This is a genomic window from Kitasatospora sp. NPDC101176, assembly GCF_044768035.1.
GTDB lineage: Bacteria > Actinomycetota > Actinomycetes > Streptomycetales > Streptomycetaceae > Kitasatospora.
The window spans coordinates 1-57,671 of sequence record NZ_JBIWPA010000004.1; the positions used below are offsets into that span (position 1 = coordinate 1).

Sequence of the window (57,671 nt, forward strand, 5' to 3'; positions counted from 1 at the left end):
AGGTCGACGGCGCCCACGCCCTCGACCGCATCACCCGCGAACGCGGCATCCACCTCGACTTCTTCACCGCCTTCTCCTCCGTCGCCGCCCTGCTGGAGGACGGCGGCCAGGGCAACTACGCGGCCGCCAACGCCTACCTGGACGGCCTGATGGCCCGCCGCCGCTCCCTCGGACTGCCCGGACTCGCCGTCAACTGGGGCCCCTGGGCCGAGGTCGGCATGGCCGCGGACCTGGCGGACCGGATGACCCGCAGCGGCGTGGCGATGATCCCGGTCGAGCAGGGCCTGGCGGCGCTCACCGCGCTGCTCGGGGCGCCGGTCGCCCAGATCGGCGTCATGCCCACGCTCCGCCCGGCCCGGCCGCGGGCCGACGCCGCGGCCCCGCCCGCCGCGGCCGAACCGTGGCGCACCCGGCTGGCGCAGGCCCCGGCCGCCGAACGCGACGGGCTGCTCCGCCAGTACCTGGAGCAGCAGCTCACCGCGCTACTCGAACTGCCCTCCGGGTACCGGGTCGACGGGCACACCGCCTTCTCCGAACTGGGCATGGACTCGCTGATGGTGGTCGAGTTCAGCAACCGCCTGCAGCGCGACCTGGACGTGGTACTCGGTTCCACCATCGCCTTCAACCACCCCACGGTCGAGCAGCTCCAGGCCCACCTGGTCCGGGAGCTCGGCCTGGAGACCGCCACCGGATCCGACCCCGAGTCCGACACCCCGGACGAGTTCGAGCTGGACGACCTGCGCGCCAGCGTCGACCGCGAGCTCGACCTCCTGCTGAACGACGACGAGGACACCACGCCGTGACCGACCGACATGACAGCCCCGACGCGCTCAGGCTGCGGAAGGCCCTCACCGCCATCCGGACCCTGAAGACCCGGGTCAAGGAGCTGGAGCGCGACCGGGCCCAGCCGATCGCCGTCATCGGCATGGGCTGCCGCCTGCCCTCCGCCCCCGACCCGGACGCCTACTGGGAGCTGCTGCGCTCCGGCGGCGAGGCGATCCGCGACATCCCCGCCGACCGCTGGGACGTGGACGCCCACTACGACCCCGACCCCGCGGCCGAGGACCGGATGTACTGCCGCCGGGGCGGCTTCCTCGACGACGTCGCCGGGTTCGACGCGACCTTCTTCGGGATCTCGCCGCGCGAGGCCAAGCGCCTCGACCCGCAGCAGCGGCTGCTGCTGGAGGTGGCCTGGGAGGCGCTGGAGGACTCCGGACGCGACCCGCGCTCGCTCACCGGCTCGCGCACCGGCGTGTTCGTCGGCATCTCGGAGGCCGAGTACCTGCAGCAGATGCAGGTCCGCGGCGCGGAGTCGGTGGAGATGCACGACGTCACCGGCACCGCGCTGAGCGTGGCCAGCGGCCGGCTCTCCTACCACCTGGGCCTGCGCGGCCCCAACCTGGCGCTGGACACCGCCTGTTCGTCGGCGCTGGTGGCCGTGCACCTGGCGGTGCAGAGCCTGCGCACCGGCGAGTCCGACCTGGCCCTGGCCGGCGGCGTCAGCCTGATGCTGTCCCCGGACGCCTTCATCGCCTTCTGCAAGGGCTCGGCCCTCGCCGCCGACGGCCGCTGCAAGACCTTCGACGCCCGCGCGGACGGCTACGCCCGCGGCGAGGGCGGAGGCGTGGTCGTCCTCAAGCGGCTCGACGACGCGCTCGCCGACGGGGACACCGTCCACGCGGTGATCCGGGGCACGGCCGTCAACCAGGACGGCCGCACCAACGGCCTGACCGCGCCCAGCGGGACGGCCCAGCAGGAGGTCATCCGGCAGGCGCTGGCGGACGCCGGGCTCGCGCCGCACGAGGTCGGCTACGTCGAGGCGCACGGCACCGGCACCCAGCTCGGCGACCCGATCGAGGTGGACGCCCTCGGCACGGTCTTCCGGGACCGCGGTACGGCCGGTCCGCTGCTGATCGGCGCCGCCAAGACCAACATCGGGCACCTGGAGGCCGCCGCCGGCGTGGCCGGCCTGATCAAGGCCGTGCAGGTGCTGCGGCACGGCGAGGTCCCGCCGAACCTCAACTTCGACCGGCCCAGCCCGCACATCGCGTGGGACCGGCTGCCCGTCGAGGTGCCGACCGAGGTCCGGGCCTGGCCCGAGGGCACCCGGGCGGCCGGCGTCAGCTCCTTCGGCTTCAGCGGCACCAACGCCCACATCGTCCTGGAGGCCGCGCCGACCGGCTCGGACACCCCCGGAGCCACGGACAACCCGGACACCCCGGAGACCACGGGCGCCCCGGACCGGCCGCACCACGTGCTGCCGCTGTCCGCCCGCAGCCCCGAGGCGCTGCGCGAGCTCGCCGGCCGCTACGCCGCGTCGCTGCGCGGCCGGTCCGCGGCGGAGCTCGCCGACACCGCGTTCACCGCGGGCACCGGTCGGACGGCCTTCGCCCACCGGCTCGCGCTGTCCGCCGCCGACGGCACCGCCGCCGCCGAGCTGCTGTCCGCGTTCGCCGAGGGCCGCCGCGCCCGGGTCTCGGTCGGGCACGCCACCGGCCGGCCCGCCGTCGCCTTCCTCTTCACCGGCCAGGGCTCCCAGTACCCCGGCATGGGCCGGAAGCTGTTCGAGACCCACCCCGGCTTCCGCCGGACCCTGGAGCGCTGCGACGCGATCCTGCGCGAGCAGGGCCTGCTGGACGCCCCGCTGCTCGACGTGCTGTACCCGGCCCCGGACGGCCCGGGCGCGGGACTGCTCGACCGGACCTCGCACGCCCAGCCGGCCATCTTCGCGCTGGAGTACGCCCTGGCCGAGCTGTGGCGCTCCTGGGGCGTCGAGCCCCGGGTGGTCCTCGGGCACAGCACCGGCGAGTACGCGGCCGCCTGCGTCGCGGGCTTCTTCTCGCTGGAGGACGGCCTGCGGCTGGTCGCCGGCCGGGCCCGGCTGATCGAGGCCACCACCACCGGCGGGGCGACCGCCGCCGTCTTCGCCTCGCCCGAGGAGGTCGCACCGGTCCTCGCGGGGCTCGCGGGCCGGGTGAGCACGGCGGGGATGAACGGCCCCCGCGAGACCCTGATCGCCGGGGTCGCCGACGACGTCTCCCGGGCGCTGGCCGAGCTCAAGGAGCGCGGCCTGGACGGGCGGCCGCTGCGGATCCCGCACGCCCCGCACTCGCCGATGATCGAGCCCGCGCTGGCCGAGTTCGAGGCGCTGGCCGCCACCGTCGCCTACACCGCCCCCCGGATCCGGATGATCTCCAACGTCACCGGGACGCCGATCGACGCGGTGGACGCCGCCTACTGGCGCCGCCACATGCGCGAGCCGGTCCGGTTCTCCGACGGCATGGCGGTGCTCGCCGGCGAGGAGTGCGGCGCGGTGCTGGAGATCGGCCCGCAGCCGGTGCTCCAACTGCTCGGCCGGCAGAGCTGGACCGGCCCCGCGGTGCGCTGGCTGTCCTCCCTATGGGAGGGCCGCGACGACTGGAAGCAGCTGCTGCACAGCGTCGCCGAACTGCACACCGCCGGGGTGGACGTCGACTGGGCCGCCTTCGACGCGGAGTACGCCCGCAGGCGGGTCCCGGCCCCGACCTACCCCTTCCAGCGCAGCCCCCACTGGTTCACGCAGAGAGAAGAAACCACCGTGCCCCAGCACACCACCCCCCTGGCGCAGGTCCCCGCCCAGGCCGCCCCGGCCACCGCGGCCACCGCGGCCGGGCGGCGGGAGCTGATCCTGGCCGACCTGCGGGAGCGGGTCGGCGCGGGCCTGGAGTTGGCCCTGCAGGACGTCGAGCCCGGGGCCAGCCTGGTCGACCTCGGCGCCGACTCGCTGCTGATGGTGCGGATCATCCAGGACGTCACCGACCTGTACGGCATCACGCTGACCGTCGGGCGGCTCTTCGACGACCTGGACACCCCGGAGGCCCTCGCCGCCCACCTGGACGCCGAGCTCCCGGCCGGGCACCCGGTGCCCGGCGACCGGCCGGCCCCGGCCGCCGTCGCCGTCCCGGCACCCGTGGAGGCCCAGGCCGCCCCGGTGACCGCTCCGGCCGCCCGGCCGCTCACCGTCCAGGGCGCCGTCGGCGACCAGGGCTCGATCGGCGCGCTGATGGCCGCCCAGCTGGAGGTGATGTCCCGGCAGCTGGAGGTCCTCGCCCAGCACGGCGCCGCCCCGGCCGCCGCGGCCGTCACCCCGGCCGCGCCGGTGCCCACCGCCCGTCCGGCCCTGCCCGCCGTGCGCCCCGCCGCGCCCGCCGCGAAGCGCCCGGCCTCCGCCGGCGCCCCGCCCCGCGAGCTGACCGCCCGCCAGCAGCAGCACCTCGACGACCTGCTGGAGACCTACAAGAAGCGCACGGCCGGCTCGCTGGCCCGGGCCGTCGACTACCGCGCGCTGCGCGCCGACACCCGGATGCGCTCGGTGCGCCCGGAGACCCGGTCGGTCTCCTACCCGGTCATCGGCGAGCGGGCCAGCGGCGCCCACTTCTGGGACGTCGACGGCAACGAGTACATCGACGTCGCCATGGGCGTAGGCGTCCTGCTCTGCGGGCACGACCCGGAGTTCGTCACCGGGGCGGTCGCCGCCCAGCTGGAGCTCGCCCTGCAGACCGGCCCCATCTCGGCGCTCTCCGACGAGGTCGCGCAGCTGATCTGCGAGATGACCGGCATGGAGCGGCTGTTCTTCGCGGTGACCGGCACCGACGCGGTGCGCGGCGCGCTGCGGATGGCGCAGGCCAAGACCGGCCGGTCCCGGTTCGTGATGTTCTCCGGCTCGTACCACGGGCAGGACGACCGGGTGCTCGCCCTGCCGGACGTGCTGAACGACCCCTCGCACTCGGTGCCGATGGCCCCCGGGATCTCCCCGCAGGCCGCCCAGGACCCGCTCATCCTCACCTACGGCGCCGCCTCCTCCCTCAAGGCCATCGAGGAGCACGCCGACGAGCTGGCCGGTGTGCTGGTGGAGCCGGTGCAGAGCCGCAACCCCACCCTGCAGCCGGCCGAGTTCCTCCGGGAGCTGCGCGCCCTGACCACCCGCCTCGGCGTTCCGCTGATCTTCGACGAGGTGATCACCGGCTTCCGGGTGCACCCCGGCGGCGCACAGGCCCACTTCGGGGTCCGGGCCGACCTCGCGGCCTACGGCAAGGTCGTCGGCGGCGGTCTCCCGGTCAGCGTGGTCGCGGGCCGGGCCGAGTTCCTGGACCAGGTCGACGGCGGCGTGTGGGCCGACGGCCCAGGCCCCGACCCGGACAGCGAGAAGACCTACATCGGCTCCACCTTCGAGATGCACCCGCTGGCCATGGCCAGCACCCGGGCGATCCTGCTGCACCTGCGCGAGCAGGGCCCGGCGCTGCAGGAGCGGCTGAGCGCCCGCACGACCTACCTGGCCGAAACCCTGAACGCCTTCTTCGAGGCCGGGGAGGTGCCCATCCGGGTGCTGCACTTCGCCTCGGTCTTCCGGTTCGCCTGGAAGGGCAACGCCAGCTACGCCTACCAGCCGCTGGACATCGAGGTCTTCCACTTCCACCTGCTGACCCGCGGCATCTACCTGTGGGAGGGCCGGACCTGCTTCCTGTCCACCGCGCACACCGACGAGGACATCGAGGGCATCATCACCGCGGTCAAGGAGTCGATCGCGGCCATGCGCGACGGCGAGTTCCTGCCGCCCGCCCCCGGCACCACGACCACCGCCGCACCGCTCGGCGAGGAGCAGCGCGAGCTGCTCGCCCTGGAGCGGGCCGGTGCCGCCGGCGCGCCGTCCTGGGCGGTCCCCGAGTCGATCCGGCTGCGCGGCCCCCTCGACGTCGACGCGCTGCGCCGCGCGGTGAGCACGCTGACGGCCCGCCACGAGGCGCTGCGCACCGTGTTCCCCGAGGGCGGGGCGGCCGAGGTCCGGCCGGGCACCGTGGTGCCGGTCGAGGTCGTCGACCTCACCGCGGCCGCCGCCGGCCGCACCGACGAGGCGGTCGCCGACTGGTGGCACGCCGCGATGGCCGTGCCCTTCGACCTCGCCGCGGGCCCGCTGGCGCGGATCGCCGTGCTCCGGCTCGCCGACGACCTGCACGAGCTGACGCTGCTCACCCACCACGTCGTCTCGGACGGCTGGTCGGTGTCGGTCCTGACCGAGGAGCTCGCGGCGCTGTACACCGCCGAGCGCCGGGGCACCCCGCACGGTCTGGCGCGCCCGTCCCAGCACCGCGACTTCACGGCCTGGCAGCAGCGCCGCCGCCCCGAGCTCGCCGAGCACCAGCGGTACTGGCTGGACCGGTTCGCGGACGGCCTCCCGGACACCGTGCTGCCCGCCGACCGCGAGCGCCCCGCGGTGCCCACCCACCAGGGCGCCCGGATCACCATGACCCTGGAGCCCGAGCTCTGCGAGGCGCTGAAGAAGGTCGGCCGGGCCCACAAGGCCAGCCTGTTCATGACCCTCCTCGCCGCGTACGGCCTGCTCACCCACCGCCTGACCGGCCAGGGCGACGTCGTGATCGGCACGCCGCAGGCCAACCGGGCCTTCAAGGGCAGCGAGTCGGTGGTCGGCTACTGCGCCCACTTCCTCCCGGTCCGCAGCACGCTGGCCCCCGGTGCGACGCTCGCCGACCACCTCCGCCGCACCCGGGAGGAGGTGCTGGCCTCCTTCGAGCACCAGGAGGTGCCGTTCGCCCGGCTGCGCGAGGCGCTGGGCGCGGCCCCGGACGCCTTCCCGCTGCCGCTGCGCACGGTCTTCAACATGGACCGCTCCGCCCCGTGCCCGGAGTTCGACGGGCTGACGGCCGAGTACCGCCCGGTGCCGACCCGGTTCGCCCTGGTCGACTTCCGGCTGGACGGGCTGGAGCACGAGGGCGGCGTGCGGCTCGACTTCGACTACCGCACGGACCTCTTCGACGAGGCCACCGTCCGCGGCCACGGCGACCACTTCGTCGCCCTGCTGCGGGCCCTGGTGGCCGACCCGGGGCAGCGGGTCGACGGGCTGCCGGAGCGCATGGACGTGACCGATCCCGGCCGGGACGCCGGGGACGCGCAGAACGAGAACGGAGCGGAGCGTTGAGCGAACACAGCAGCGGAGCGGCCTTCAAGGAGGTCCCGGTCATCAGCATCGCCCCGCTGGTGACTCCCGACCCGGACCCGGCCGCGCTGCGGGAGACCGTGGAGCAGATCGGTGCGGCCTGCCTCGACGTCGGCTTCTTCTACGTCAGGGACCACGGGATCGCCGAGGCCGACAGCCGTGAACTGTTCGACGCCGCGAAGAAGTTCTTCGCCCTCCCGCTGGAGGAGAAGATGCGGATCCGGCTCGGCATCACCGAACAGTTCCGCGGTTACGTGCCGCTCGGCGGCGAGGTCACCGGCGGCAAGACGGACTGGCACGAGTGCCTGGACCTGCAGCCCCGCTCCGGCCGGAACGCCGACACCATCGCGAAGGCCGCGGCGGCCCGCAGCGCCGACGCCCACCCGCTCGACGACCCCGGCCAGTGGCCGCCGGCCCTGCCCGAGTTCCGCACCACCGTGATGCGCGCCTGGGACCAGCTGTACGGGCTGAGCGGGCGGATCGCGGCGGGCATGGCGCTCAGCCTCGGCCTGGACGAGCACCACTTCGCGCCGTACCACGGCGTGGAGTTGAGCGACCTGCGGATGGTCCACTACCCGCCGTACAACGAGACCGTCGGCCGGGCCGCCCCCGAGGCACTCCCGATGGACGAGGTGGAGCACGGCTTCGGCGCCCACGTCGACTACGGGTTCCTGGCCGTCCTCCAGCAGGACGAGGTCGGCGGCCTGGAGGTGCGCAACCCGGAGGGCCAGTGGATCTCCGCACCGCACATCCCCGGCACCTTCCTGGTCAACATCGGCCAGATGATGCAGCGTTGGACCAACGACCGGTACCGCGCCACCTGGCACCGGGTGACGCTGCCGGGCACGGTGGACCGCTACTCGGTCCCCTTCTTCTTCGAACCGCGGTACGACGCCCTGATCGAGCCGCTCGCCGTCTGCTGCGACGCGGACAACCCGCCCCGCTACGAGGCCGTCGAGTTCGGCCCGTACGTGGTCGACCTCTTCTCCAAGGCGTACGACTGACCGACCGCGTAGAGCCCGCACACTCCGAGAGATAGGAAGCAGATCCGTGCAGACCTCAAGTGTTGTCAACTCCTGGAACGAGTGGGACCCGCTGCAGGAGATGGTCGTCGGCTCCGCCGACAACGCCAACTTCGAGCCCACCGAGCCCGGCAGCCGCCCGTCCGTCCGCAACGCCCCCGGCACCCCCTTCCCCACCGGCCCCAAGTCCAAGGAGGCCGTCGACCTGGCCAACGAGGAGCTGGCCGGGCTCGCCTCGCTGCTGGAGTCCCAGGGCGTCACGGTGCGCCGGCCCGAGCTGCACGACTTCTCGGCCCCGGTCCGCACCCCGGACTTCGAGGTGGAGAACCAGTACTGCGCCGTCTGCCCGCGCGACGTCATGATCACCATGGGCAACGAGATCATCGAGGCCACCATGTCGCGCCGGGCCCGGTACTTCGAGTACCAGCCCTACCGCAAGCTGGTCTACGAGTACTGGAACGCCGACCCCCGCGTCGAGTGGACGACGGCCCCCAAGCCGTCGATGGCCGACGGCATGTACCGCGAGGAGTTCTGGGACTGGCCGCTGGAGAAGCGGCACGAGGAGATGCACTCCTTCGAGTTCTGCATCAACCAGGACGAGGTCGTCTTCGACGCGGCCGACATGAGCCGCTTCGGCCGGGACATCCTGGTCCAGGAGTCGATGACCACCAACCGCGCGGGCATCCACTGGCTCAAGCGACATCTGGAGCCGCGCGGCTTCCGGGTGCACCCGGTGCACTTCCCGCTCGACTTCTTCCCCTCGCACATCGACTGCACCTTCGTGCCGGTGCGCCCGGGCCTGATCCTCACCAACCCGGAGCGGCCGCTGCGCGAGGGCGAGGAGAAGATGTTCCTGGACAACGACTGGGAGCTGGTCGACGTCCCGCAGCCGGTGCTCGGCAACGACGAGATGCCGCTGTACTGCCAGTCGTCCAAGTGGCTGTCGATGAACGTGCTGAGCATCTCGCCGACCAAGGTCATCTGCGAGGAGCAGGAGAAGCCGCTCCAGGACCTCCTCGACAAGCTCGGCTTCGAGGTCTTCCCCATCCCGTTCCGCAACGTTTTCGAGTACGGCGGCTCCCTGCACTGCGCCACCTGGGACGTCCGGCGCGAGGGCACCAGGGAGGACTACTTCCCCAACCTCGCCTACCAGCCGCTGATCTGACACCACACCAAGGGAGCCCCACATGTACATCCTCGGCATCAACTCGGTCTACCACGAGTCCTCGGCCTGTCTCCTCAAGGACGGCGCGGTCGTCGCCGCCGCGGAGGAGGAGCGCTTCAACCGCGTCAAGCACGGCAAGGAGGCCCGCGCCGACAACCCGGACGAGCTCCCGATGAACGCCATCGGCTTCTGCCTGGAGCGCGCCGGCATCACCATGGCGGACGTCGACCACGTGACCTGCGCGGCCGACCCCGACGAGATCCGGGCCGTCCTGGACGGCGGCCTGCCCTCGCCGTGGGACAGCGTCGAGAAGCAGTCGCTGTTCCTCGCCACGCTGCCCAACATCCCCAAGAAGTTCGCCGAGCTGGGCTTCGTCGGCGAGTTCCACTGGGTGGCCCACCACACCGCCCACGGCGCGTCCACCTACTTCGCGTCGGCGTTCCAGGACGCCGCGGTGCTGGTCGTCGACGCGCTCGGCGACGACGCCTACTCGACCCGGCTCTACCACGGCAAGGGCGCCAAGCTGGACTGCGTGCAGAGCGTCCGCTACCCGGCCTCCATCGGCTACCTGTGGGAGCTGGTCTCGGTCTTCCTCGGCTTCGGCGTCTACGACGCGGCCAAGGTGATGGGCCTCGCGGCCTACGGCGACCCGCAGCGCTTCGCCGCGGCCTTCGACCGGCTCGCCTGGACCACCGAGGACGGCGGCTTCGACATGCGCCAGGACCTGCTGAAGTTCAGCGACATCCTGTACTACCCGCCGTCGGCCGACACCTCGGGCCTGGAGTCCGTCCTCGGCGTCGCCCCGCGCGAGCGGGACGACGAGCTGCAGGACGTCCACCACGACATCGCGGCCGCGCTGCAGGAGAAGACCAACGAGCTGGTCCTGCACATGGCCCGCCACCTGCACGCGCTGACCGGGTCGAGCCGGCTCTGCCTGGCCGGCGGCGTCGCGCTGAACTGCGTCACCAACCAGGTCGCCTTCGAGCAGGGCCCGTTCGACGAGCTGTACGTGCAGCCCGCCGCGCACGACGGCGGCCTCTCGCTCGGCGCCGCCCTGCACGTGTGGAACGACGTGCTCGGCCAGGAGCGCGCCCCCGAGATGCGCCACGCCTACTGGGGGCCGTCCTACACCGACGCCGAGATCGAGGCCGAGCTCGCCTCCCGCGAGGGCCTGGAGGTCGTGCGCGCCGCGGACTTCGAGAAGGACGTCGCCAAGCTGCTCAGCGAGGGCAACGTGATCGGCCTGTTCCAGGGCTCGATGGAGCTCGGCCCCCGCGCCCTGGGCAACCGCAGCATTATCGGCGACCCGCGCCGCCGCGAGATGCGCGACGACCTCAACCACAAGGTCAAGCACCGCGAGTACTTCCGTCCGCTGGCGCCCAGCGTGCTCAGCGAGGAGGTGCCGGAGTGGTTCGAGATCGCCAAGGAGACCACCGCCGCCGACTACATGCTGATGGCGTACCCGGCGAAGGCCGACAAGCACGACCGGATGGGCGCGGTGCTGCACGTCGACAACACCTGCCGCATCCAGGCCGTCCGGGCCGACGTGAACCCGCGCTTCCACGGCATCATCAGCGAGTTCCGGGCCCTGACCGGGGTCCCGATGGTCCTCAACACCTCGTTCAACGACCAGGAGCCGATCATCTGCTCCCCGGCCGACGCGGTGAACACCTTCCTGGGGACCGAGATCGACTACCTGGCCATCGGCCCGTTCCTGGTCCGCAAGGCCCCGGTCGACGGCACGGTCTGACCGGCTGCGACGCACCACCGCACGGCACAGCACAGCAAGGGGGAACCAGAAGTGAAACTGCACGTGACCCGGCTCCAGGACGCGGTGCACCGCCTGGTCGAGGAGAGGGGCCACTACTGGGCCCCCCTCCCGACCGACGCGCACCTGGCCGCCGAGGTCGACGCGCTCGGGCGGCTCGCCGCCGGGGGCGCCGACCCGGCCGCGGCCAAGGGGCCCCTGGTCGAGATCGTGGTGGCCGCGCTCGCGCTCGCCAACGCCTACGGCGTCTCCATGCAGCAGGCCTGCAACGACGCCGCGATGCCGGCCGACCTGACCGACGCGTCCCTGTGGCGCGCCGGTCGGCAGGAGCCGGAGCAGGTCGCGGCCCTGGTGGCCGCGGCGGTCGAGCCGGTGCACTACACGATGGCGTTCTACCGCTCCGAGGCCCGGCAGGGCAGCGACCCCCGGGTCGTCGCCCTGCACGGCCTGATCCCGGGGGTGCTGCGGGCGGCGTTCGCCGGCTTCGACTCGCACGACGACCTGGGTGCCCACCTGAACGGGCACCTGGAGCGCACCCGCACCCTGGACGGCCGGTCCCGGGAGACGGAGTTCGACCCGTCGCGCGCGGTGACGACGGAACTCATCCGTCCCATCCAGATGCAGACCTTCTGCCCCTTCGCCCAGAAGTCGGTCCTGTGGGGGCCGCCGTCCTACGACGAGGACCTCTCGTTCGAGGACAACATGAAGGCGTCGCTGCCGACCCTGCGCCAGTTCATCCGGGTGCAGGACCACGACGTCATCGACGGGTACGTGTACGCGTTCCCCACCCGGGTTTTCGGTGAATCCTTCGAGGACCTCCAGCAGGTCTTCCGGAACTTCGTCGAATTCCTGCACAGGAATCTCACGGACGCCGCCCCGGCCGGACTGGACCCGGAAACCGCCACCGACCCGAAGTGGTTCCTCGTCCTTGAGGACGAGGAATGCTTCATCAGCGTCTTCGCACCGATCTACCCGCACGACCACTCGCGGTACATGAACGGGGTCGAGGGTCATTTCGTGTTCATGCTCCAGCCGGAGGCGGCCGTTCTCCGTCTACTGACCAAGAACGACTACAAGCAGCGCTCCGAGGCGATCCGGCACCGTTTCCGGGACGGCTTCCAGCGTTACGTCCTGGCCGACATAGAACTCCACCGGTTCCTGCTCCCGGTGCAGGCCGACCAGCCGCCGGTCAAGTGGTACGAATTGGCCCCCACCATTTAGCCGACCCGTTCAGCGGGCCGGTTCGGCCGGCCCGCTCGACGGGCCCGCTTCCGCGGGAAACGCGGGGCGGGCGGCCGGGACTCCTCGTCCCGACCGCCCGCCCCGTCGCCGTACGCCCTCCGGTCAGCTCAGCAGCAGCTTGCCGATCCGGCGCGAGGCGCCGTACAGGCCCACCGCGGCGAGCGCCGCGAGGTAGCAGGCGTGCCCGATCATCGAGGGGTCGAGCGCGCCGACCGAGAACCCGCGGGCCAGCTCGATGCCGTGGTACAGCGGCGAGAGCTCCACCAGGAACCGCAGCACCGGCGGGTACACCGACATCGGGTAGAAGGTCGTGGAGAACAGGAACATCGGCATCACCACGACGTGGATGTAGTCGAACTGCGAGGACGACCTCAGCAGCGTCGCGCACACCATGCCCAGGGCCGCGAACGCCGTCGCGATCAGCAGCGCGGTGGGGATCAGCATCAGCGCCCAGGGCGAGGTCGCCAGGCCCATCGCCGCCATCACGCCGAGGAACGCCGTGGCGTACAGGCCGCTGCGCAGCACCGCCCAGGAGATCTCGCCGATGGCGACGTCCAGCGCCCCCATCGGGGTGGCCAGCATCATGTCGTAGAGCCGGTCGAAGCGCAGCTTGTAGAAGATGCTGAGCGTCTCGTAGACCGCACCGTTCATCGCGGAGGACACCAGCAGCGCCGGCGCGACGAAGGCCACGTAGGTCATCGGGCGGCCGTCCGGCCCGGTCACGCCGTCGATCAGCGAGCTGAAGCCGACCTGGAAGGCCAGCAGGTAGAACAGCGGCTCGAAGACGCCGGAGACCAGGACCAGCCAGGCCCGGGAGTAGACCAGCGCGGTGCGCTCCACCAGGCGGTGCGCGAGCCCGGAGTAGCTGCCGGCCGGCAGGATCCGCAGCAGCGGGCCGCCGCCGTGCCGGGCCTGCGCGGCGATGCGGCCGGCGGTGGGCCCCGACGGGGCCGGTGCCGCCGGCGCCGCGGACGCGTCGGGAGTCATCTGCTTCTCCACGTCAGATCACCAGCCTGCGGCGGAAGCGCCGGCGGCCGACGTACACGCCGGCGACCAGCATGGCGAGCAGGAACAGCGCGTGCCCCAGTGCGGGCAACGGCGCGAGGCCGTCCAGTGTGACGCCCCGGACCAGCTCGTTGCCGTGCCAGACGGGGGAGAGCCAGACCAGCGGCTGCACCACGGCGGGCAGCCGGTCGACCGGGAAGAACGTGCCGGCGAACAGCGTCATCGGCAGCACCACGAAGCGGTTCAGCGCGACGAAGGCGTGCCCCTCGCCCCGGGTGGTGGCGGCGAACGCCATGACCGGTGCCGCGCAGGCCGCCCCGATGAGCACCGCGAGCGGCAGCGCGAGCAGGACGCCGGGCCCGGTCCACGCTCCGAAGAACAGCGCGGCGACCCCGTAGATCCCCGCCGAGACCGCCAGCCTGATGACGATCCAGAGGAGCTGTCCGCCGAAGAGCTGCTCCGGCGTGATCGGCGTGGCGCTGATCGCCACGTAGTCCCGCTTCCACTTGAAGCCGGACAGGACGGGGTGCCCCGACTCGTTCACCGCCGTCGCGATGACGCCGCTGACCAGCAGCGCGGGGGCGATGTACTGCAGGTAGGTGATGCCGTCCGGGATCGAGCCGGCCTTGACCTGGGAGCCGAAGCCGAGGCCCATCGCCCCGAGGAAGAGCACCGGCTGGAGCCCGGAGGAGTAGAGGTTGGCCCGCCAGTAGCGCCGGTACCAGGCCCACTGGCCCTCGATGCGCAGGCCCATCGCCCGCCAGGGCCCGACCACCGCGCCGGTGGCACGGGCCTCCTGCCGCGTGTGCGTGTCGAGGGCCATGTCAGTCCACCAGCATTCGGCCGGTCAGGCGCAGGAAGACGTCCTCCAGGGTGGAGCGCCGCACCAGGGTGGAGAGCGGGTCGACGCCGCGTTCGGCCACCCGGGCCGCGGTGTCCTCGGCGTTCTTCGTGTACAGCAGCAGCCGGTCGGGGAGCACCTCGACCCGCTCCACCAGGCTGTCGACCTGGCCCACGTACTGGCCGGGGGTGCCGGGCCGGAACCGCAGTTCCAGGACCTCGCGGGTGGAGTACTGCTCGATCAGTGCGGCGGGCGAGCCCTCGGCGACGATCCGGCCCGCGTCCATCACCACCAGGCGGTCGCAGAGCTGCTCGGCCTCGTCCATGTAGTGCGTGGTGAGGATCAGTGTGACGCCGCTCTGCTTGAGCCGGAAGAGCCGGTCCCAGAGCAGGTGCCGGGCCTGCGGGTCGAGTCCGGTGGTCGGCTCGTCGAGCAGGACCACCTCGGGGTCGTTGACCAGGCCCCGGGCGATGGTGAGCCGGCGCTTCATGCCCCCGGAGAGCGGCTCCACCGCGTCGTCGGCCCGGTCGGAGAGCTGGGCGAACTCCATCAGCTCGACGGCCTTGCGCCGCACGTGCGCCCGGGACAGCCCGAAGTACCGGCCGTACGTCTGCAGGTTCTGCCGGACGGTCAGCTCGCTGTCGAGGTTGTCGGCCTGCGGCACGATCCCGATGCGGGAGCGGATCGCCGGGCCGTGCGTGTCGGGGTCCATGCCGAGCACCCTCAGGTCGCCCCCGGTCCGCGGGGACATGCAGGAGATCATCCGCATGGTCGAGGACTTCCCGGCGCCGTTGGGGCCGAGGAACCCGAAGGCCTCGCCCCTCGGCACGGTGAAATCGACGCCCCGGACCGCCTCGAAGTCCCCGAACCTCTTTTTCAAGCCCCTGGCCGAAATGGCCGCGGTGCTGTCGGCGCCCGCAGCTTTTGACTCGGTCACAACCCACCACCCATCATTTTTATATGACCTGAATCGTTATCCTATGAGGGCAGGTAAGGACCCGCAAGCAACCTCCGACCGTACCGCAGGTCCCTCCGGATTTCGCCCAACCCCCGCCGGGAAATCGAAATCCGCGTCCGGACCGGCCGGCGGGCGCCGAGGGCAACTCGCGGGAAATAATCCGTGATCGCCACAAGGGTCACGATTGTCCAGTTTGTCATGTTCCCAAAGAAACAGTTCAGGCCCAATAGTATGCGGACAACTTGGGCTCCGGCAGAGCCTTGTCGCACCTGCTGCCCGGTGTTAGCCTGACTCGCGTGAATGCATCGGATGAACTCAACTCCCCGTCCCTTACCGGGTATTTCGTCGAGGTGTCCATTCCGGGAATGGAACTCTGGCCGGAGTTGCGTAATCGGGCGCGAAGTCTGCGCGAGCACGGCGTCCCCGTCCTGTTCCTCGCCACCGAGGAGTTCGCCTCCGTCTACGAGGAGTGCGCCGACGAGGTGGTCATCTGCCCCGACGTCTTCTCCGAGGACGCGGTCGTGGAGGCCCTCACCCCCTTCCAGGGCAGGCTCGACCGGTTCTCGATCATCAACGACAAGATCTGGCCGGTGCAGCTGGGCGCCGCGCGCCGCCTCGGCATGGACTTCCCCGGCTTCCAGGGGCAGCTCAACTGCCGCATCAAGCCCCGGCTGCGCGAGGTGCTCGCCGAGCAGCTCCCGCTGCACACCGAGGTGTTCGCCGCCGCGGACCTCACGCCCGAGAACGTCGCCGCCGCGGTCGAGCGCCTCGGCACGCCGTTCGTCATCAAGCCGATCTGGGGCACCGCGAGCGCCTTCGTGGACATCGTGAAGGACCCGGCGCGCGCCTACGACGAGCTGGCCGAGACCTTCGAGAGCCTGCGCGCCGACCACCCGCACGGTCCGTTCGACGACGGCACCCGGGTCTGGGACCCGCGCAACGAGGTCCTCCTGGAGTCCTTCATCGGCGCCGGCCGGGAGCTGTCCTTCGAGGCCTTCGTCCAGAACGGCGACCTCGTCCCGCTGCTGATCCAGGAGAAGCTGCTCTGGGCCGAGCAGGACGGCTTCCGCCTGGAGACCGCCAACGTCTGCCCCACCCCCTTCGTCTCCGCCGAGGAGGAGGCGCGCATCCGCGACATCCTCGAGGAGGCGCTGCGCGAGCTCGGGGTCGACGACACCTTCGTCCACATCGAGCTCAAGTGGGACGGCGAGAACGTCTCCATCATCGAGATCAACCCGCGGATCGGCGGCGGCAGCGTCGCCAAGACCCTGATCGCCTGGCTCGACGCCGACGTCCGGGAGATGGGCCGCAAGCTGCAGATGGGCGAGCCGCTGCCGCGCAAGTACGCGCGGGTCAAGGAGGGCTTCCTCCTCGGCGTCTTCGTCAACGCGGTCGAATCGGGCATCTTCAAGGAATTCACCGGTCTCGACTGGGTGCACGCGCAGCCCGAATTCGATTTCGAGCAGAGTTATCTGCAGGCGGGCCAGCGGGTGCCGGGCCGGGGCGAGTCGAAGGCCACCCGCGAGGGCTGGATGTACACCTACGACGCCTTTTTCCACGTCACCGACGAGGCGCGGATCGACGAGCTGCACGACGAGACCCGCAAGCGCGTCCTGCTGACGTTCGAAACGCCCTGAGGCATTCGCCGGCGCACCGCGCGGCGGCACGGCCGGCGGCGTCCGGACGGTCCCCACGGACCGCCCCGGACGCCGCCGGCCGACCGGTAGGCCCCCTGGACACCGTCCCGGGGGCCGTCGCCGTGCCACGGCCCCTGCGGTGCCCGGTCGGCCCACCTGCGGTTATTGGACGGCCCGGCCCCTTGCTGCCAAAATGTAGGGACTTGCCCCCAGACACAGCCGCCGGCCCCGTTGGTCACGGCGAGAGGAGCCCAGTCGTGTCCAACGCGCGAACCATCCGCCAGTTCGAGCAGCGCATGGCCGAGGTGCTCCGGATCCGCCCGAACCAGGTCAAGGACGTGTTCCGGGGCGCCCGCCCGACGTCGATCCGGGTCAACCGCCTCCTCGACGAGGCGAAGTACCGGGAAACCCTCGACATAGTCCGCGAGAAGGCGCCCAGCGCATTTCCCGTCGAATGGTGCGACCACACTTTCCTGTGGCCCGAGAGCGACGGATTCGAGGACATTCTCGAACTCGCCCACGAAGGCCGCGTCTATCTGCAGAACGCGTCCAGCCTCATTCCCCCGGTGGCACTCGACCCGCGCCCCGGGGACAGCATTCTGGACGTGGCGTCCGCGCCCGGCGGCAAGGCCTTCCACCTCGCCGCCCGGGTGGGCAACGACTGCGACCTCTGGCTGAACGACGCCGCCGCGCCGCGCGCCCGCAAGCTCGGCGAGCTGGCCAAGACCTACGGCGTCAACTACGGCGAGCTGACCACGCACCAGGCCCAGTACATCGACAAGGAGCTGCCGGCCGAGTCCTTCGACCGGATCCTGCTCGACGTGCAGTGCTCGGGCGAGGGCCGGGTCGACATGCGCAAGCCGATCACGTTGCGCTACTGGTCCGAGGAGCGCATCGAGAAGTACAAGTTCCTCCAGCTGAAGATGCTCAGCGCGGCCTACACCCTGCTGAAGCCGGGCGGCGTGATGGTGTACTCCACCTGCACGCTCAGCCCGGAGGAGGACGAGTTCCCGGTCAGCAAGATCCTGCAGCGCCGCTCCGACCTGACGCTGGAGCCGCTCGGGTTCTCCGAGCCGTCGTTCCTGCCCGGGGTGACCTCCTGGCGCGGCACGAAGTTCGACGAGCGCCTCAAGCACGCGGTCCGGGTGGCCCCGAGCGACCTCTTCGAGGGCTTCTTCGTCGCCCGGATCGTCAAGGCCGGGCCCGCGGACGCGTAGGGCGCGACGGGTCGGCCCCGGGCCCGGCGGCCCGGGGCCGACCGCCGGTCAGCCGGTCAGCGGCTCGACGTCGGCGACGACCCGCTCCTGCGCGAGGTCGAGCGCCCGCCCGGTGCCGGCCTCGTCCCCCGCCACCGCGATCAGCGCCGCGAGCCGCGGGATCGGGTTCTTCGGGGGCAGCAGCAGCTGCGTACCGGGCCCGGCGAGCGCGGCCGTGTGGACGATGCCCGGCACGCTCCCCGCGGCCGTCAGGTCGACGGACCGCACCGTGCAGTCGTGTGGCGGGTAGACGAAGCGGACCTCCGCCGTGCCGCCCCCGCCGCCGCCGCGGGTGGCCGGCTCCGGGTCGTGCCCGAGCGCGATCTCGGCGGCGGCCTTCACCAGGTCGATCCCGGTGGCCATCCGGCTGATCAGGGGTATCAGGTCCCCGCCGAGCCGGGCGTTCAGCTCGACCAGCCGGGGCCCGGCCGCGGTCAGCCTGACCTCGGCGTGGGTGACGCCGTAGTCCACGCCCAGGGTGCGGTGCGCGGCCCGGACGAGTTCGGCGACCTCCTGCGGCAGGGCGTCCGGGGTGGCGGCGGTGACGAGGTGGCCCACCTCCTCGAAGTACGGGGGGAAGCCGAGCCGCTTCTGCGCCACGTGGACGCAGTGCACCACGCCCTCGAAGACCACGCTGTCCACGCTGATCTCGGGGCCGTCCAGGTACTCCTCGACGAGGATGCCCTCACCGGCCGGCAGGGTGGCGTACGCCGCCCCGGTGGCCAGCTCGAACGCGGCGCGCACGGCGGCCGCGTCCTCGGCCCTGACCACCCCGATGCTGCCGGCCAGCGAGCGGGGCTTCACCACCACGGGGAAGCCGAACTCCTCCGCCGCGGCGACCGCCTCGTCGGCGGAGGACACCAGCCGGTGCGCCGCCGACGGCAGTCCGGCCCCGGCCATCAGCGACCTCGTCGCGTACTTGTCCCGGCACCGCGCGACGGCCGCGGACGACATGTGCGGCAGCCCGAGCTTCTCGCAGGCCAGCGCCGTCGCCTCGAGGACCAGCTCGTCCCAGGTGAACACCCCGGACGGCCCCTGCTCCGGGGCCAGTTCGGCCAGCGCCGCGGCGATCGCGTCCGGGTCGGTGCAGTCGACCACCCGGTGGTCGGTGAGGTATTCGCGCTGCCAGGTCGGCTCAGCGGGGAGGACCGCCGACAACGCGTAGTCGCCGGCGAGGGACTGGTAGCAGTACTCCCGGTAGGGCTGCCCCCCGCTCCCGACGATGGTCAGCCGCGGCCTGCCTTGTTCCGTCACGTGCATTCCTCTCCGTCGTCACCCGGGGCCCCCGTCGGTGTCGAAGAGCTCCCGGCCGTATCTCCCCGGCGCCTGCCGGACCGGTGCGTCCCGGTCCAGCAGGAACGCCGCCGAAGCCGTGCCCCCGGGGGGCATGGCGCCGGTCGGTATCCCGAGCGGCAGCAGGACGGTCCGGCCGCCGCCAAGCGGGCGGCCCGGGTAGGCGGTCAGCCGGGCGGTCCCCGACTCCTCGCTCACCCCGACCGCCGTCGGCGGCACCCGGAGCCCCTCGCCGGTGGCCTTCAGGACCGCCTCCTTGTACGTCCACCGCCGCAGCAGCCAGCCGTCCCGCTCCGCCTCCGGGACGCGCCCCAGCTCGGCCGACTCCCGCTCGCCCAGGGCGCGCCGCAGGGCGGCCGACTGCCGCCGGGGGGAGGCCGCCGGGGCCTCGGCGTCCACGCCGACGACCGCCCCCGCGGCCACCGCGACCAGCACGACGTCCCCCGCGTAGGAGACCGACGCGTCCAACGGGCCGGTGATCCGGGGCCGTCCGTGCGGCAGCGGGCAGTCCGGGCAGTCGCGCAGCACCTCGACCTCCCGCGGGCCGGTGCCCGAGAACTCCGCGGCGGCCAGCCGCAGCAGCGCGGCCGCCACGGTGAACCGGCGCCGGTCGGCCTCGGCCGCGTACAGGTCGCGCCGCACCGCCTCGGCCGGCGCGAGCAGCGCCTCCAGCCCCGGTCGGTGGTCCGCGGTGCGGGCCCACCAGACCCGGCAGGCGACGGCGCCGTCGGCCCCGTCCGCCGCGGCGGCCTTCGGTGTCACCGGGCGGGGTGCGGCAGCGCGGTGCACGCCGACCGGACGTCCTCGACGAGGTGCCGCAGCAGCGGTGCCGGGTCGGCGCCGAAGTAGAAGTGGTCCCCGTCGAGCGTGCGCAGCCCGCGGAACGCGGTGGACTCCGCCTCCCAGGCGGCGACCCGGCCCGGGGTCGCGAGCGCGTCGTCGCGGCCGCGGAACACCGTGAGCGGCACCGGCAGCGGCTCCGCGTGCGCGGGCCGCCACTGCTCCACCAGTCGCAGGTCGGCCCGGATGATCGGGCCGAAGATCTCCCAGAGCCTCGGGTCGTCCAGCAACTGCTCCGGCGTGCCGCCGAGTTCGCGCACGTGCCGGCGCAGCTGAGCCTCGCTCAGGGTGTGCCGCAGGACGACCGGAGGCGCGGAGCGCGGGGCCCGACAGGCGGAGATCCCGAGCCAGACCGGCGGCACGGCGCCCTCCCCGACCAGCCGGCGGGCCAGTTCGTACGCGACGATGCCCCCCATGCTGTGCCCGAAGAACGCGTACGGAACGTCGTCCCCGGGGCGCACCTGGTCGAGGAAGTAGCCCACCAGCCGGTCGAGTTCGTCGATCAGTTCGCGTCCCATCAGGCTGCCGTGCCCCGGCGCGTCCAGCGCCTGCACCTCCCAGCCCGCGGGCAGCCGGTCCTGCCAGCCGTGGAACAACGTGCCGGACCCTCCGGCGTGGTGAAATCCGAAAAGCCGGATCGTTGTCGCGCCATTCACCTCGAAGCCGCTCAACGACACCCCTCCCCACGGTGTTTCGGCCATTCCCCGGCCCAACTCTGCCAGATCACCGGCCGGACGTTAACGGGGGAAATGAATCATTGCCTCCCGCCTTCCCGGAGGATAGCTTGATCGGGCCATGACCAAGTCGTCCTGGAGGACGTTCTCATGCCGACTGCGAGGAACGAGGACGCGGGAGCGCGCCGGCACGTGGTGGTCATCCACCGCTGGCGGGACGCGTACGCACACTACGACGACTACCTCGATCACGCGACCCACGCCGTCAGTTACGTGACCACCGAGGTGGGCTCGGCCGGCGTGCCCGCCGCCGCGGCCGACGTCGTGCTGGTGGCCGCCACCGACGACCTGGTCGAGGTGCGCGAGGCGGTCTGGGAACTGACCCGGCGCCACGGCGCCCCGCAGGCGGTGGTCGCGCTCAAGGAGGACGACCTGCTGATCGCCGCGCAGTTGCGCGCGGAGTGGGGCCTGGCCGGCGCCACTCCGCAGGACCTGCTGCCCTTCCGCGACAAGCTGGAGATGTGCCGGCGGGTCCGGGACGCCGGACTCCCCGTGCCCGCGTTCGCCGCGGTGTCCGCCGCCGCGGACGTGGAGCGGTTCGCGGCGCGGCACGGCTGGCCGCTCGTGCTGAAGCCCGTACGGGGCAGTTCGAGCGCGGGCGTGCGGATCGTGCACGGTCCGGCGGACCTCGCCGGGGTGCGCTGGGGCGACGAGGCGCCACTGCTGGTGCAGGTCCGGCGGACCGACCCGATCTACCACGTCGACGGCCTGTTCCGGGACGGCCGCCTCGACGTCTGGCGCGCCTCCCGCTACGTCAACACCTGCCTGGGCTTCCGGGACGGCTCCTACCTGGGCTCCGTCGAGGAGACCGACCCGGCCGTCCTGGCCGCCGTGGAGGCCGCGGCCCCGCGCTTCCTCGCCGCGCTGACCGCCGCCCCGACCGTCTTCCACCTGGAGGTGTTCGTCGGCACCGGCCCGGACGGCACCCCGCACTGCTCCTTCCTGGAGGTCGGCGCCCGGGTCGGCGGCGCGGAGATCCCGTTCGTCTGGCGCGACCTGCACGGCTACGACCTGATGGAGGCGGCGTTCGCCCTGCAGCTGGGGGAGCAGCCGGCCAAGGGCCGGCCGGCCTCCGGGGCGGTCGGCGGCTGGCTGCTGGTCCCCGCGCCCGCGGAGCGGCCCTGCCGGATCACCGCCGTCACCCCGATGACGGGCCGGGTGCCGGGCCCGTACGCGGAGTCGCTGCTCACCGCCGGGGAGGTGCTGCCCGCGGCGGACGCCTATTACGAGCACGTCGGCGGGCGGTTCCGGTTCCGGGGGGCGACCGGCGCCGAGGTGGAGGCCGCCATCCGCGCCACCGCCCGCGACTTCCGGGTCCGCGCGGCCCCCGCCTGACCGCCCCCGGGCGGGCGCGGCCCGGGTGGTGCGCCCGCCCGTCCGGGCACAGCGAAAAGGTCGGTACCGTGATCACGGTACCGACCTTTTCGTCGATGCTGCCGAACACCTCGCGGTGTTCCGCTGTGCGCGAGGGGGGAGTTGAACCCCCACGCCCTTTCGGGCACTGGAACCTGAATCCAGCGCGTCTGCCTATTCCGCCACCCGCGCATGGGTGTCGTCCTCGTTGCCGACCGATCTTCCGAACCGCTCGGTACCATGAGTACTTCGCGTTTCCTTGGACCGGGCTCCCTTTCGGGCGGCCCTTCCGACGTGGAAAACAGTAGCACGACCCGGGGGGCCGCTCCGAATCCGTTCCCGCGCGGAACCGACCGCATCCGAACGGATGCGCGACGAACGGGTGAGCGAGGGGTGCGGGGCCGCCCGGGCGGGCACATCTGGCGTGCCGTACCCGACATGCGTCACCCTGTGTGTCCGAGCCCACCCCCGGGCACCACGCTGTCCGGGAACCGTACGGAAGGGCCCGGCGTGGATACGATCAGTACGGAAGTACCGCAAGTAGGCGCGACCGACTCCCCGGGGGGATCCGGTCGGCAGGCAGGCGAACGAACCCTGGAAGGGGGTGCCCCATGGGAGTGCTGAAGAAGTTCGAGCAGCGACTCGAGGGTCTCGTCAACGGCACCTTCGCCAAGGTGTTCAAGTCCGAGGTCCAGCCCGTGGAGATCGCCGGTGCGCTGCAGCGCGAGTGCGACAACAACGCGAGCATCTGGAACCGCGACCGCACCGTCGTGCCGAACGACTTCATCGTCGAGCTGAGCCCGCACGACCACGAGCGGCTCAGCCCCTACTCCGGGCAGCTGGGCACCGAACTGGCCGGCATGGTCCGCGAGTACGCCGAGGCCCAGCGGTACACCTTCATGGGCCCGCTCCAGGTGAACCTGGAGAAGGCCGACGACCTGGACACCGGGCTGTACCGGGTGCGCAGCCGCACCCTGGCCGCCGAGGAACCCCAGCAGTACTCCCCCCAGCAGCAGCCCGGCTACGACCGCCAGCCGGCCGCACCGGCCCAGGGCGCACCGTGGCAGCAGCAGGGCGCCGGCCAGTTCGGCACGCCCCCGCCGCCCGCCGCGCCCCCGGCGATGCCCCCGGGCCCGCCCGCGACCTCCGGCGGCAACGTCCGGGCCTTCCCGGGTGCCGGCCACGGCGCCTCGGTCCGCCGCTGGATCGAGGTGAACGGCGCCCGCCACCAGATCTCCGGCGCGGCCTGCGTCCTCGGCCGCTCGACCGAGGCGGACGTGCGGATCGACGACCCCGGGGTCTCCCGGAAGCACGCCGAGATCCGCCCCGGCACCCCTTCGATGGTCCTCGACCTGGGATCCACCAACGGCATCGTGGTGGACGGGCAGCACACCCAGCGCGCTACGCTCCGCGACGGCTCCCGCATCGTCGTGGGCTCCACCACCATCGTCTACCGACAGGTCGAAGGGTAGTGTCCGAGTTGTTCGCGCGCCTCACTCACCGACGGGCGGGCCGGCCATGTCAGAACTGACCCTCACGGTCATGCGGCTGGGCTTCCTGGCCGTGCTGTGGCTGTTCGTCATCGTCGCGATCCAGGTGATCCGCAGCGACCTGTTCGGGACCAAGGTGAACCCCCGGTCCTCGCGCCGCGGCGCCAACGCGGCCGCGAACGGTTCCGCGGCCACCACCGTGGCCACCGGCGCCCCCGGGGGCCGCCCCGCGCCCGCCCAGACCGCGCCCGCCCCCGCGGCGGGCCAGACCCAGGGCGGCGGGCGCCGCCGCGGCGCCCCGACCCAGCTCGTGGTCGTGCAGGGCTCGCTGGCCGGGACCACCGTCGCGCTGCAGGGCCAGACGATCACCCTGGGCCGCGCGCACGACTCGACCATCGTGCTGGACGACGACTACGCGTCCTCCCGGCATGCCAGGATCTATCCGGATCAGACTGGGCAGTGGACGGTCGAGGATCTAGGCTCCACCAACGGCACCTATCTGGACCGGCAGCGCCTGACCGCGCCCACCCCGCTCCAGCCGGGCATGCCGATCCGTATCGGCAGGACCGTCATCGAACTGCGGAAGTAGTAGCGCATGAGGGACAGCATCCCGTCCATGACCCAGAGGGGGGCACAGGTCGCATGACCCTGGTGCTGCGCTTCGCCGCCGGCTCCCACAAGGGACTGATCCGGGAGGGGAACGAGGACTCCGGCTACGCCGGGCCGCGGCTGCTGGCCGTGGCCGACGGCATGGGCGGCGCCGCGGCCGGCGAGGTCGCGTCCTCCGAGGTGCTCGGCTCGATCGTCCGGCTGGACGAGGACGTGCCGGGCGCCGACCTGCTGACCCTGCTGGGCGACGCCGTCCAGGGCGCCAACGACCGGCTCCGGCAGATGGTCGAGGACGACCCCCAGCTGGAGGGCATGGGCTGCACGCTGACCGCCATGCTCTGGACGGGCCAGCGGATGGGCATGGTGCACGTCGGCGACTCCCGCGCCTACCTGCTGCGCGACGGTTCGCTGGTGCAGATCACCCAGGACCACACCTGGGTGCAGCGCCTGGTCGACGAGGGCCGGATCACCCCGGAGGAGGCCGAGACCCACCCGCAGCGCTCGCTGCTGATGCGGGCGCTCGACGGCCGCGGCCAGGTCGAGCCCGACCTGTCGATCCGCGAGGTCCGGGCCGGCGACCGCTACCTGATCTGCTCCGACGGCCTCTCCGGCCCGGTCAGCCACCAGACCCTCCAGGACACCCTCGGCAGCTTCTACTCGCCCGAGCAGACCGTGCAGGAGCTGATCCAGCTCGCGCTGCGCGGCGGCGGTCCGGACAACATCACCTGCATCGTGGCCGACGTCATCGACGTCGGCGCCACGGACACCATGAGCGGCCAGTTCAACGACGTCCCGGTGGTGGTCGGCGCGGTCGCCGACACCCCGCCGTCCTCGGCCGCGGCCGACCGCTCGATCGCCGACACCCCGGCCGGCCGCGCGGCCGGCCTCGGCCGCAACCCGCAGGGCACCTTCGGCCCGGCCGAGGGCTACGAGGGCGAGTACGGCGGCCAGGGCGGCTTCGGCCCCGCCGAGGGCTACGAGGGCGAGTACGGCTACCCGGCCGAGCCGTCGGTGTACGGCACCGAGGAGTTCGACGAGCCGCGTCCGAGCCGGCGCAAGCGCAAGGGCCTGACCGTCTCGGTGGCCGTCCTGGTCACCCTCGGCCTGCTCGGCGGTGCCGGGTTCCTCGGTTACCAGTGGACCCAGGACCAGTACTACGTCGGCGAGGACGGCGACCACGTCGCGGTCTACCAGGGCGTCAACCAGAGCCTGGCCGGCCTGAGCCTGTCCTCCGTCCACTCCTCGTTCAGCAACGTCAAGCTGAAGTTCCTGCCGCAGGACCAGCGGGCGCACCTCAGCAAGACCATCTCGGTCGGCAGCCTGAACGACGCCAACGCCACCGTCCAGGAGCTCGACGGCTGGTCCCAGCTCTGCCAGAAGGTCGCCCAGGCGGCCCAGGCCGCCCCGCCCGCGCAGGGCACCCCGGCGACGCAGGCCACCCACGCCGCGTTCCTGGCGAGCACACCCACCCCGGGCGAGAAGAGCCGCGGACCGGCCGCCGCCGTCCCCAGCGCCTCGCCCACGCCCGCGCCCACCACGAGCACGCCCGCCCCGAGCACGCCCGCCCCCTCGCCGAGCGCCACCGCGCCGGCCGCCGGTTCGCCGGGCGACCTGCCCGGGCTGACCGACGAGGAGCGCGGCCGGGCCGAGTCCTGCCCGAAGCCGTGACGTCCGTGATCCGACATAGGCCCGCCCCCTGCGGGACCGCCGGCCGTCAGGGGGCGGTCACCACGTGAGCACCTACGACCTGAGCGGCGACCCCGGCCGGACCGGCCGGCGTCGCGCGGCGGCCGAACCCGCCGCGCCCCGACGCCGGGGCAACACCACCATCTCCCCGCAGGGCGCGCCGAACCGGCGCAACACCGAGCTGGCCCTGCTGGCCTTCGCCGTCGTCCTGCCGATCCTCGCGTACGCCAACGTCGGCCTCGCGATGGACTCCGCGCTGCCCGCCGGCATGCTCGGCTACGGGCTCGGCATGGGCGCGCTGGCCCTGGTGGCGCACCTGCTGGTGCGCCGCTTCGCGCCGTACGCCGACCCGCTGATGCTGCCGATCGCCACGCTGCTGAACGGGCTCGGCGTGGTGATGATCTGGCGCCTCGACAAGGCCGGCAAGCTGCTCAGCGGCAACTACCCGGCGGCCCAGAACCAGCTGATGTGGTCGGGACTGGGCATCACGCTGTTCATCGGCGTGATGGTGTTCCTGAAGGACCACCGGGTCCTGCAGCGCTACACCTACATCTCGATGGTGGCGGCGCTGGTGCTGCTCGCCGCGCCGGCCTTCTTCCCGGCCCGGGCGGAGGACTTCGGCGCCAAGATCTGGATCCGGGTGGGCAGCTTCTCCATCCAGCCCGGCGAGTTCGCCAAGATCATCCTGACGGTGTTCTTCTCCGGCTACCTGATGGTCAAGCGGGACGCCCTGGCGCTGGCCAGCCGCCGCTTCATGGGGCTGTACCTGCCGCGCGGCCGCGACCTCGGCCCGATCGTCGTCATCTGGCTGCTCAGCCTGCTGATCCTGATCTTCGAGAACGACCTCGGCACGTCCTTCCTGTTCTTCGGCCTGTTCGTGGTGATGCTCTACGTCGCCACCGAGCGGACCAGCTGGATCCTGTTCGGTCTGCTGATGTCGATCGGCGGCGCGGTCGCCGTGGCCTCGACCGCCGACCACGTGAAGGTCCGCATCAACGCCTGGCTCGACCCGATGGCCGCCTTCGCCCCGCACCCGCCGAAGGGCGCCACCGAGCAGATCGGCCAGTCGCTGATGGCGCTCGGATCCGGCGGGGTGACCGGCTCGGGCCTGGGCCAGGGCCGCTCCTGGCTGATCAACTTCGCCGCCAAGAGCGACTTCATCCTGGGCTCGTTCGGCGAGGAGCTCGGACTGACCGGCCTGATGGCGATCTTCCTGCTGTACGGGCTGCTGGTGCAGCGCGGTCTGCGCACCGCGGTCGCCGCCCGCGACCCGTTCGGCAAGCTGTTCGCGGTCGGCCTCTCCTCGGCGATGGCCCTGCAGGTCTTCGTCGTCGCCGGCGGTGTCACCGGGCTGATCCCGCTGACCGGTATGACCATGCCGTTCCTCGCCCAGGGCGGCTCGTCCGTGGTCGCCAACTGGGCACTGGTCGCCATCCTGCTGAAGATCAGCGACAGCGCCCGCCGACCCGGGGCCGAACCGGCCCCCGCCACCGAGGGCCAGGGAGGACCCGTCCGATGAACAAGCCGATCCGCCGGGTCTCGATCTTCTGCCTCGTCCTGATCCTGGCCCTGATGGTCCGCACCAACTGGGTGCAGGGCGTCCAGGCCGACGCCTGGGCCGGCAACAAGAACAACAAGCGCCAGCAGTACGACCGCTACGCCCACCCGCGCGGCAACATCATCGTCGGCGGGCAGCCGGTCACCAAGTCCGACTTCGTCAACGGCCTGCGCTACAAGTACAAGCGCTCCTGGGTCGACGGCCCGATGTACGCCCCGGTCACCGGGTACTCCTCCCAGGTCTTCGGCTCCAGCCAGCTGGAGAACCTGGAGGACGGCATCCTCTCCGGCAGCGACGACCGGCTGTTCTTCCGCAACACCCTGGACATGCTGACCGGCGAGCAGAAGCGCGGCGGGGACGTCCTCACCACGATCAACGCCAAGGTCCAGAAGGCCGCCTTCGACGGCCTCGGCGACAAGAAGGGCGCGGTCGTCGCGATCGACCCGAAGACCGGCGCGATCCTGGCGCTGGTCTCCACCCCCTCCTACGACCCGAGCACCATCGCCGGCAGCGAGGGCACCGACTCCAAGGCCTGGACGGACCTCAACGCCGACCCGAACAAGCCGATGCTCAACCGGGCGCTGAAGGAGACCTATCCGCCCGGCTCGACCTTCAAGCTGGTCACCGCGACCGCCGCGTTCGAGAACGGCCTCTACCAGAACGTCGACGACGCCACGACGACGCCGGAGCCGTACATCCTGCCGGGCACCAGCACCCAGCTGAAGAACGAGAGCCCCAACGAGCGCTGCGAGAACGCCACCGTCAAGTCCGGCATGGACCAGTCCTGCAACACGGTCTTCGCCAAGATCGGCGCCGACCTGGGCAAGGAGAAGATGCGGGCGCAGGCCGAGAAGTTCGGCTTCAACAGCACGATCGACACCCCGGTCCGCTCCGAGAAGAGCATCTTCCCGGACAGCGCCAGCCTGGACGGCACCGCGCAGGACTCGATCGGCCAGCACGACACCCGCGCCACCCCGCTGCAGATGGCCATGGTCTCCGCCGCGATCGCCAACAACGGCAGCCTGATGCAGCCCTACCTGGTCGACCAGGAGCGCTCGGCCTCGCTGACGACCATCTCCAAGCACACCGAGAAGCAGTTCTCCCAGCCGATGAGCCCGGCCACCGCGCAGAAGATGCAGGACCTGATGGTCTCCGTGGTGGAGAACGGCACCGGCAAGAACGCCAAGATCCCGGGCCTGCAGGTCGGCGGCAAGACCGGCACCGCGCAGCACGGCGAGGACAACGCCGGACTGCCCTTCGCCTGGTTCACGTCCTGGGCCAAGACCTCCGACGGCCAGTCGGTCGCGGTCGCGGTCGTGGTCGAGGACGGCTCCAACAACCGCGACGGCATCAGCGGCGGCCGGCTGGCCGCCCCGATCGCCAAGGCGGTGATGCAGGCCGCACTCGGCAAGTAGGGCGCGGCTGCGGTGAGTGGAATGTCACGATCGGCACCCCCGTCCGGATACCGGTCTGATATCGGCCGACGGCTGACTCCGGTCCTCCGTGGTCCGACCGGTAGCGTATCCGCCAGCAGCGGGTGTGCCCGTTGCCGCCCGCGAGGCCGCGCACGGCCCGGCCGGAGAACCGGTCGAGTCCCGCGCGGCGTCACCCAGAGCGTGCGGGGACACCTACGTCACAACCTCACCGGCGGGTGAGGGAGAGGGTCGGAACTATGGAAGAGCCTCGTCGCCTCGGCGGCAGGTACGAGCTCGGCGGCGTCCTCGGGCGCGGCGGCATGGCCGAGGTGTACCTCGGCCATGACACCCGGCTCGGCCGTTCCGTCGCAGTGAAGACGCTCCGGGCCGACATGGCCCGGGATCCGTCGTTCCAGGCCCGCTTCCGCCGCGAGGCCCAGTCCGCGGCGTCCCTGAACCACCCCGCGATCGTCGCCGTGTACGACACCGGCGAGGACTACATCGACGGCATCTCCATCCCGTACATCGTGATGGAGTACGTCGAGGGGTCCACGCTGCGCGAGCTGCTGCACTCCGGCCGCAGGCTGCTGCCCGAGCGCGCGCTGGAGATGACGATCGGCATCCTGCAGGCGCTGGAGTACTCGCACCGCGCCGGCATCGTGCACCGGGACATCAAGCCGGCCAACGTGATGCTGACCCGGCAGGGCAACGTCAAGGTCATGGACTTCGGCATCGCGCGCGCGATGGGCGACGCCGGGATGACCATGACCCAGACCTCGGCCGTCATCGGCACCGCCCAGTACCTCTCCCCGGAGCAGGCCAAGGGCGAGCAGGTCGACGCCCGCTCCGACCTCTACTCCACCGGCTGCCTGCTGTACGAACTGCTGACCGTCCGGCCGCCGTTCGTCGGCGACTCCCCGGTCGCGGTGGCCTACCAGCACGTCCGGGAGGAGGCGCAGCCGCCGTCCGTCTTCGATCCCGAGGTGCGCCCGGAGATCGACGCGATCGTGCTGAAGGCGCTCGCCAAGGAGCGCGACTACCGCTACCAGACCGCCGACGAGATGCGCGACGACATCGAGCGCTTCCTCGACGGCCTGCCGGTGGCCGCCGCGCAGCAGGCCGCCTACGGCATGGGCGCCGCCGGCTACGGCTACGACCAGAACGGCTACCCGCAGCAGCACGACCCGTACGGCCAGACCAACGTGCTGCCGCAGCAGCCCGGCGGCGGCCCGACCACCGTCCTGCCGCAGGCCGCCCCGCAGGCCGGCTACGGGCAGCCCGGGGGCTACCAGGACGACGGTTACGGCCAGACCTACGCCGGTGGCCCGTCGGGCGGCGGCGACGACGGCTACGGCCGCGAGGGCGGCCGGCGCGGCGAGGAGCCGCCGAAGAAGAACAACACCTCCTGGATCGTGCTGGCGGTCGCCGCCGTGCTGGTCCTGGTCGGCACCTTCTTCGTGGCCCAGGCGATGTTCAACGGCAACGACGGCGCCAAGAAGGAGTCGCCGAAGGTCGCCGTGCCGAGCCTGGTCGGCAAGAGCCTGGCGGACGCCAAGACGGCCGCCGCCGCGGCCGGCCCCAAGCTCGTGGTGGCCGAGGGCGACAAGGTCGCCTGCCCGGACAGCAACGTCAAGAAGGACCAGGTCTGCAGCCAGAGCCCGGCCGCCGCGGCGCAGGTGGCGGAGAACAGCACCATCACGGTGCAGCTCTCCTCGGGCCCGGCGAAGTCGAGCGTGCCGAACGTGGTCGGCAAGACCAAGGACCAGGCGACGAAGGCGCTCGCCGACGCCGGCTTCACCAACGTCACCACCGAGTACAAGGACGACGACACCGCTCCGCAGGAGACGGTCACCGCCCAGGACCCGGCGGGCAACGCGGCCGGCGACCCGACCGCCCCGGTCAAGCTGACCGTCTCGCAGGGCAAGAGCAAGGTCGCCGTCCCGAGCGTGGTGGGCCAGCCGAAGGAGGCCGCCCAGGCCCAGCTGGAGCAGGCCGGCTTCCAGGTGGACGCCTCGAAGACCACCCAGACCAACGACCCGACCAAGATCAACACGGTCGCGTCGCAGTCGATCCCGGCGAACAGCAAGGCCCCGGCGAACTCGAAGATCACGCTGACGATCTACAAGGCCCCGGACAAGGCCACCGTCCCGCCGCTGCAGAACGTCAAGCTGTCGGACGCCATCGCCGCGCTCGGCAAGGCCGGCCTGGGCTACACCGTCACCGGCCCGTCCGACCCGAACGCGCTGGTCATGGGCAGCAACCCGCCGGCCGGCACCCAGCTGGACCCGAACAGCCAGGTCGCCCTGGTCACCAGGCCGGCGGAGCCGACCAAAGGGGGCGACCCCCTCCCCTCACCCACCAACACCAAAGGGCAGCCCAACAACTAAGCCCTGGTTCCCGTTCTTCTGAGGCCTGGTTGTCCCGAGCAGTACGCCGAGGGCCCGTCGCGATCACCGCGACGGGCCCTCGGGCGTTCCGGGCACCGGCCCCGCGCGGGCCGCCGGGCCCGCCGACCGGCTGTCAGGAGTGGCGCAGCTCCGGCGGCGGCGTCCGCTTGGCGTCCACGTCGTCCACCCGCACCAGGCTCCCCCACACCGCCATCCGGTAGCGCGAGGTGTACACCGGCGTGCAGGTGGTCAGCGTGATGTACCGGCCGGGCCCGGTGTAACCGGAGCCGACCGGGACGGGCGCGACGATGCCGGTGTCGTACTTGGAGGTCTCCGGCAGGGTGTTGTCGACCTTGTAGACGTACCACTTGTCCCTGGTCTCCACGACGACCGCGTCGCCCCTGTGGACGGCGTCCAGGTCGTGGAACTTGGCGCCGTGGCCGTCCCGGTGGGCGGCCAGCGCGAAGTTGCCGCTCGGGTCCCAGGGCATCGCGGCGCGGTAGGGCTGCTCGTACACCCCGGCCACGCCCTCGGCCAGGACGTCGCCGCCGGTGCCCATCCTGATCAGCACCTGGTAGTCCCGGCCCATCGCCGGGACGTGCAGGAAGCCGAGCGCGTCGCCGGCCGCGTACGGCGCGGCGGGCGCGGCGCCGGGCGCCGGCGTCGCACCGGGCGACGCCGGCGCGGGGGCGGCGGTCGGGCCCGCGGCCCAGGCGCCGCGCAGCCGGTCGGCGGCCGCGGCCGCGGTGCGGTCGGCCTCCACGTTGGTCCACCACAGCGAGTAGGCCACGAACAGGCCCAGCACCAGCCCCAGGGTGATCAGCAGCTCGCCGAAGACGCCGAGCGCGGCCAGTGCCCGGCCCTGGCCGCGCCGGGCCGGCTCCGGGCCCTCCCCGGGCGGCGGGAAGGCCTCCTGCACCGGCTCGGCCGACTGCGCCGTCTCGTCCGTCATCTGCGCTGCTCCCCATCCGTGCCGGGCGGCCGGGCGACTACCCGCCGATCGCGGCCGGCTTGCCCTGACTGCGCGGCCGTTCCTCGGTCATCTTGCCAAAGACGATGAGGCGGAACTTCGAGGTGAACTCCGGGGTGCAGGTGGTCAGCGTGATGTACCGGCCGGGGCCCGCGTACCCGGCGCCGTTGGGCACCGGCTTGATCACGCTCACGTTGCTCGGGGAGGTCTCCGGGATGCCGCCGGTGATCTCGTAGGTGTAGTACGAGGTGGCGGTCTCCACCACGACCTTGTCGCCCTTGGCGAGCTGGTTGATGTACCGGAACGGCTCGCCGTGGGTGTTGCGGTGGGCGGCCAGCGCGAAGTTGCCCGACTTGTCGGCCGGCATGCCGGTGCCCGTGTAGTGGCCGACCAGGCCCTTGTCGAGCACCGCCGACTTGGAGGTGCCCTCGGCGATCGGGAACTTCAGGCCCAGCTTGGGCAGGTAGATGATGGCGAAGCCCTTGCCGGGCTCGAACACCTCCGGCTTGGCCGGGTCCGGGGCCGGCTGGCCGGGAGCCGGCGCCTGCGCCGCGTCGAACTGCTGCTCCAGCTGGTTGCGGGCGCCGCTGGCGGCCGCGTCGGCCTGCACGTTGGTCCACCACAGCTGGTAGGAGACGAACAGCAGCATCACGACGCCGAGCGTGATGCACAGCTCGCCCACCATGCGCGCGGCCACCACGGCCTTGGACTCCTTGGGGCGCGCCCGCCCGGCCGCGCGGCCGTTCGCCCGGCGCCGCCCGTTGCCGGAGCGCACCGAAGTGCGGCCCTGCGCGGCCCGCCGGCGCTCGGCCCGGCCGCCGGTCGGCGGGGCGGGCTCGGTGGCCGGCCCGGCCTCGAAGGCCGGCAGCCGCAGCTGGAGGGTCTGGTCGGGCAGCCACGGGTACTCCGGGCCGGACGCCCCGGGCTGCGCGGCCTGCTCGTAGACGCCCCAGGCGTCCTCGGGAGCGCCCGGGCCCTGCCGGTACGGCTCCTGACGGTGCGGCTCGGCGCCGCCGCCCCCGTACGACCCGTCCCCGTACTGGGCACCGCCGAACGGGGCACCGCCGTACTGCTGCTGCACCTCGCCGTACTGCTGCGCCCCGTCGTACGGGCCCGCCTCCGGCTGGTAACGCCCCTCCGGACGCAGCGTGGTCACGCCGCTCAGCCCCGGCCGATCACCGGGGCGAGCCCGGCCGACCGGTCCACGGCCTGCGGGTGGCCGCACTCGGCCAGCCAGTTCGCGAGCATCCGGTGCCCGCCCTCGGTGAGCACCGACTCGGGGTGGAACTGCACGCCCTCGACGGGCAGTTCGCGGTGCCGGAGGCCCATGATCACACCGCTCCCGGTGCGCGCGGTGACGGCCAGCAGGTCGTCCGGCACGGTGTCCGGGTCGACCGCCAGCGAGTGGTAGCGGGTGGCGGTCAGCGGCGAGGGCAGTCCGGCGAACACTCCGCCGTCCTCGTGCTCGACCAGCGAGGTCTTGCCGTGCAGCAGCTCCGGCGCCCGGCCGACCACCGCGCCGTACGCCACCGCGATCGACTGCAGGCCCAGGCAGACGCCGAACACCGGCAGCCCGATCCCCGCGCAGTGGTGCACCATCTCGATGCAGACCCCGGCCTCCTCGGGCGCGCCCGGGCCGGGGGAGAGCAGCACCCCGTCGAAGCCCTCGTCACCGGACCGGCGGACGGCGTGCCCGACGGTCACCTCGTCGTTGCGCACCACCTCGCAGGTGGCGCCGAGCTGGTACAGGTACTGGACCAGGTTGAAGACGAAACTGTCGTAGTTGTCGACGACCAGGATGCGGGGCGGGGTCGGCTGGGTGGTCATTCTCGCGTGGTCTCCGTGGGATGCGGGGCGGGGTCGGCTGGGTGGAGGGGCCGGGCCGTCGGTTCAGCCGGCCGCGGCACCGTCGCCGCCGTCCACTGTGACGTCACCGAAGGGGAGCAACGGTTCCGCCCACGGGAAGACGTAGGTGAAGAGGAGGTAGACGATCCCGACGACGAGGAGCAGCGAGATGACGGCCCGGACCAGGGTGTTCCCCGGGAGATGACGCCAGATCCAGCCGTACATGGTGCTCCCTCGACGTAGCGGACTGGGGTCAAGAGTAGACCCGGGATCAACGGCCGGGAGGCCGGTCCCGTCACTGCTGTCCGCCGGCCGATCGCAGCTCGGTGGTGCCGGTGTAGCCGGGAAGGGTCAGGTCGCCGCTCTCCTGGACCTTCCAGCCGAGCCCGTACGCCTGGACGTACTGCAGGTAGTTGCGGATCGTCGGGTCGGTGTCCACGGCCGCCCGCAGGGCGTCGGTCCGGCCCACCGCCCGGACCACGTAGGGCGGCGAGTAGACCCGGCCCTGGAGCAGCAGGGTGTTGCCGACGCAGCGGACGGCGCTGGTGGCGACCAGCCGCTGGTCCATCACCTGGACGCCCTCGGCGCCGCCCCGCCACAGCGCGTTGACCACCGCCTGGATGTCCTGCTGGTGGATGACCAGGTCGTTGACGCCGGGCTCCGGGACGTTCGGGATCCGCGCGGTGGCGTTCGGCGGGGCGTCGTTGAGGGTGACGGTCAGGCCGCCGCCCTGCAGCGGTTCCAGGGCCGCGCCGAGCCGCAGGCCGTCCATCCGGGCGGCGTCGGCGGGGTTGCGGCCCTGCTGACCGGTGAGCTCCTGGGCACGGGCCTGGAGGTCGCTGAGCTGGGCCTGGGCCTGCTGGTTCTGCGCGCTGCGCTGGCGTATCACGTCGCCGAGGCTGAGCAGCGAGTTGTCGGTCCGCAGGTCGGTGCCGCGGGCGGTCTGCGCGCTGATGTAGAAGAGCAGTCCGGCGAGCGCGAAGACGGCGCAGGTCAGGGCACGTCCGACAATTCGGGTGCGGGAGCGGCGGGTGGCGGTCGGCCGAGGGGGAATCGACAAATTAGGCACCGTACCCTTATCTCCTTAAGACCCGCCGAGCCACTACGCTAACGGACGCCGGTGGCGACTGCGGGAACGGTCCCCGTAGCGTTCCCCACAGCCCACCACCGCCGACTCGAACCCCCGCTGCACCTCTGCGCGGTCTCACAGCGCATCGACAGGAGAGCTCCTCGTGCCGAAGTCTCGACTCCGCAAGAAGTCCGACTACACCCCGCCGACCACGGCCGCCGCGGTGAAGATCAGTTCGGGCCGTAGTTGGGTCGCGCCGCTGATGCTGGCACTGTTCCTGATCGGCCTGGTGTGGATCGTCACCTACTACGTGACCAGCGGCAGCTACCCGATCGAGAGCTGGCGGAACTGGAACATCCTGGTGGGCTTCGGGTTCATCGCCGCGGGGTTCGGCGTCTCCACCCAGTGGAAGTGACCTCCCGCTCGTCCTGAGGCCCGCACCGGGCCTCCCCTCCCGCCGCTCCGGACCGCGTGACCCGGGGCGGCGGTCAGGCGTGTCCGGGCCCGGACGCCCACCCGATGCGCTATCCCGACAATCGGGTTGTCGCGCTTATCCACATGGTTATCCACAGTGGGGAAAAGTCTCCCCGGCCTGTGGATAACCAGGTGCCCGCGGACTGTCCACAGCTGTGCACAACTCCCCCGGTCCGGGGGAACCGCACAGCAGGACACGCGTAGAACAGCAGTTCACCACGGGGGCGCGGAACAGCCTGTGCACAACCCCGCACCCGCTGTGGACAACCCTCCGGCGGCGTCACGCGCCGTAGCGGGCCATCCCGATCATCACCATCGCCGCCACCACGGCCACCGCCCCCAGCACGGTCAGGGCCTGGAGCGGGCCGCGCCGCTCGCGCGGCGCGTACATCAGCCCGGCCGCCGTCAGGCCGCCCACGAAGAGGCCGCCGAGGTGCGCCCGCCAGTCGATCACGTCCGACCGGGCGAAGGTGATCACCAGGTTGAACACCAGGAAGGCCACCACCCAGGCCAGCGGTCCCCGGTCGCGCAGCCGCATCACCACCGTGGCGCCGATCAGGCCGAAGATCGCGCCGGAGGCGCCCACCGTCCGCAGGCCGTCGCCCGACACCAGGAAGGCCAGGGCGCTGCCGCCCAGTCCGGAGAGCAGGTAGAGGGCCAGGAAGCGCAGCCGGCCGAGCGCCTCCTCCAGCTCGGGGCCGAGCCAGAGCAGCACCAGCATGTTCAGGCCGACGTGCCACCACTGGAGGTGCAGGAAGGCGGCGGTCAGCAGGCGGTACCACTGGTCCGGGCCGGCGGCCACGCCCTCCGGCCCGCCGGCGACGCCCCGCCCGACGCTGTACAGCTCCCAGACCTGCCCGAGCCGCGGCGCGAGCACGTAGGCGGCCAGGACGAAGACCACCGCGTTGATCCCGACCAGCACCCTGGTGACCAGTGCGTCGCCCGCGCCCGGGGCCCCGCCGAACCGGGTGGTCGCCCGGCGCGCCCCCCGGTGCCCGTCCCCGACGCACCCGGGGCACTGGAAGCCCACCGCGGCGGGCACCATGCACTCCGGGCAGATCGGCCGGTCGCAGCGGGTGCAGTGGACGCCGGTGGCCGTCCCCGGGTGCCGGTAGCAGCAGCCCGTCGCGGCCTCCGGTGTCCGATCGTCCGGGAGCATCGGCGTTCCCCTTCCCGTGCGCTACCAGCGAGGCCGTCAGCCTACTGCCGGGGCTTCCCGCCCCGGGCGTCCCGAGGGCCGGTACCCGGGCCCCGCAGACGGCCCACTCCGGAGTGCCGGTGGACAAATCAGGATGCATGATCAGCATTCAGGTGGATATGTGCATAAAGGACGCCACCCAGGAGGAGAGACTCGTGACCTTTTCGGACTCGGCTCGTGAGACGGCCACCAAGACCCGGGACACCGCCGCGCAGTTCGCGGACGGCGCGAGGCAACGCCTGGGCCCCGCCATGGACGCCCTCGGGCCGAAGGCCGCCCAGGCCGCCCAGGGCCTCCGCGTCCAGTACGACCGGCACCTCGCGCCGCAGTTCGGTCACCTCTTCGCCAGCCTGCCCCCGGAGGCCCAGAAGAGCACCCTGAAGGCCCTCCACCGGGCCCAGGAGGCCGCTCTGGCGGCCCGGCTGTCCGCCGCCCACGCCGCCGACCAGGCCCGCTCCACGGTCGGCCCCAGGGTCGCCCAGGCCGTCGAGGACGCCCGGGCCGTCGTCGTCCCGGTCGCCCAGGAGGCGCAGACCCGCGGCGCCGCCGCCTTCACCGCCCTGCAGGGCAACGTCACCTCGGCCGAGATCAGCGACCTCGCCGCCCGCAACGCCCGGCGCCGGCACCGCAACCGCTGCGCCACCGGGCTCGCCGTGGCCGGCGCGGTGGCGGTCGGCAGCGGCGTGCTGGTGTGGCAGTGGTGGCGCCGGCACAGCAACCCGGAGTGGCTGGTGGAGCCCCCGACCGGGGCGGCCGGCCGGCCCGCCGGCGCCCACGCGGCGGGCGGCGCGGCCCCGGCCGGGGTCACCGCCGCGGACGCCGCGAACGGCCCGGCGGTCACCCCGCCGGCCGCCGGCACCGGCACCGGCACCGGGGACGCCGAACCCGGCCCGCCGCCCGGCCGGCCCGCCGAGGACGACCGCCCCAAGCCGCACGACCCGCGCAAGCACCACTGACCGCCGCAACGGCCCCGCCCGACCGGCGGGGCCCGCCGGAACGCAGATCGGCCGCTGACCCGGATTCAGGTCAGCGGCCGATCGGTGTCACGACTGCGTGGAACTGTGGAGCATAGGAGACTCGAACTCCTGACATCTGCCTTGCAAAGGCAGCGCTCTACCAACTGAGCTAATGCCCCTCGTCAGGCACCGCGGGTGCCGACGGGCACTAGCGTACCGGGTTCCGGCGCGTTTCCCAGCGCCGTCCCCCCGGGCCGACCGGACCGGCCGCCGAGGCGGGGTCCGAGCGGTGCCTGGGGCGCGGCCGATCCGGTCGGGTGACCGGGCCGGCCGGCCCGGGAGGCGCGGTCGTGCGCCTCCGGAGATCGTCGATCGTCAGATCGTCCGGGCTCAGCGACCGGCCGGAACCGGGTCGGTGGCCTCGGTCCACAGGTCCTGCTCGGCGCGGTCCGCCTGGACCTGACGGTAGACAAAGAAGCCGCCGAGGGCGACCAGGGCGACCAGGAGAAGCTTCTTCACCGCGGGACCTCGTCCTTCTTGCGTTGGCGGACTCAGGAGCCGGTGCTCCGGCCGGAGTGACCGGGCCGACGAGTCCAGATGTGTTTCGAGCGCAAACGGGCTGTCGGGTGCCGGACCGCCCTTGCGGCCGATGATACACACCGGTGTCCCAATCGTGACCAGCCACCGCTGCGGCCAACCCGGGGGTCCGGGCCGAGGATTGACGCCGCACCTCCTGTCGTACCGGTCGGGCCGCCCGGAACGGGCCGGGGAAACGCCGAGGGGCCCGGAGTGCTGCACTCCGGGCCCCTCGTGGAGGTGGGCCTAACAGGACTTGAACCTGTGGCCTCTTCCTTATCAGGGAAGCGCTCTAACCGTCTGAGCTATAGGCCCCTGCCACGCGGCAAAGGTTACCGGAACAACCGGCCGGCGGTGACATCCGGTCGAACCCCCGGCTCCGGCCGGCGTCCGCGCGGAACGCCGAAGGGCCCGGAGCACATCGCTCCGGACCCTTCGCGGTGGTGGGCCTAACAGGACTTGAACCTGTGGCCTCTTCCTTATCAGGGAAGCGCTCTAACCGTCTGAGCTATAGGCCCTTGCCGCACTGAAAGATTAGCGGACCGATGGCCGATCCCCCAAATCCGGGTCGGCGGGGGCCGCCGCGCGGACTCCCCCGACCAGCGGCGACGCCCCCACGGCCGGGCGGCCCAGCAGCCACTCCCCGCGGGTCGGCGGGAGTCCGGCCGCACCCGCGTCGGTGCTGCGGACGGCGAGGACCTGGTTGACCCCGATCCGGTTCTGCTCGAAGGCGAGCGCGCTGGCGGCCATGTACAGCCGCCAGACCCGGGCCCGGCCGCGGCCGACCAGTCCGACCGCCTCCGTCCAGCGGGCCTCCAGGTTGGCCACCCACTCGCGCAGGGTCAGCCCGTAGTGCTCGCGCAGCGACTCGACGTCCCGGACCTCGAAGCCGGCCTCCTCCAGCCGGGCCACGGTGGAACCGACCGGGGAGAGCTCGCCGTCGGGGAAGACGTAGCGGTCGATGAAGGGACTGGGGCGGTAGGGCTCGCCGGGGTGGTCGGGGCGGCGGGCGATCTGGTGGTTGAGCAGCCGGCCGCCGGGCACCAGCAGCCGGTACAGGCCCTCGGCGTAGGCCCGGTACTGCACGGAGCCGACGTGCTCGGCCATCCCGATGCTGGAGATCGCGTCGAAGGGGCGGTCGGGGACCTCCCGGTAGTCCTGGAGCCGGACCTCCACCCGGTCGGCCAGACCGGCCTCCTCGACCCGGTGGCGGGCCAGCGCGACCTGTTCCCGGGAGATGGAGACGCCGACGGCGGTGACGCCGTAGTGCCGGGCCGCGTGCAGCAGCAGCGAGCCCCAGCCGCAGCCCACGTCCAGCAGGCGCATGCCGGGGCGCAGGCCTAGCTTGCGGCAGACCAGGTCGAGCTTGGCCTCCTGGGCGGCCTCCAGGCTCTTCGCCTCCGGCGTCCAGTAGGCGCACGAGTAGACCATCGAGGGGCCCAGCACGAGCCCGTAGAAGTCGTTGCCGACGTCGTAGTGGTGGCTGATGGCCGCGCGGTCCCTGCCCCGGCTGTGCAGCCGTCCGCGGGCCCGGCGGACCTCCTCCGGCGGCGGCGCCGGCTCCGGGCCGAGCGCCCCGGCCCGGAGCACGGCCGTCAGCGCGCGCAGGCCCGGCTCCCCGAGCACCTCGCCCGGGCCGAGCCGCAGCGTGCGGATCTCCGGGAGCTCGCCGAACCGGCCGACGGCCGAGAGCACCTCGTAGAGGTCGGAGTCGGGGGCGACCTCCAGGTCCCCCGCGACGTAGGCCCGGGCCAGGCCCAGCTCGCCCGGCTGCCAGAGCAGCCGGCGCAGCGCCCGGCGGTTGCGCAGGACCACGGTGGGGGCTCCCGGCGGCCCGGCCGCGCTGCCGTCCCAGACCTGCAGCCGCAGCGGTGCCGGCACCCCCAGCAGCCCCTCCACGGCCCCGACCAGTCGATCTGCGAGCTTCGCCACGTGCGCCTCCGTCCAGCCGTCCTGCGGAACGTCCTCCGGCCCGGTCGGGCGGACCGGGGGGCGGCCTGCGGCACTCCCAGACCTGGACCGGGCGGCGTCCAGCTAAACCCACCGCGGCCGGCCCGTTTCCGGGCGGCACGCCGCGGGCGGCCGGCTGTCACCCGAAATGCCGACGGGCCCCACAGGCTGGAACAGCCTGCGGGGCCCGGTCATTCCGTCCGTGGACGGCGGGCTGAGCCCGGATCAGGAACCGACCCGGGGTCAGTCCTCCTCGGCCAGCGTCAGCTCGATGCCGCCGGTGAAGCCGGCCGCCGCGTTGTAGATGAACGCCGAGAGCGTGGACAGCGCGGTCAGCAGCACGACGTCGACCACGGCGATCAGCGCGGTGAAGGTCATCACCTTGCCGAAGCCCACGTAGTCCATCAGGTTCAGGCCGCCGGTGCTGTCCGAGCCGGTGACGTCCTTCAGGGTCTTGGTCAGCGAGTCGAAGACGCCGAGCGAGTCCAGCGTCATCCACAGCACCGCCGCGGCCACGATGATGATGATCCCGACCGCCAGCGACAGCAGGAAGCTGACCTTCATCACGGACCACGGGTCGGCCTTGGTCACCCGCAGCCGGGCCTTGCGGGTCCGGCCGAGGCCGGGACCGGCGGCCGCGGGGGCCGCGGCCGGACGGCGCGCGGCGCCCGGGACGGGCGTGCCGCCGGGCGGGGTGGTGCCGCCGGTCCGGGTGCCCCGGGCCGGGGTCGGCTGCCCCTTGGCGTAGGTGGTCGGCTGCGAGAAGCCGCCCGAGCCGGGCGCCGGTGCGCTCGGCGGCGGGGGCGTCTGACCGCCGTAGGTCGCACCGCCCTGGCCCGCTCCGCCCACCGGTGGCATCAGCGAGGTGGACGCGGCCGAGTGCTCGGCCGGCGGCTGGGGCACGCCGTACCCACCCCCGCCCTGCGCGCCCGGACGGCCGCCGGAGGGTCCTCCCGCAGCACCCGTGGCTCCACTCACCTGGTCCTCCCGCACTTCCCACCAGGGCGGCGGCACCGCCCTGCTTCGTCACTCGTCATCCAGCGCCCGGCGGGATTGCCCGGAACTGGTCGGCGACCGGAGCCGCCGCGTCCTCTCTCTGGACGCGACGGCGCCGGTCCGCGGTTCGGTTCAGGCCTCGGCGTCGCCGCCGGCCACCGTCTCCGTACCCTCGGCCGTCTCGGTGGACGCGGTGTCCGCGACCTCGTCCTCCGCCGTCTCCTCGTCCTCGGCCTCCGCGTTGCGGGCCATGCCCACGACCGCGTCGCGCTTTCCGAGGTTGATCAGTTGGACGCCCATGGTGTCACGTCCGGTTTCACGAACTTCGGAAACCCTGGTGCGGATCACCCCACCCGACAGGGTGATCGCCATGATCTCGTCGGTGTCGTCGACCACGAGCGCCCCGACCAGCGAGCCCCGGCCCTCGACGATCTTCGCCGCCTTGGTGCCGTAGCCGCCGCGTCCCTGGACACGGTACTCGTCCACGCCGGTGCGCTTGGCGTACCCGCCGTCGGTCGCGGTGAAGACGTACGTCCCCGGCCGGACGACGTTCATCGAGAGCATCTCGTCGTCCTCGCGGAAGGCCATGCCCTTGACGCCAGAGGTGGCGCGGCCGGTGGGCCGCAGGGCGTCGTCGGTCGCGGTGAAGCGGATCGACTGGGCCTTCTTGGAGACCAGCAGCAGGTCGTCCTCGGAGGAGACCAGCTCGGCGCCGATCAGCTCGTCGTCCCGGCCCTCGTCGTCCTGGCGCAGGTTGATCGCGATCAGGCCGCCGGAGCGCGGGGAGTCGTAGTCCTTCAGCGGGGACTTCTTCACCAGGCCGGCCCGGGTGGCGAGGACCAGGTACGGCTTGTCCTCGTACGTCCGGACGGCCATCACCTGGGCGATGTGCTCCTCCGGCTGGAAGGCCAGCAGGTTGGCGACGTGCTGGCCGCGGGCGTCGCGCCCGGCGTCCGGCAGCTCGTAGCCCTTGGCCCGGTAGACCCGGCCCTTGTTGGTGAAGAACAGGATCCAGTTGTGGGTCGTCGTCACGAAGAAGTGGTCGACGATGTCGTCCTGCTTCAGCTGGGCACCGCGCACGCCCTTGCCGCCGCGCTTCTGCGAGCGGTAGAGGTCGGAGCGGGTCCGCTTGACGTAGCCGCCGCGGGTGATCGTGACGACGATGTCCTCCTCGGCGATGAGGTCCTCGATGGAGAGGTCGCCGTCGGAGGGGATGAGGGTGGAGCGCCGCTCGTCGCCGTACTTCTCGACGATCGCGGTGAGCTCCTCGGAGATGATCTCCCGCTGGCGGGTCGGCGAGGCCAGGATCGCGTTGTACTCGTCGATCTTGCGCTGCAGCTCGTCGTGCTCGTCGGTGATCCGCTGGCGCTCCAGGGCGGCCAGGCGGCGCAGCTGCATCTCCAGGATGGCGTTGGCCTGGAGCTCGTCGATCCCCAGCAGGCCCATCAGGCCGGTGCGGGCGGCGTCGGCGCTCGCCGAGGCCCGGATCAGCGCGATGACCTCGTCGATCACGTCCAGGGCGCGCAGCAGGGCGCGCAGGATGTGGGCGCGCTCCTCCGCCTTGCGCAGGCGGAAGGTGGTGCGCCGGACGATGACCTCGACCTGGTGGTTGACCCAGTGCCGGATGAAGGCGTCCAGCGCCAGGGTGCGCGGCACGCCGTCGACCAGGGCCAGCATGTTGGCGCCGAAGTTGGTCTGCAGCTCGGTGTGCTTGTACAGGTTGTTCAGCACGACCTTGGCGACGGCGTCGCGCTTGAGCACGACCACCAGGCGGGTGCCGGTGCGGGACGAGGACTCGTCGCGGACGTCGGCGATGCCGGCGATCTTGCCGTCCTTGACCAGGTCGGCGATCTTCAGCGCGAGGTTGTCCGGGTTGACCTGGTAGGGCAGCTCGGTGATGACCAGGCACTGGCGGCCCTGGATCTCCTCGACCTCGACCACGGCGCGCATGGTGACCGAACCGCGGCCGGTGCGGCAGTAGTCGTCGATCCCGCGGCGGCCGACGATCAGCGCGCCGGTGGGGAAGTCGGGGCCCTTGATCCGCTCGATCAGCGCCTCGAGCAGCTCCTCGTTGGAGGCGTCCGGGTGCTCCAGCGCCCAGAGCGCGCCGGAGGCGACCTCGCGCAGGTTGTGCGGCGGGATGTTGGTGGCCATGCCGACCGCGATGCCGGTGGCACCGTTGACCAGCAGGTTGGGGATGCGCGCGGGCAGGACGGTGGGCTCCTGCGAGCGGCCGTCGTAGTTGGCGGCGAAGTCGACGGTCTCCTCGTCGATGTCGCGCATCATCTCCATGGCCAGCGGCATCATCTTGCACTCGGTGTAGCGCATGGCCGCGGCCGGGTCGTTGCCCGGGGAGCCGAAGTTGCCGTTGCCGTCGACCAGCGGCATCCGCAGCGACCACGGCTGGGCCAGCCGGACCACGGTGTCGTAGATCGAGGTGTCGCCGTGCGGGTGGTAGTTGCCCATCACGTCGCCGACGACGCGGGCGCACTTGTAGTAGCCCTTCTCGGGGCGGTATCCGCCGTCGTACATCGCGTAGAGCACGCGTCGGTGCACCGGCTTGAGGCCGTCGCGGACCTCGGGGAGCGCCCGGCTGACGATCACGCTCATCGCGTAGTCGAGGTAGGACCGCTGCATCTCGGTCTCGAGCTCGACCGGCTCGATGCGCATCGTCGTCTGGGCGGTGGCCTCGGCGGCCTGGGGGGTCTCGGGCTGTTCGCCGTCGGGACGGTTGTCGTCGACCACTGGTGGTCAGTTTCCTTTCACGCGGACTGGTACGTGCTCGCTGCCGGGTCGGGCGGCGTCACACGTCCAGGAAGCGGACGTCCTTGGCGTTGCGCTGGATGAAGGAGCGGCGCGCCTCGACGTCCTCGCCCATCAGCACGGAGAACAGCTCGTCGGCACGGGCGGCGTCCTCCAGGGTGACCTGGAGCAGCAGCCGGTGCTCGGCGTCCATGGTGGTGACCCGGAGCTCCTCGGCGTTCATCTCGCCGAGACCCTTGAAGCGCTGGATCGCGTCGTCCTTGGGCAGCCGGCGCCCGGCCTCCACGCCGGCCGCGATGACCGCGTCGCGCTCGCGGTCGGAGTAGGCGTACTCGAAGTCGTCCTTGCCCCACTTGATCTTGTACAGCGGGGGCATGGCGAGGTACACGTAGCCGGACTCCACCAGCGGCCGCATGAAGCGGAACAGCAGGGTGAGCAGCAGGGTGCGGATGTGCTGTCCGTCGACGTCGGCGTCCGCCATCAGGACGATCTTGTGATAGCGGAGCTTGGCGTCGTCGTAGTCCTCCTGGATGCCGCAGCCGAAGGCCGAGATCAGCGCCTGGACCTCGGTGTTCTGCAGCACCTTGTCGATCCGGGCCTTCTCGACGTTCAGGATCTTGCCGCGGATCGGCAGGATGGCCTGGGTGCGCGGGTCGCGGCCCTGCTTGGCCGAGCCGCCGGCGGAGTCACCCTCGACGATGAAGATCTCGCACTCGGACGGGTCCTTGGACTGGCAGTCGGAGAGCTTGCCCGGCAGCGAGGCGGACTCCAGCAGGCCCTTGCGGCGCGTCAGGTCGCGGGCCTTGCGGGCGGCGACGCGCGCGGTGGCGGCCTGGATGGACTTGCGGATGATGTCCGCGGCCTCGTTGGGGTTGCGGTCCAGCCAGTCGTTGAGCTGCTCGTGGACGACCTTCTGGACGAAGGTCTTGGCCTCGGTGTTGCCCAGCTTGTCCTTGGTCTGGCCCTCGAACTGCGGCTCGCCGAGCTTGACCGAGATGATCGCGGTCAGGCCCTCGCGGATGTCCTCGCCGGAGAGGTTGTCGTCCTTCTCGCGGAGCAGCTTCTTGTCCCGCGCGTAGCGGTTGACCAGGCCGGTCAGCGCGGCGCGGAAGCCCTCCTCGTGGGTGCCGCCGCCGTGGGTGTGGATGGTGTTGGCGAAGCTGTAGACCCCCTCGGTGTACGAGGAGTTCCACTGCATCGCGACCTCCACCGAGATCGCCTTGTCCTTGTCCTCGGCTTCGAAGTCGATCACCGAGGGGTGGACGACCTCGCCCTTGCGGGAGTTGAGGTGGGCGACGAAGTCGGCGATGCCGCCGTCGTACTTGTACGTGACGGTGAGCGGCTTGCCGTCCTCGTCGACGTGCTCGGGGCGCTCGTCGGTCAGCGAGATCGACAGGCCCTTGTTGAGGAAGGCCATCTCCTGGAAGCGCCGGGAGAGCGTCTCGAAGGAGTAGACGGTGGTCTCGAAGATGTCGCCGTCGGCCCAGAAGGTCACCGTGGTGCCCGTCCGGTCGGTCGGCTCGCCCTTGACCAGGGGGGCGACCGGCGCGCCCATCTTGTAGTCCTGGGTCCAGATGTGGCCGTCCTTGTGGATCTCCACGGAGAGCCGGGTGGACAGCGCGTTCACCACGGAGACGCCGACGCCGTGCAGACCACCGGAGACCGCGTAGCCGCCGCCGCCGAACTTGCCGCCGGCGTGCAGGACCGTGAGCACGACCTCGACGGCGGGCTTGTCCTGACCGGGGACGATGTCCACCGGGATGCCTCGGCCGTTGTCGACGACGCGGATCGCACCGTCGGGCATGATCGTGACGTCGATGGTGTCGGCGTACCCCGCCATCGCCTCATCGACGGAGTTGTCCACGACCTCCTGCACCAGGTGGTGCAGGCCGCGCTCGCCGGTGGAGCCGATGTACATGCCGGGGCGCTTGCGGACGGCGTCGAGGCCTTCCAGCACCTGGATGTTGCTACCGGTGTAGGAAGCCTGGTCGGTCTGGTCTGGGGTCTGGCTGGGGTTGCCGGAATCGGCCACGAAGCGCCCTCTCTGGCACAGCACGGGCCGCATTCCCGCCCCGTGCGGGCGAGCGTGCGACCACGGCGTTTCGACTCGGTTGCCACTAGCAACAGTGTTTGGCTCTCAGTCTACCGGTACGACTGACAGAGATGGGCGTTTGGCAGCCCTTGAAGGCAGATACGCCGCCCTGAATCCCCTCTGCACATGTCCCGATACTCGCCCCGGGGGCCCAGAGCGCCTGGAAGGGCTGTCAGGGGTTCCGGAAGATCGTGGTCCGGTCGGGGCCGGGCCGGCACCGGTCAGCCCCAGGTGTCGCCCGGCCCCTTGCTCCCCGGCGCCCGCAGCCGGCCGTAGCCGCGAGCGGGTGCCGCCGGGCCGAGGACCTTGATGGTGCGGACCGTGCCGTGCCCCAGCTCGTGGTTCAGACGGGCCACCAACTGCTTGGCCAGCCAACGCAGTTGGGTGGCCCATGCGGTGGAGTCGCACTGCACGGTGAGGACCGCGGCGGTGTCGTCGAAGGAGGAGGGGTGGCAGTGCGCGGCGATGTCCGGGCCGACGATCTGCGGCCAGCGGCCCATCACTCCGCCGACCGCGGCCGAGGACTCCCAGCCGCGCTCGGTCAGCAGCCGGTTCAGTGCCGCACCCAGCGGGACGGGGTCGCGGCCGTCCGAGCGGGCGCCGCTGCGCAGGCCGTACCGCTTCGCCTCGCGCTTCTCCCGCACCTGCTCGCCGCGCTGGCGGGCGTTGGCCCGGGCCGCCCGCAGCGCCGAGCGGGCGAGGTCGGCGCCGGTGGGCGCCGCGTCACCGGGCCCGGCGGGCCGCTGCTCCGCGGACTCGCTCACGGCGATCTCCTTTTCCCCAACCTGTGGACAACGGTCGCGGTCGCGCGCCGATGAGCCGTCCAGCCTACGGGAGCGCGCGGGCCCGGGGGACGGGTGTGACGGGTGGGGACCGGACGGACGGGGGCGGCGGCCCGACGGGGGGAGGGGGCCGGGCGCTCGGGTGCCCGGGCGGGCGTTCGGGCGTTCGGGCGGGCGGGCGGGTGTCCTAGGCGTCGATCCGGCGGACGGCGCCGTCGGCGACCGCGAACCGGGCACCGGCCAGCGCCTTCGGCACGTCCTCGGCGACCGCCGCGGTCACCAGCACCTGCTCGCCGTCGGCGACCAGCTCGGCCAGCCGGTCCCGGCGGGCGGCGTCCAGCTCGGCGAACACGTCGTCCAGGATCAGCACCGGCTCCCCGCCGTCGGCGCGCAGCAGCTCGTACGAGGCCAGCCGCAGCGCCAGCGCGAACGACCAGGACTCCCCGTGGCTGGCGTAGCCCTTGGCCGGCAGCGGGCCGAGCTTGAGCACCAGCTCGTCGCGGTGCGGGCCGACCAGGGTGATCCCGCGCTCGACCTCCTGCTTCCGGACCGCCTGCAGCGCCCCCAGCAGCTGTTCCTCGGCCTGCTCCCGGCTGGTCGGCAGCTCGCCCTCGAAGGAGCTGCGGTACTCCAGCGCGGTCTCCCCGCCGCCGGGCGCCAGCCGCCCGTAGGCGGCCGTCACCAGCGGCTGCAGCGCGGCCACCAGCTGGATCCGGAAGGCCGTCAGCTCGGCTCCGGCCCTGGCCAGGTGGCCGTCCCAGACCTCCAGGGTGGAGAGGTCGGCGCCCTTGCCGCCGCCGGCCCGGCGGGCCATCGCGGCGGTCTTCAGCAGGGCGTTGCGCTGCTTGAGCACCCGCTCGTAGTCCTGCCGGACCCCGGCCAGCCGGGGGGCCCGGGCGGTCAGCAGCTCGTCCAGGAAGCGGCGGCGCTCGCCCGGGTCGCCCTTGATGAGGCTGAGGTCCTCGGGGGCGAACAGCACGGTGCGCAGCAGGCCCAGCACGTCGCGCGGGCGGACGTTGTCGGAGCGGTTGATCCGGGCCCGGTTGGCCTTGCCGGGGGCGAGCTCCAGCTCGACCAGCGTGGAACGGCCGCGGTCCACCACCGAGGTGCGGATCACCGCCCGCTCGGCGCCCAGCCGGATCAGCGGCGCGTCGGTGGCGACCCGGTGGCTGCCCAGGGTGGCGACGTAGCCGATCGCCTCGACCAGGTTGGTCTTGCCCTGGCCGTTGGGACCGACGAAGGCCGTCACGCCCGGGTCGAGGGGAACCTCGGCCAGGGTGTACGACCGGAAGTCGGCGAGCGACAGGTGCGCGACGTGCATGGCTGTGGACTGCGCTCGCCTTCTGTGGACGTGCCCGCCCGGGGGAGGGCCCCCGGGCGGCGCGTTTCCTGCTTACTTGGACTCGACCGCGTGGCCGCCGAACTGGTTGCGCAGCGCGGCGATCATCTTCATCTGCGGCGAGTCGTCCTGCCGGGAGGCGAAGCGCGCGAACAGCGAGGCGGTGATCGCCGGCAGCGGCACCGCGTGGTCGATCGCGGCCTCGACCGTCCAGCGGCCCTCGCCGGAGTCGGCGGCCCAGCCGCGCAGCTTGGCCAGGTGCTCGTCCTCGTCCAGGGCGCGGACGGCGAGGTCCAGCAGCCAGGAGCGGATGACGGTGCCCTCCTGCCAGCTGCGGAAGACCTCGCGCACGTCGGTGACCTCGGGGGCGGCCTCGAGCAGCTCCCAGCCCTCGGCGAAGGCCTGCATCATCGCGTACTCGATGCCGTTGTGGACCATCTTGGCGAAGTGGCCGGCGCCGACCGCGCCCGCGTGCACCGAGCCGAAGTCGCCCTCGGGCTTGAGCGCGTCGAAGACCGGCAGGACCTTGGCCACGTGCTCGGCGTCGCCGCCGTACATCAGGGCGTAGCCGTTCTCCAGGCCCCAGACGCCGCCGGAGACGCCGCAGTCCACGAAGCCGATGCCCTTGGCGGCCAGCGCCTCGGCGTGCTTGACGTCGTCGGTCCAGCGGGAGTTGCCGCCGTCGACGACCACGTCGCCGGGGGAGAGCAGCTCGGCGAGCTCGTCGACGGTCGCCTGGGTGGCGGCGCCGGCCGGGACCATCACCCAGACCACCCGGGGGCCCTCGAGCTTGGTGACGAGTTCCTGCAGGCTCTCGACGTCGGAGATGTCCGGGTTGCGGTCGTAGCCGATGACGGTGTGGCCGGCGCGGCGGATCCGCTCGCGCATGTTGCCGCCCATCTTGCCGAGACCGATGAGGCCGAGCTCCATGACCAAGTCCTTACCTGTGGTGACGTGCCTGCCGGCGGCGCCGTTGCCGCACGCCCCGAGCCTACGCGGTGGAGCGGTGCCGGCTCCTGGTGGTCGGGCCGACCGGGGGAGACGTCCACAGGCTGTGCACAGCGGGTGTGCACAGCCTGTGGATCCCGCGCGCGGGGGCTCAGCCGGAGAGGCGGACCGGCATGATCAGGTACTGGTACGCCCGGTCCTCCTCGGCGTCCACCGAGGCCTTGCCGCTGAGCAGGGCGGGCTTGGTCGGGGTGGTGAAGCTGAGCTGGGCGTAGGCGGAGTCGATGGCCTTGAGGCCCTCCTCCAGGTAGCCCGGGTTGAAGGCGATCGAGATGTCGTCGCCCTCGAGGTCGGCGTCGATCCGCTCGGTGGCCTGGGCGTCGTCGCCCGAGCCCGCCTCCAGGGTCAGCACGCCCTGCTCGAAGCTGAGCCGGACCGGGGTGTTGCGCTCGGCGACCAGCGAGACGCGCTTGAGCGCCTCCAGGAAGGGCTGCGTCTGGATCGCGGCGACGGCGCTGAACTCGGTCGGGAAGAGGCTGCGGAACTTGGGGAACTCGCCCTCCAGCAGCCGGGTGGTGGTCCGGCGGCCGGCGCCCTCGAAACCGATCAGGCCCTCGCCCGCGCCGCCCGAGGACAGCGCGATCGAGACGTTGTCGCCGCTGCCCAGGGACTTGGCGATGTCCTGCAGGGTCTTCGCCGGCACCAGGGCCACGGCGGAGATGTCCGACTGCTCGGGCTTCCACAGCAGCTCGCGGACCGCGAAGCGGTAGCGGTCGGTGGCGGCCAGGGTGATCCGGTCGCCCTCGATCTCGACCCGCACGCCGGTGAGCACCGGGAGGGTGTCGTCACGGCCGGCGGCCACCGCGGCCTGGCTGACCGCGGAGGCGAAGACGTCGCCGGAGACGGTGCCGGTGGCGGTGGGCATCTGGGGCAGTGCCGGGTACTCGTCCACCGGGAGGGTGGGGAGGGTGAAGCGCGAGCTGCCGCAGACCACGCTGACCCGCTGGCCGTCGGTGGAGATCTCCACAGGCCTGTTGGGGAGGTTCCGCGAGATGTCGTTCAGCAGGCGGCCGGAGACCAGCACGGTGCCGGCCTCCTCGATGTCCGCCTCCAGCTCGACCCGGGCCGAGACCTCGTAGTCGAAGCCGGACAGCGCCAGGCTGCCGTCCTGCGCCGTCAGCAGCAGGCCGGCCAGCACCGGCACCGGCGGCCGTGCCGGGAGGCTGCGGGCAGCCCAGGCCACCGCCTCCGCGAGGACGTCACGCTCCACCCGGAACTTCACCGGTAACCGCCTCCTGGATCGAGCGCTCCCGCTCGCACTCTGGTTCGTCTGATCTTGATCGTCGGTCTGGCTGTCCGCCGAGCTCTGCCACTCCGCTTCCAGTCGCCGAGGACAGTCTGACGTACTCCGCCGACAGACGGGGCAGACGGGCGGAAGCAACCCGAACAGATGTCGGGGCGCGGTTGTCCACAGATTCGGGGCCCACCCACTTTCAAGCGAGTCGATGGGTCTAAATGTGTAGTGGTAGTAGTAGGGCCTGTGGAAACCGTGGATAACCCCGTTTCCGCAGGTCAAGGCCCGTTTTTTGTCCACAGTGCGTGTGGACGGCGGCTGTGGACGGACAGGGCCCGCTGTGGACAGCGGAGCGTTACCCACAGGGCACGTTGGGTATCCACAGGTTATCCCCAGGGCTTTCCCCAGATCCGGGCCCGGTTATCCACGGGCCTCGGTCAACTTCACGTGACGCCTTTCACACCAGGGTATGAACGGAGCCCCACGGTTGTCGAACTGTGGATCGCGCTGTGGACAACCTGGGGATAACCGGGGTGCCCCTGGGGACAACCGGTGGATAACCCGAACGGCCCACTGGCGGCCCGTCAATTGTCCACACCCTGTGGATAACCGTTGTGCACAAGTCCACAGGCACCTGACCTGCGCGGAAGAGCGTAGCGGTGACGGAGCTGTGGACGAATTCTGGATAACTTCGGACTCCCCGGCCTGTGGACCACGGGTACGGCTCCCACCCTGTGGACAACTGCCCTGCGCGGGCCCGGTTTTCGAATCACCGGTCAGATGTTCGGCGCTGGCTGTGGACTGGTGGAGCGTCCGTCGTGCACAACCCTGCCCAGCCGGTGCCCGGTGCACACCTGTGGATATGCGGAAAGGGCGTCAGGAGCGATCCTGACGCCCTTTCCCGGGGGTGGCCGGCGGCCGGCCCCGGCTAGCTCTTGATGCGGTTGGTCAGCTCGGTGACCTGGTTGTAGATCGACCGGCGCTCGGCCATCAGCGAGCGGATCTTGCGGTCGGCGTGCATCACCGTGGTGTGGTCGCGGCCGCCGAACTGGGCACCGATCTTCGGCAGCGAGAGGTCGGTCAGCTCCCGGCACAGGTACATCGCGATCTGCCGCGCGGTCACCAGCACCCGGCTTCGCGAGGAACCGCAGAGGTCGTCCACGCCGAGTCCGAAGTACGCGGCGGTCTGCTGCATGATGACCTGCGCGGTGATCTCCGGCCCGGCGTCCTCGTCCCCGCCCGGGATCAGGTCCTTGAGGACGATCCCGGCCAACTCCAGGTCCACCGGCGCCCGGTTGAGGTTGGCGAAGGCGGTGACCCGGATCAGGGCGCCCTCCAACTCCCGGATGTTGCGGGTGATCCGGGACGCGATGAACTCCAACACGTCGGCCGGCGCGTTGAGTTGCTCCTGGATCGCCTTCTTGCGCAGGATCGCGATCCGGGTCTCCAGTTCCGGCGGGGTGACGTCGGTGATCAGACCCCACTCGAAGCGGTTGCGCAGCCGGTCCTCCAGCGTGGTCAGCAGCTTGGGCGGCCGGTCCGAGGAGAGGACGATCTGCTTGTTCGCGTTGTGCAGGGTGTTGAAGGTGTGGAAGAACTCCTCCTGCGTGGACTCCTTGCTCGCCAGGAACTGGACGTCGTCCACCAGCAGGATGTCCATGTCCCGGTAGCGGCGGCGGAAGGTGTCCGCCTTGCCGTCCCGGATCGAGTTGATGAACTCGTTGGTGAACTCCTCCGAGGACACGTAGCGCACCCGGGTCCCCGGGAAGAGGCTGCGCGAGTAGTGCCCGATGGCGTGCAGCAGGTGGGTCTTGCCCAGCCCGGACTCGCCGTAGATGAAGAGCGGGTTGTACGCCTTGGCCGGGGCCTCGGCGACCGCCACCGCCGCGGCGTGCGCGAAGCGGTTGCTCGCGCCGATCACGAAGGTGTCGAACAGGTACTTGGGGTTCAGCCGGGCGGCCGGCTCGTCCTTGCGCGAGCCGCCGGCCGGGGGAGCGCCGGGCGGGGCGGGCACGCCGGGGACGGCGGGGCGCTCGGTGGCGCGCTCCGGCGCGGACTTCTCCGCGGGGCGGCCGCCGGCCGGGCGGGCCCCCGGGCCCCGGCGACCGGCGCCGGCCCGGGGCTGCTCGTTCGGGCCGGGGCCGTAGGCGCCGCCGAACAGGTCGCCCTGGGTGGTCGCGGGCGGGCCGGGCAGCGGGCGGGGTGCGGGCCGGCCCGTCGGCTCCTCGGGCTGGCGGTAACCGGGCGGCTGCTCCTGGTACCCGTGCTCGGGGTAGCCGCCGCCCTGCTCCTGGTACCCGTTCTGGTCCTGGTAGCCGCCCTGCTCGGGGTAGCCGGACCAGGCCGGGCCGGGGCCCGGGCCGCCGTAGGGCGCGGGGCGCTGCTCGTAGCCGCCGGTGTCGTAGCGGGGCCGCTCGTAGTCCTGCTCGTAGGGCTGCTGGTAGCCCTGGCCGTCGTAGCCGCCGTCGTCCTCGTCCTCCGCGGACGGGCCGGGGTACGGCTCGGCCGGGGCCTGGGCGGGCGGCGCGGGGGTGGTCGGCACGGCGTTGGCGTCGACCATCACGGCGATCCGGACCGGACGGCTGAGCTCGCGGCTGAGGGCCTCGGTGAGCTGCGGCAGCAGCCGGCCCTCCAGCACCTGCTTGGCCCGCTCGTTCGGGGTCGCCAGCAGGGCGGTGTCGTGCATCATCCACATCGGCTGGGTGCGCTGCACCCACTGCTTGTCCATCTCCCCGACGTCAGGGTCGCTGACCAGCCGCTCGACGACCCTCGCCCAGACCGGGACGAGGTCGCTGTTGACATCAGCCACTGGTGCACGCTTTCTCGGTTCCCCGCGGCTCCAGCAGGGGGGTGGTGGATCAGGAGACAGTGGATCGGCGGGCCCGTCTCCGGCGGACCGACCCCAGGAAGAACAAACCAGACAAGTCCTGCAACGGTAGTCAGCGAACAGAGCCGGATCAAGTCGTTGTCCACAGGCTGTGGGCAAAGGGGGGCGGGGGTGCGTCGGAGCTGGCCGCGCCCCGGGGCCGGTTTGACCCCCGTGCCCCGTCCCGCGTACCGTAACCAGGTCGAGTTGTCGATGGCCGCTGCCGCATGTCCGCGGGTCCACCCGCTCCATAAGGCGCGCAGCACGGGCGCCGTGGATTGCCCCGAACCCCAGCCGAACTGGGGTGATGGGGCCGGATTTCCGAATCAGGGGAGATCACGCGGACGCACGGTGACGGCCAAGCGATTCCCCGTCATCCTACGATTCACCTCAGGAGCCCCCGAGTGAGCAAGCGCACCTTCCAGCCGAACAACCGTCGTCGCGCGAAGACCCACGGCTTCCGGCTGCGTATGCGTACCCGCGCCGGCCGCGCCATCCTGGCCGCCCGCCGTGGCAAGGGCCGCGCCAGCCTGTCCGCCTGATCCGCACCAGAGTCTGTTGTGCTGCCCTCCGAGAATCGGCTGCGGCGGCGCCAGGACTTCGCGACCGCAGTGAAACGCGGTCGCCGGGCCGGCCGGCCCCTTCTGGTCGTCCATCTCAGCAGAGACGGTGACCCCAAGGGGCAGGTCGACCGGACCAGCGACTCCCGCCCGCACGTCGCCGAGGGGACTCCTTCGGCGCGTGCGGGTTTCGTCGTGAGCAAGGCCGTCGGCCCGGCGGTCGTCCGCAACCTGGTCAAGCGCCGGCTGCGGCACCTCGTTCGTGATCGTCTCATCAGGCTGCCCGCCGGTAGCCTGATAGTGGTGCGTGCGCTGCCCCAGGCCGCGACCGCCTCGTACCAGGACCTCGAACGTGACCTGGACGCGGCGCTGAAGCGGTTGCTGAAGGCGGAGCCCGCCATGACGGCGCCGACGGGAGCAGGGCGATGAAGTACCTGCTGATGGGTCTGATCAGGGTCTACCAGTGGACCATCAGCCCACTGCTCGGTCCGGTCTGCCGTTACTACCCCTCCTGCTCGCACTACGGCTACGAGGCCGTGAAGGTGCACGGGGCGGTCAAGGGCGGCGGTCTGACCGCCTGGCGCATCCTGCGTTGCAATCCGTGGACGCCCGGTGGGGTCGATCACGTCCCGCCGCGCAGGCATCCGGTGTGGCACCGGCGGCTGCGAGACTGGCTGAACAGCCGGTCCGCCACCGGACAGCCGGTGACCACCACCCCCGCCGGTCCGGACCCCGAGGGCCCGGCGACCATTGGCCCCGAGGGGCCAATCCACATGTCCAAGGAGCCTGACCGGTGACCTTCTCCTTCCTGAATCCCCTGTACACAGCGGTGTCCTGGATCATCGTCCAGTTCCACTCGCTGTACAGCCACATCTTCGATCCGGACGGTGGCTGGGCCTGGGGTCTGGCCATCGCCTCGATGGTGGTCGTCATCCGGATCTGCCTGATCCCGCTCTTCGTGAAGCAGATCAAGGCGACCCGGGCCATGCAGGCGATCCAGCCGAAGATGAAGGCCATCCAGGAGCGCTACAAGAACGACCGGCAGCGCCAGTCCGAAGAGATGATGAAGCTGTACAAGGAGGCGGGTACCAACCCGTTCTCCAGCTGCCTTCCCATCATCGTCCAGGCGCCGTTCTTCACCGCCCTCTACGGTGTGCTCGCCAAGGTCGCGAAGAACGAGCCGATCGGCGTCATCCACGGCGACCTGCTGGTGAGCGCCGGCAAGGCGCACATCTTCGGCGCCCCGCTGTCCGCGACCTTCCTGGGCAGCACGGAGACCAGCGTCAAGATCGTCACCGCGGTGATGATCATCCTGATGTCGCTGTCGCAGTTCATCACCCAGCGCCAGCTGATGACCAAGAACGTCGACCTCACGGTGAAGACGCCGTTCATGCAGCAGCAGAAGATGCTGATGTACGTCTTCCCGATCATGTTCGCCGTGATGGGCATCAACTTCCCCGTCGGTGTCCTGGTCTACTGGCTGACCACCAACGTCTGGTCCATGGGCCAGCAGCTGATCGTCATCCACAACAACCCGACCCCGGGCAGCAAGGCGTGGGCCGAGCGCCAGGAGCGGCTGAAGAAGGCCGGCCGGCTCAACCCGGACGGCACGGAGATCAAGGGCGCGCTCTGGGGCATGCTGCCCCCGTCGAAGGCCGCCGTCAGCGCCGCCTCGGCCGCGGCCGCGGTGGTGGAGGAGTCCGCCCAGGCCCGCCGCCAGCAGCCCCGCAAGCAGACCAAGGCGCAGCGCCAGCAGGGCGGCCACCAGCCGGCCGCCGACCTGACCAAGGACGCCCCGGCCGAGGAGCCCGCGGACGCCGTTCCGGCCGACGCGGCCGCCGAGCCGGCGCCCGCCCAGCAGGGCACGGCCAAGTCCGGCGGTGCCAAGCCGGCAGCCGGCCGCCAGCAGGGCGCCCGGCAGCAGCCGAAGCGCGGTGGCGGCCAGCGGCCGAAGAAGAAGTCCTGACCCGGACCGCACGCAGAGCTTCGTCCCCGGCCCACCTACCCGGGCCCATCTCCGAAGGAGTCCATCAGTGACGGAAGGCACCACCTCCGCCGTCGAGGCCGAGGCCGCCGCCAGCGCCGACGAGAACCTCATCGCCCGACTGGAGCAGGAGGGCGACATCGCGGCGGACTACCTGGAGGGTCTGCTCGACATCGCCGACCTCGACGGTGACATCGACATGGACGTCGAGGGCGACCGCGCCCTGGTCTCCATCGTCGGTGACGGCAACGACCGCGCGCTGCAGCGCCTGGTCGGCCAGGACGGCGAGGTGCTGGAGGCGCTGCAGGAGCTGACCCGGTTGGCTGTCCACCGGGAGACCGGCGAGCGCAGCCGCCTCATGCTGGACATTGCCGGCTTCCGGGCCCGCAAGCGGTCCGAGCTGGCCACGATCGGCGCTCAGGCCGCCGAGCAGGCGAAGAGCACGGGCGAGCAGGTCAAGCTGCGGCCGATGACGCCGTTCGAGCGCAAGGTCGTCCACGACGCGGTCGCCGCGGCGGGTCTGCGCAGCGAGTCCGAGGGCGAGGAGCCCCAGCGGTGCGTGGTCGTGCTCCCGGCCTGAGCCGGCGGCACGACGACCGGCCGCCGAGGCGGCCGGTGGGTTCACCGGACGCGACCCCGTCCGCCTCGTGCGGGCGGGGTCGTCGTCCCTTCGCGGGGCCCGGGCCCGGCGCGAGATGTTTCACGTGAAACGGTGTGGAGAGCGGGTCGGTGGATCCGGGGATCGGAGAGGTCGAGATGGACACGGAGAACGCGGCCGACGGCCGGCCGGGGGCGGCTGACGTGGATCCGGCCGCCACGGGCCCGGACGCCGGGGCGACGGACGTGCCCGAGCTGGCCGAGGCGCCCGCCGTCGCGCGGGAGGTCTTCGGCGACCGCTACGACGCCGCGGTCCGCTACACGGAGCTGCTGGCGACCGCGGGCGTGCGCCGCGGGCTGATCGGGCCGCGCGAGGTGCCCCGGCTCTGGGACCGGCACGTCCTGAACTGCGCGGTGCTCGCCGAGCTGCTGCCGCCCGGCTCCACCCTCTGCGACGTCGGCTCCGGCGCCGGCCTGCCGGGCATCCCGGTGGCACTGGCCCGGCCGGACGTCTCGGTCACGCTGCTGGAGCCGCTGCTGCGCCGGACCACCTTCCTGGAGGAGGTCGTCCGGGAGCTGGGCCTGGAGAACGTCACCGTGCTGCGCGGCCGCGCCGAGGAGATGGTCGGCAAGCTCGCGGTGGACGTGGTGACCGCCCGGGCCGTGGCGCCGCTGGACCGGCTGGCCGGCTGGGGGCTGCCGCTGCTGCGTCCGCACGGGCAGATGCTGGCGCTCAAGGGCGACAGCGCGGAGCAGGAGCTGGCCGACTCGCGGGCCGGGCTGACCAAGCTGGGCGCGGTCGAGTGGAGCGTCATCGCCGTCGGCGAGGGCACCCTGGAGACCTCCACCCGGGTGGTCCAGGTCAAGGCGGGGGAGAGCCCCGGCGGGGTGAAGGCCGCCACCCGGCGGGCCAAGGCGGCCCGGGCCGGGCGGACCGCGGGCGCGGCCCGGACGGGCGAGCGCGGCCGGAGCGGGCGGCGCCGCGGCCGCTGAGCCGGCCGGGCCCCGACACCTCCGCCGACGGGCGGGCACTTCCCCGGAGGGGGAGCGCCCGCCCGTCGGCGTTCCGGTGACCGTGCGGGGGACGGCGGGTCGACGGCAGGACATCGGAGTGTCGCAACGTCAGATTTCCGACATAGCGGGCATGGTGTTTCACGTGAAA

Annotated in this window: 45 protein-coding genes and 4 tRNA genes; 23 read left to right on the top strand and 26 right to left on the bottom strand. The window is 72.1% G+C overall.

Annotated elements, in window-relative coordinates:
• The 6 genes from ACIRS1_RS07755 to ACIRS1_RS07780 form a co-directional block, all read left to right on the top strand.
• A partial coding sequence (locus ACIRS1_RS07755; protein WP_360212938.1) for a beta-ketoacyl reductase occupies positions 1-803 on the top strand: 803 nt, incomplete at its 5' end.
• The gene (gene gdnH / locus ACIRS1_RS07760; protein WP_402837761.1) at positions 800-6,973 is read left to right on the top strand and encodes a guadinomine polyketide synthase module 4 GdnH; all 6,174 of its coding nucleotides are present in this window, start codon (positions 800-802) and stop codon (positions 6,971-6,973) included. The genes ACIRS1_RS07755 and gdnH, both read left to right, overlap by 4 nt.
• A complete protein-coding gene (locus tag ACIRS1_RS07765; RefSeq protein ID WP_402837763.1) occupies positions 6,970-7,995 on the top strand; it encodes an isopenicillin N synthase family dioxygenase in 1,026 nt (341 codons plus the stop codon). Before gdnH ends, ACIRS1_RS07765 begins: the two co-directional genes overlap by 4 nt.
• 100 nt (positions 7,996-8,095) lie before the next feature.
• Complete coding sequence (locus ACIRS1_RS07770; RefSeq protein ID WP_360212946.1) at positions 8,096-9,178, top strand: glycine amidinotransferase; 1,083 nt, start codon at positions 8,096-8,098, stop codon at positions 9,176-9,178.
• A 22-nt stretch (positions 9,179-9,200) separates the two neighbouring features.
• A complete protein-coding gene (locus tag ACIRS1_RS07775) occupies positions 9,201-10,928 on the top strand; it encodes a carbamoyltransferase C-terminal domain-containing protein (protein WP_360212932.1) in 1,728 nt (575 codons plus the stop codon).
• 51 nt (positions 10,929-10,979) lie between these two features.
• Positions 10,980-12,167: a YqcI/YcgG family protein gene (locus tag ACIRS1_RS07780; RefSeq protein ID WP_402837766.1), complete on the top strand. Its 1,188-nt coding sequence runs from the start codon at positions 10,980-10,982 to the stop codon at positions 12,165-12,167.
• Positions 12,168-12,290: 123 nt separating this feature from the next.
• Here the strand turns inward: ACIRS1_RS07780 and ACIRS1_RS07785 are convergent, their stop codons facing one another.
• The 3 genes from ACIRS1_RS07785 to ACIRS1_RS07795 are packed head-to-tail and all read right to left on the bottom strand — an operon-like array spanning position 12,291 to position 14,914.
• Positions 12,291-13,175: an ABC transporter permease gene (locus ACIRS1_RS07785; protein ID WP_402837768.1), complete on the bottom strand. Its 885-nt coding sequence runs from the start codon at positions 13,173-13,175 to the stop codon at positions 12,291-12,293.
• A 13-nt stretch (positions 13,176-13,188) separates the two neighbouring features.
• The gene (locus ACIRS1_RS07790) at positions 13,189-14,016 is read right to left on the bottom strand and encodes an ABC transporter permease (RefSeq protein ID WP_360212926.1); all 828 of its coding nucleotides are present in this window, start codon (positions 14,014-14,016) and stop codon (positions 13,189-13,191) included.
• Position 14,017: 1 nt separating this feature from the next.
• On the bottom strand, positions 14,018-14,914 hold the full coding sequence (locus ACIRS1_RS07795) for an ABC transporter ATP-binding protein (protein WP_360212924.1): 897 nt from the start codon (positions 14,912-14,914) through the stop codon (positions 14,018-14,020).
• A 443-nt stretch (positions 14,915-15,357) separates the two neighbouring features.
• Between ACIRS1_RS07795 and ACIRS1_RS07800 the strand changes: the two genes are divergently transcribed.
• Both ACIRS1_RS07800 and ACIRS1_RS07805 read left to right on the top strand, forming a co-directional pair.
• The gene (locus ACIRS1_RS07800) at positions 15,358-16,629 is read left to right on the top strand and encodes an ATP-grasp domain-containing protein (protein WP_360212922.1); all 1,272 of its coding nucleotides are present in this window, start codon (positions 15,358-15,360) and stop codon (positions 16,627-16,629) included.
• Positions 16,630-16,886: 257 nt separating this feature from the next.
• The gene (locus tag ACIRS1_RS07805; RefSeq protein WP_360212920.1) at positions 16,887-17,846 is read left to right on the top strand and encodes an RsmB/NOP family class I SAM-dependent RNA methyltransferase; all 960 of its coding nucleotides are present in this window, start codon (positions 16,887-16,889) and stop codon (positions 17,844-17,846) included.
• Between the two features lie 48 nt (positions 17,847-17,894).
• Here ACIRS1_RS07805 and ACIRS1_RS07810 read toward each other — a convergent pair whose 3' ends face one another.
• The 3 genes from ACIRS1_RS07810 to ACIRS1_RS07820 are packed head-to-tail and all read right to left on the bottom strand — an operon-like array spanning position 17,895 to position 20,719.
• On the bottom strand, positions 17,895-19,139 hold the full coding sequence (locus tag ACIRS1_RS07810) for an ATP-grasp domain-containing protein (RefSeq protein ID WP_402837771.1): 1,245 nt from the start codon (positions 19,137-19,139) through the stop codon (positions 17,895-17,897).
• An 18-nt stretch (positions 19,140-19,157) separates the two neighbouring features.
• Positions 19,158-19,967, bottom strand: coding sequence for a 4'-phosphopantetheinyl transferase family protein (locus ACIRS1_RS07815; RefSeq protein WP_402837772.1), 810 nt, complete (start codon positions 19,965-19,967; stop codon positions 19,158-19,160).
• Positions 19,937-20,719 (bottom strand): thioesterase II family protein, encoded by a 783-nt coding sequence (locus ACIRS1_RS07820; protein WP_402837774.1) that lies wholly within the window; start codon positions 20,717-20,719, stop codon positions 19,937-19,939. The genes ACIRS1_RS07815 and ACIRS1_RS07820 overlap by 31 nt, the downstream gene beginning before the upstream one ends.
• A 123-nt stretch (positions 20,720-20,842) precedes the next feature.
• On the opposite strand from ACIRS1_RS07820, the gene ACIRS1_RS07825 reads away from it, so the two are divergent.
• Positions 20,843-22,087: an acetyl-CoA carboxylase biotin carboxylase subunit family protein gene (locus tag ACIRS1_RS07825; protein ID WP_402837776.1), complete on the top strand. Its 1,245-nt coding sequence runs from the start codon at positions 20,843-20,845 to the stop codon at positions 22,085-22,087.
• Between the two features lie 126 nt (positions 22,088-22,213).
• Here the strand turns inward: ACIRS1_RS07825 and ACIRS1_RS07830 are convergent.
• Positions 22,214-22,297, bottom strand: a tRNA-Leu gene (locus ACIRS1_RS07830).
• A gap of 419 nt (positions 22,298-22,716) precedes the next feature.
• Between ACIRS1_RS07830 and ACIRS1_RS07835 the strand changes: the two genes are divergently transcribed.
• From ACIRS1_RS07835 to pknB, 6 genes are all read left to right on the top strand, one after another.
• Positions 22,717-23,577, top strand: coding sequence for an FhaA domain-containing protein (locus tag ACIRS1_RS07835; RefSeq protein ID WP_402837777.1), 861 nt, complete (start codon positions 22,717-22,719; stop codon positions 23,575-23,577).
• A 46-nt stretch (positions 23,578-23,623) separates the two neighbouring features.
• Positions 23,624-24,184 (top strand): FHA domain-containing protein, encoded by a 561-nt coding sequence (locus tag ACIRS1_RS07840; protein ID WP_360212910.1) that lies wholly within the window; start codon positions 23,624-23,626, stop codon positions 24,182-24,184.
• A gap of 53 nt (positions 24,185-24,237) precedes the next feature.
• Positions 24,238-25,872: a PP2C family protein-serine/threonine phosphatase gene (locus ACIRS1_RS07845; RefSeq protein ID WP_402837779.1), complete on the top strand. Its 1,635-nt coding sequence runs from the start codon at positions 24,238-24,240 to the stop codon at positions 25,870-25,872.
• Between the two features lie 160 nt (positions 25,873-26,032).
• On the top strand, positions 26,033-27,409 hold the full coding sequence (locus tag ACIRS1_RS07850) for an FtsW/RodA/SpoVE family cell cycle protein (protein WP_360212942.1): 1,377 nt from the start codon (positions 26,033-26,035) through the stop codon (positions 27,407-27,409).
• Positions 27,406-28,863, top strand: coding sequence for a penicillin-binding protein 2 (locus ACIRS1_RS07855; RefSeq protein WP_360212906.1), 1,458 nt, complete (start codon positions 27,406-27,408; stop codon positions 28,861-28,863). Before ACIRS1_RS07850 ends, ACIRS1_RS07855 begins: the two co-directional genes overlap by 4 nt.
• A gap of 257 nt (positions 28,864-29,120) precedes the next feature.
• Positions 29,121-31,250 carry a Stk1 family PASTA domain-containing Ser/Thr kinase gene (gene pknB / locus ACIRS1_RS07860; RefSeq protein ID WP_402837781.1) on the top strand — a complete coding sequence of 710 codons (2,130 nt, stop codon included), beginning with the start codon at positions 29,121-29,123 and terminating at the stop codon, positions 31,248-31,250.
• A gap of 133 nt (positions 31,251-31,383) precedes the next feature.
• Here the strand turns inward: pknB and ACIRS1_RS07865 are convergent, their stop codons facing one another.
• The 5 genes from ACIRS1_RS07865 to ACIRS1_RS07885 all read right to left on the bottom strand — a co-directional run bounded on the left by ACIRS1_RS07865 (position 31,384) and on the right by ACIRS1_RS07885 (position 35,125).
• Positions 31,384-32,202: a class E sortase gene (locus ACIRS1_RS07865; RefSeq protein ID WP_402837783.1), complete on the bottom strand. Its 819-nt coding sequence runs from the start codon at positions 32,200-32,202 to the stop codon at positions 31,384-31,386.
• A gap of 37 nt (positions 32,203-32,239) precedes the next feature.
• A complete protein-coding gene (locus tag ACIRS1_RS07870; RefSeq protein ID WP_402837785.1) occupies positions 32,240-33,376 on the bottom strand; it encodes a class E sortase in 1,137 nt (378 codons plus the stop codon).
• 5 nt (positions 33,377-33,381) lie between these two features.
• Positions 33,382-34,047: an aminodeoxychorismate/anthranilate synthase component II gene (locus ACIRS1_RS07875; protein ID WP_360212898.1), complete on the bottom strand. Its 666-nt coding sequence runs from the start codon at positions 34,045-34,047 to the stop codon at positions 33,382-33,384.
• A gap of 63 nt (positions 34,048-34,110) precedes the next feature.
• Positions 34,111-34,290, bottom strand: coding sequence for a hypothetical protein (locus ACIRS1_RS07880; protein WP_280673909.1), 180 nt, complete (start codon positions 34,288-34,290; stop codon positions 34,111-34,113).
• 70 nt (positions 34,291-34,360) lie between these two features.
• Entirely contained in the window at positions 34,361-35,125 is a 765-nt protein-coding gene (locus tag ACIRS1_RS07885) for a DUF881 domain-containing protein (protein WP_360212896.1), read from the bottom strand.
• Positions 35,126-35,297: 172 nt separating this feature from the next.
• On the opposite strand from ACIRS1_RS07885, the gene crgA reads away from it, so the two are divergent.
• The gene (gene crgA, locus ACIRS1_RS07890; RefSeq protein WP_360212894.1) at positions 35,298-35,549 is read left to right on the top strand and encodes a cell division protein CrgA; all 252 of its coding nucleotides are present in this window, start codon (positions 35,298-35,300) and stop codon (positions 35,547-35,549) included.
• Positions 35,550-35,888: 339 nt separating this feature from the next.
• Here crgA and ACIRS1_RS07895 read toward each other — a convergent pair whose 3' ends face one another.
• Positions 35,889-36,767, bottom strand: a complete 879-nt coding sequence (locus ACIRS1_RS07895; protein ID WP_402837788.1) for a rhomboid family intramembrane serine protease — start codon at positions 36,765-36,767, stop codon at positions 35,889-35,891.
• Between the two features lie 194 nt (positions 36,768-36,961).
• Between ACIRS1_RS07895 and ACIRS1_RS07900 the strand changes: the two genes are divergently transcribed.
• Complete coding sequence (locus ACIRS1_RS07900; protein WP_402837790.1) at positions 36,962-37,762, top strand: DUF5324 family protein; 801 nt, start codon at positions 36,962-36,964, stop codon at positions 37,760-37,762.
• A gap of 106 nt (positions 37,763-37,868) precedes the next feature.
• Here the strand turns inward: ACIRS1_RS07900 and ACIRS1_RS07905 are convergent.
• The 13 genes from ACIRS1_RS07905 to dnaA all read right to left on the bottom strand — a co-directional run bounded on the left by ACIRS1_RS07905 (position 37,869) and on the right by dnaA (position 53,311).
• Positions 37,869-37,941: transfer RNA gene (locus ACIRS1_RS07905), tRNA-Ala, on the bottom strand.
• Between the two features lie 211 nt (positions 37,942-38,152).
• Positions 38,153-38,281: a DLW-39 family protein gene (locus ACIRS1_RS07910; RefSeq protein WP_014137031.1), complete on the bottom strand. Its 129-nt coding sequence runs from the start codon at positions 38,279-38,281 to the stop codon at positions 38,153-38,155.
• A 298-nt stretch (positions 38,282-38,579) separates the two neighbouring features.
• Positions 38,580-38,653, bottom strand: a tRNA-Ile gene (locus ACIRS1_RS07915).
• 126 nt (positions 38,654-38,779) lie between these two features.
• Positions 38,780-38,856 (bottom strand) — tRNA-Ile (locus ACIRS1_RS07920).
• Between the two features lie 16 nt (positions 38,857-38,872).
• Positions 38,873-40,270, bottom strand: a complete 1,398-nt coding sequence (locus tag ACIRS1_RS07925; RefSeq protein WP_402837792.1) for a class I SAM-dependent methyltransferase — start codon at positions 40,268-40,270, stop codon at positions 38,873-38,875.
• 261 nt (positions 40,271-40,531) lie between these two features.
• Entirely contained in the window at positions 40,532-41,191 is a 660-nt protein-coding gene (locus ACIRS1_RS07930) for a DUF3566 domain-containing protein (RefSeq protein WP_360212886.1), read from the bottom strand.
• Positions 41,192-41,416: 225 nt separating this feature from the next.
• Positions 41,417-43,954 carry a DNA gyrase subunit A gene (gene gyrA / locus ACIRS1_RS07935; protein WP_387900758.1) on the bottom strand — a complete coding sequence of 846 codons (2,538 nt, stop codon included), beginning with the start codon at positions 43,952-43,954 and terminating at the stop codon, positions 41,417-41,419.
• 133 nt (positions 43,955-44,087) lie between these two features.
• Positions 44,088-46,103, bottom strand: coding sequence for a DNA topoisomerase (ATP-hydrolyzing) subunit B (gene gyrB / locus ACIRS1_RS07940; protein WP_402837795.1), 2,016 nt, complete (start codon positions 46,101-46,103; stop codon positions 44,088-44,090).
• A gap of 257 nt (positions 46,104-46,360) precedes the next feature.
• Positions 46,361-46,903: a DciA family protein gene (locus ACIRS1_RS07945; RefSeq protein WP_360212880.1), complete on the bottom strand. Its 543-nt coding sequence runs from the start codon at positions 46,901-46,903 to the stop codon at positions 46,361-46,363.
• Between the two features lie 205 nt (positions 46,904-47,108).
• Positions 47,109-48,242, bottom strand: coding sequence for a DNA replication/repair protein RecF (recF, locus tag ACIRS1_RS07950; protein ID WP_402837797.1), 1,134 nt, complete (start codon positions 48,240-48,242; stop codon positions 47,109-47,111).
• Between the two features lie 72 nt (positions 48,243-48,314).
• Positions 48,315-49,190 (bottom strand): phosphogluconate dehydrogenase (NAD(+)-dependent, decarboxylating), encoded by an 876-nt coding sequence (gene gnd / locus ACIRS1_RS07955; RefSeq protein ID WP_360212876.1) that lies wholly within the window; start codon positions 49,188-49,190, stop codon positions 48,315-48,317.
• A 169-nt stretch (positions 49,191-49,359) separates the two neighbouring features.
• Complete coding sequence (gene dnaN, locus ACIRS1_RS07960) at positions 49,360-50,490, bottom strand: DNA polymerase III subunit beta (protein WP_360212874.1); 1,131 nt, start codon at positions 50,488-50,490, stop codon at positions 49,360-49,362.
• A 940-nt stretch (positions 50,491-51,430) separates the two neighbouring features.
• A complete protein-coding gene (dnaA, locus tag ACIRS1_RS07965) occupies positions 51,431-53,311 on the bottom strand; it encodes a chromosomal replication initiator protein DnaA (protein ID WP_402837800.1) in 1,881 nt (626 codons plus the stop codon).
• Positions 53,312-53,772: 461 nt separating this feature from the next.
• Here dnaA and rpmH point away from each other — a divergent pair, with 461 nt between their 5' ends.
• The 6 genes from rpmH to rsmG all read left to right on the top strand — a co-directional run bounded on the left by rpmH (position 53,773) and on the right by rsmG (position 57,502).
• Positions 53,773-53,910, top strand: a complete 138-nt coding sequence (gene rpmH, locus ACIRS1_RS07970; RefSeq protein WP_030059672.1) for a 50S ribosomal protein L34 — start codon at positions 53,773-53,775, stop codon at positions 53,908-53,910.
• An 18-nt stretch (positions 53,911-53,928) separates the two neighbouring features.
• A complete protein-coding gene (rnpA, locus tag ACIRS1_RS07975; protein ID WP_360212870.1) occupies positions 53,929-54,357 on the top strand; it encodes a ribonuclease P protein component in 429 nt (142 codons plus the stop codon).
• Positions 54,354-54,725 (top strand): membrane protein insertion efficiency factor YidD, encoded by a 372-nt coding sequence (gene yidD / locus ACIRS1_RS07980; RefSeq protein WP_360212868.1) that lies wholly within the window; start codon positions 54,354-54,356, stop codon positions 54,723-54,725. The genes rnpA and yidD overlap by 4 nt, the downstream gene beginning before the upstream one ends.
• Positions 54,722-55,894 (top strand): membrane protein insertase YidC, encoded by a 1,173-nt coding sequence (gene yidC, locus ACIRS1_RS07985; RefSeq protein WP_402837802.1) that lies wholly within the window; start codon positions 54,722-54,724, stop codon positions 55,892-55,894. Before yidD ends, yidC begins: the two co-directional genes overlap by 4 nt.
• A gap of 67 nt (positions 55,895-55,961) precedes the next feature.
• Positions 55,962-56,492, top strand: coding sequence for a R3H domain-containing nucleic acid-binding protein (locus tag ACIRS1_RS07990; protein WP_360212864.1), 531 nt, complete (start codon positions 55,962-55,964; stop codon positions 56,490-56,492).
• Between the two features lie 176 nt (positions 56,493-56,668).
• Positions 56,669-57,502, top strand: a complete 834-nt coding sequence (gene rsmG, locus ACIRS1_RS07995) for a 16S rRNA (guanine(527)-N(7))-methyltransferase RsmG (RefSeq protein WP_402837804.1) — start codon at positions 56,669-56,671, stop codon at positions 57,500-57,502.
• The last annotated feature ends 169 nt before the right edge of the window (positions 57,503-57,671 follow it).

Excerpts from the sequence above, each read along its gene's own strand:
- ACIRS1_RS07770 (WP_360212946.1), top strand. The coding sequence starts at position 8,096 with ATGGTCGTCGGCTCCGCCGACAACGCCAACTTCGAGCCCACCGAGCCC.
- ACIRS1_RS07775 (WP_360212932.1), top strand. The coding sequence starts at position 9,201 with ATGTACATCCTCGGCATCAACTCGGTCTACCACGAGTCCTCGGCCTGT.
- ACIRS1_RS07785 (WP_402837768.1), bottom strand. The coding sequence starts at position 13,175 with ATGACTCCCGACGCGTCCGCGGCGCCGGCGGCACCGGCCCCGTCGGGG.
- ACIRS1_RS07790 (WP_360212926.1), bottom strand. The coding sequence starts at position 14,016 with ATGGCCCTCGACACGCACACGCGGCAGGAGGCCCGTGCCACCGGCGCG.
- ACIRS1_RS07800 (WP_360212922.1), top strand. The coding sequence starts at position 15,358 with ATGGAACTCTGGCCGGAGTTGCGTAATCGGGCGCGAAGTCTGCGCGAG.
- ACIRS1_RS07820 (WP_402837774.1), bottom strand. The coding sequence starts at position 20,719 with ATGGCCGAAACACCGTGGGGAGGGGTGTCGTTGAGCGGCTTCGAGGTG.
- ACIRS1_RS07825 (WP_402837776.1), top strand. The coding sequence starts at position 20,843 with ATGCCGACTGCGAGGAACGAGGACGCGGGAGCGCGCCGGCACGTGGTG.
- ACIRS1_RS07835 (WP_402837777.1), top strand. The coding sequence starts at position 22,717 with ATGGGAGTGCTGAAGAAGTTCGAGCAGCGACTCGAGGGTCTCGTCAAC.
- ACIRS1_RS07840 (WP_360212910.1), top strand. The coding sequence starts at position 23,624 with ATGTCAGAACTGACCCTCACGGTCATGCGGCTGGGCTTCCTGGCCGTG.
- ACIRS1_RS07845 (WP_402837779.1), top strand. The coding sequence starts at position 24,238 with ATGACCCTGGTGCTGCGCTTCGCCGCCGGCTCCCACAAGGGACTGATC.
- ACIRS1_RS07855 (WP_360212906.1), top strand. The coding sequence starts at position 27,406 with ATGAACAAGCCGATCCGCCGGGTCTCGATCTTCTGCCTCGTCCTGATC.
- pknB (WP_402837781.1), top strand. The coding sequence starts at position 29,121 with ATGGAAGAGCCTCGTCGCCTCGGCGGCAGGTACGAGCTCGGCGGCGTC.
- ACIRS1_RS07865 (WP_402837783.1), bottom strand. The coding sequence starts at position 32,202 with ATGACGGACGAGACGGCGCAGTCGGCCGAGCCGGTGCAGGAGGCCTTC.
- ACIRS1_RS07875 (WP_360212898.1), bottom strand. The coding sequence starts at position 34,047 with ATGACCACCCAGCCGACCCCGCCCCGCATCCTGGTCGTCGACAACTAC.
- ACIRS1_RS07880 (WP_280673909.1), bottom strand. The coding sequence starts at position 34,290 with ATGTACGGCTGGATCTGGCGTCATCTCCCGGGGAACACCCTGGTCCGG.
- ACIRS1_RS07895 (WP_402837788.1), bottom strand. The coding sequence starts at position 36,767 with ATGCTCCCGGACGATCGGACACCGGAGGCCGCGACGGGCTGCTGCTAC.
- gyrA (WP_387900758.1), bottom strand. The coding sequence starts at position 43,954 with ATGCGCATCGAGCCGGTCGAGCTCGAGACCGAGATGCAGCGGTCCTAC.
- recF (WP_402837797.1), bottom strand. The coding sequence starts at position 48,242 with ATGCACGTCGCGCACCTGTCGCTCGCCGACTTCCGGTCGTACACCCTG.
- gnd (WP_360212876.1), bottom strand. The coding sequence starts at position 49,190 with ATGGAGCTCGGCCTCATCGGTCTCGGCAAGATGGGCGGCAACATGCGC.
- yidD (WP_360212868.1), top strand. The coding sequence starts at position 54,354 with ATGAAGTACCTGCTGATGGGTCTGATCAGGGTCTACCAGTGGACCATC.
- rsmG (WP_402837804.1), top strand. The coding sequence starts at position 56,669 with ATGGACACGGAGAACGCGGCCGACGGCCGGCCGGGGGCGGCTGACGTG.